Here is a 42,170-nt window from a genome sequence, read left to right as displayed (position 1 = left end):
TCAGCAATTGGGGGGTGCTAGAACCCTGATCAACAACCAAAACAAGAAAACCCGCACCACTTTTTCACCGAACACCGGCACAGATTCCGGACATCGGCTCGACGCACCCCGCCTCCCTCGGCGCTCCCCGCCCCTGGACGTGCCGGCCGTGGCTCCACGCTCCTCCCGCCTACTCAGGCGCGGGGCGTGACTCCTCCTCGCCTACCGCCCCGTCGCTGCCACGACTCCGGAGCCGCGTAGCGCGCGCTCGGCGCTCCCCTCCCTGCGGTTCTGGGTCTGAACACGCGGAAAAGCCCGCACCATGCGGCGCGGGTTCGGGTGGGAGCTGTACGGGCTCCTTCGGGCTTGGCGCTGGCTGGCTCCGCGGGCCATATCTGGGCGCGGGCGTTCTTCGGCGCGGCGCTGCGCTCGGTCGCCTCGCCGCAACGGCGTGCGTGCCATCGAACGGGGTGTGTGCTCTCTGCCCGGTTGGTGGTAGCCACAGCACAGCAACCCCGCGCGCGTCCCGTGTACCGGCTTGTTGGTCTTTCGCCATGCACCGCAACCACAGAATGTCACCGACCACCCTGTTTCAGTGAAAAGAGACCACCGGCGGCCCTGCTCGGGCGGCCGGTGGTCAACGGGGTGGGCGCGGGTTCGCCTTGGGGCTTAGAACGGCGCTTCGTCGCTCCACGTGTCAAACTCGCCGCTGCGGCGGTTGGCCTCCTGCTGTGCCTCCCATGCGTCTAGCCTCTGCTCTCGGTCCAACGTGGCCCATTCGCTGTACCAGTCGCGTTCTTCTGCGGTGCGCGCCGTCCGGCCTTGGCGGTACCGCTTTAGGGCGTCGTCCACGCGGCGTCCCTCGGGGCCTTGGGCCGCTCGGTTGTCCTGGCGTCGAAACTCGGCGAACAGTCCGCGCTCGGCGTGGTCTCGGGGGGCTTCTCCGGCCTCGTAGCGCGCTCGGGCGGTGTACTCGGCATCCCATTCGGCGCGCAGGAATGAGGCCTCTCGTTCGGCTGTGGCGTGCTCGTTGGTCAACCGCGTGACGTCGCGCTCGTACTCGCCGATTTGGCGGCTGGTGTCCTCGATGACCTTCATCGCCTGCTGGGCCGCGCGGTGGGCCTGGGCTTGGCGACGTGTGGTGAAGGGCCACCACCGGGGGGTGTGGGCCTGAGCGAGCATCTCGTCTCGGTGGTTGCGGGCGGCCGTCCTGATCTCGCGGGCTCGGTCTAGGTGGGCCTGGGCGGTGTCCCGTTCTCCCCGGATGGCTACACACCGATTCCATTGGCACAGGTACCGGGCATAGCGGGTGTTGTGGGTGTGCTGGGCGTGGCTCACGGGGCGTTCCTTCGTGTTGGGCGGTGGGGGAGGGTGTCGGGTCTCCCCCATTCCTTCTAAAATGAATATATCAGTATCTGGGAGGTGCTTGAACCCTGACCACCAAACAAAATGAGAAAACCCGCGCCGATTCTTCATCGGCGCGGGGTGTCGGTTCGGGGTGGTCGGCTACTCCTCGTTCTCACCGACGGCGGCCAGCATCGGGGCGGCCTCCTCGGCGCTCATGCGGCCGGACAACTCGTGGTACTTGATCGTGTAGGTGTACCGGCCCATGCTGCGCCCCTCGGCGCGCTTCTTGCTCATGATCTTCTCGTTGATGGCCGTGTGGATGTGGGGGATGGTCACCGACTTGGGGTTGACGCGCAACACCTCGTACCAGGTCCCCCGGAACCGGGCGTAGTCACCCTTGCGGAAGTCCTCCCGACTCCACACCTTGGCGCCGTTCTCCTCGACCTCGGCCACGACCTGGCGCCAGTAGGTTAGCTGCTCATTGATCTCGGCGAGATCGACGTTAAGACGCGCGCGGTAGTTCTCGCTGGTGGTTTTCTCCCGCTCGCGCTCGACGCGGCGCTGGTCGGCCTCCAGCTTCTCGATACGGCGCAGGGTCGTACCGAGGTTGACGCGCCCGTCCTTGTAGTGCTCGGCCGCTCGGGCGCGCCCGTCCCAGTAGGCGCCGCGCTGGGCCTCCTCGGCGGACTTGTCGAACGTGCGGCGGATGCGTTCGCGGTAACGCCGGTCGCGTCCCTCGCTGTGGTGGCCGATCAGGATCGGCTGACCGAACGGAATGGCGCTCGCGCGCTCCTTGGCGTCGGCCTCCAGCGCTTGGGCGTTGGCGCTGGCGCGCTCGGCGCGGTCGGCGTAGCGGTCGGCTCGGGCCTGGGCGTGCTCGTAGCTGGCGGCCTCGTGGTCGGCGTAGGTCGTCGTGGCGGGGGTGGTGTCGTCGATCGTGACGGTGACCTCGTGTCCGGCCTCGCGCAGGCGGCCGACGGCGTTGTTGATGATCCACGTCTTGGCGGCGCCGCGTCGCGAGTGCGGCACGTACCAGGCTCCGAGGTTGCGGGAGAACCGGAATCCGGCCGACTTCAGGATGGGGGCGGTGCCGTCGCCCTTGGCGGTGCCGTCGACCAGGGTGCCGTTTTCGCGGTTGTGGGTGATCTCGATCAAGGGTGTTCCTCGTGTTCGTGTTGGGCGGTGCGGGGGAGGGTGTCGGATCCTCCCCCGTCGCTTTCATTATGAGTATATCACTAGTTTGGGGTGTTTGCGCCAACCCTGCCGGGTTCGCTGTGCCCGTGCGCGTCGATTTCCTCGGCGCGCACGGGCGCGGGGGCGGTTAGTCGTGGGTGGGCTCGGCGTCCCGCGTGGTGTGGGCGTCGGGCTTCCCCGTGGGGGGCGTGGTGCGCCCTGGACGCTTGGGCTGGCACCGCTGGCACACCCCGTTCTGGCGCGCCCACGCCGTGGTCACGTAGCGGGTGGTGTTCGCGTCACAGTCGGCGATCAAGCCCACGGCACCGGTCAGAACATGTGCGCGGGTTCCGGACTTCGTCGCGCCGTAGCGGGTGCCGTTGGCGCGCGAGTCGGCACGGTTGACCTCGTATTCCTGCTCCTGGAGCTCGCGTTCTGCGCGCACGTCGGCGGGCTCGGGCGTGGGGTGCTGGTCGACGTGTTGGATCACCCGCGCGCCGAGTTCGGTTTGGTAGTAGCCGTACAGGTCGGCGCGCAGTAGGCCAAGGTGGATCATCTGGTCACCGGTGCGGGTCGCCCTGATCGTCTTTGGGTCACGCAGATAGCGGCGGGCTCCGCGTCCGGCTTCGCTCATCATGTCGACCAGGAGGCCGAACACGTCGTCTCCTCGGCCGTCTCGGATCGCCTGGATCGCTGTCTTCACGCGCAGGCCTCGACTCGTTTGGCTGCTGGTTTCGCCTCGCCATGCGGACACGTGCTCGGCGTGGGCGTCGGCGCGGATCTGCTCGATACGTTCGGGAGTGATCTCGTGCATGGGTGGTCCCTTCGTGTTGGGCGGTGGGGGAGGGTGTCGGTCTCCCCCGCTCCATCTAAGATGAATATATCATTGATTTAGAGTTCTCGCGCCATCGCTGGGGTACGTGTTCGCGCACGGACGCGGGTAAGTCCTAGAGGGACTCGACTCCCCGGCTGGCGGGCACGGCGTCACTGGGACCCAACTCGTTCGCGTCACCGGCGCACAGCAGAGGTCCCAAACGTTGCTCGCTGGGGGTGTGCTCTTGTTCGTGTTGGGCGGCAGGGAGGATGTCGGGCCTCCTCTAAGGGGCTGCGGTGGCCAGCACGGGAACGCATGGGTTGAAGACGGGGCACTCCCGCTCGGGGTGCCCCGGTGCGGGTCAGCTGTGCGTGGCCTCGTGTTCGGCCGCGCGCTGCTCGGCTGCCCAAACTCCAAGGTGGCCTTCGACGGCGGTGGTCCATGTGCAGGTGCATTCCAGCCAGTACCAGACGCGTTCATGGGCGCGCTGGTGCGCTCCGTTGGATGACCAGGAGTGTTCCCGTTTGATCTGTCGCCTGCGGCTGACGTGGTGCAGCGGCTTGACTCCGGGCACGCGCACGGGGCCGATCCGGTCGATGTAGGGGACAAGCTGCGGTCGGGCTTGGGAGAACTCGAACCGCAGGCGCTGATAACGTTCCTCGTCTAGGACCGCGACGAATTCCGGCCCTAGGATCTCGTCACGCCAATGGCGGTACTCCTGCAACAGGCGGCGGGGCGGTTCCTGGGCGCTGGCCTCGGGGATCTCCACCACGGTTTTCTTGGCCGTGTGGAGCCGTACCCGGTAGCCGACGAAAGCGGGGCGGGCGCGGCGAATCCGTTCCAGCACGGTCGCGGCCTCCCTCTCCCGGCCGTCGATGATGATTTCGTCTCCTGGCTGCCAGCCGTGGCGGCGCCGGTAGGCCGAACGGTTGTCCTTGTCACCCTGGGGCGGACGGAACCGGGTCAGGGGTGGCAGCGTACGGGAGTGGGAGAAGGCGGCGGCGTGGGCCTCGATGCGCCTGTGATGCTCGTCGGTGGCCTGGACGTTGGGCGGGCCGTCGAACAACTCGGCCAGGTCGGGGGTGACGACCAGGGCCTGAAGGAAGTCCACCGCGGCGCGGGAGCCGATCGGCTCGGGGAAAGTGAAGGCGGCCACGTCGGTGCGCTCGGAGACCGGGCCGCCGGCGGTGATGCGGATGCGACGGCGCTGGAAGTGGCACAGGAACCCGGCGGCGGCGAAGTTCTCCGCGCGTGCGCTGCGCTCGTCAAGGATCCGGTACGGGGTGCGTTGGTTCATGGGGTTTCCCTCCTGGGGGTGGCGTGCAGGACGAATGCAGTCCGGTGGGTGGCGGGCGGTCTTGCGCCCTGGGCGGGGCTCGATGCCCCGCCCAGGGCGCGACGGCGCCGCGCGGTCGGCGTGGGGGTGGAGCCGCCGGGTCTGAATGGCGGCCCGGCGGCGGGTGGTGCTTGGCGGGCGCCCGAGTAGCAGGGCCCGGCAGTGCCGGGCGGGGCTCGGGTGCCCGTGGGCGCGCTCGTGGCGCGCCCTCCTACGCCTTGTTGGCCTCGGCCCTGGCCTTGGCCGCAGACACCTTGAGCCTCTCCAGGAACTTCGAGACGACCTCGGGGACGGGAATCCCGTACAACTCGCACACCCGCTCGATCTCATCGAATGCGTCCTTGCGCGCCCGGCGCGTGCGAGCCGCGTTGAACAGAGCGTCGTCGTCCCTGTCCTCGGGGTGGCGCTTGACCCAGTACGCGGCCTGTTCGGGTTTGTCCATCCCGACCGTGGGCGCCCAGACGCGGTAGAGGTCGCGTGCGTTGTCGATGTCGACCCAGCGGTGGGTCTCGGCGGCCTTGATGGTGCCGCGCATCCGACCACTGGTGTAGCCCAGTAGGCGGGCGGCGCAGTCCGTCCCCACCGGGTAGGGGCTGCCGTCCTCGTTGCCGTCCACATCCAGGGGCATCAACACGACCGTCTTGCGCAGGTTCTCGCGCCCGCACTCGCCGCAGACGGTGACGTCGTCGTTGACGCCCAGGATCTTGAACTGGGCCCTGGTGTCGGTGTTCGTGCTGGTCATGGGGTTGTGCTTCCTTTCGCGTTGGGCGGTGGGGGAGGGTGTCGGGCCTCCCCCGCTCGTTCTAAGATGAGTATATCAGCAATTGGGGAGTGCTGGAACCACAACCACCACCCAAAACGAGAAAACCCGCGCCGGATTCTCACCGGACACGGGAACGGGCTCGGCCCCCTATCGGGGTGGGATGGCGCGCAGGTGGCGACGGGGTCCGCACACGGCGGCGCGCAGAGCCTCCACCGCCTCCTGTGAGGCCACCCCACCCTTGGGGGCCTCTGGGGTGTGCTGGGTCGGCTCGCGGAGCGTTCCGGCCTTGTAGGCGGCGATGAACTGGGCCTGCGCCTCGTCCATGCGCACTCCGTCCAGTTCGATCACAGCATCGGCGCGCAACTCGCCGTCGTCCTGCATCAACATGACCAGCGTCTCGCCCTCGGGGAGGTACGCCCCTCGGTAGGCGGACACCACCCACTGGCGGCCGTCGTCAGTGTCGAGCACGCGCCAACGCGCGCCGTTGGTCACCGTGGCCTCACCCTTGACGGTGACGCGTTCGCTCGGCTGGGCGGGGGTGGTGATCTGGTCGTGGGGCATGGCTCCTCCTGGTGGTTGCTGGATCAGGGGTGGGGGTCGACGTGGTCGGGTCGACCCCCGATGGGGGTGGTCAGACGTCGTGATCGACGCTGTGGCGGTGCTCGGTTCGGATGTTCTCCACGCGCACCCATGGCCATACGCGCTCGGGGGTGGTTTCGTCGTCGCCCTCGACACTGAGCGCCAATGCCTCAATGCCCACGCGCAGGGCCTCGCGCAGACTGCCGGTAACCATGCCTCCGGCGTAGGAGACGACACGCAGGCGCACGGTCGCACCCACGATGTGGGCCGCTTCGGTCTTCTCGGCCTCCTCCGTGATGTGGCGGTGGGCCTGGTTCAGCAGGGCACCGGTGTTGTGTCCTGCGGCCGCGGCGGCGTGCAGGACATCAGTGAGTAGGCCCGCCACTAGGTCGGGGTCGGTGACGCCTTCGTGCGCACCGTTTTGGGCGTAGGCGGCGAGTGCGGCGTGGGCGACCCTCATACGCTCGGGCAGGGCTTCGGCGGTGCCGCTCATCAGGAGCTCTCCTGTTCACGTTGGGCGGTGGGGGAGGGTGTCGGGTCTCCCCTGCTCGTTCTAAGATGAGTATATCAGCAATTGGGGAGTGCTGGAACCACAACCACCAACCAAAACACGAAGACCTATCCCGGTTTCTCGTTGGAAGCGGGGGTCTCCGCCCACGCATCTCGGCGCCGTGATCGCTTGGGTGGGGCCTGGACTTTTGCGCAGCGATCACACGGGGGTTGTGGTGGCGTTCGCGGCGGTGCTGCCCCCTGGAGCGGATCTTGCCGCTCTGGGGCGAGCGGGGTGACTCTGGGCGAGGTCACCAACGCCGCGGCTCTAGACGGTGCGCGTGGCCTCGAACGGCTACCCCGACCTGCCGGTGGTCAGGATGATGGACTCTGTCCAGCGCGAACGTAGGACCTACGTGTTGCCAGCGGGGCGAGTCCGCACGCTTGCCCTCGGTGGGCGCCTTCGGCCCCGGGAGCCGATATGAAGAAGCCTCCGGCCGAGTGTCCGACCGGAGGCTTTGGGAGGACTGCTAGGGGTTCATCCCCTCTTCGACCAGTTCATCCAAGATGGCTTCGCCCTCCTCGATGAGCCGGTCTTCCCAGCAACGCTGACAGATGTAGCCGTTGCACCCTCCGAGGTTGACCTCGATCATGGACTCAGCGGCGGGAACGGTCTTCTCGCAGTCGCGGCACATGATGACTCCTTCGCATTGGGCGGTGAGGGGAGGGTGTCGGGTCTCCCCCGTTCGTTCTAAGATGAGTATATCAGTAATTGGGGAGTGCTGGAACCACAACCACCACCCGAAACAAGAAAACCCGCACTAGATTCTCACCGAACGCGAGCGCACCGCCACCCGATTCCGTTGTCTCGGCACTGTGCTTACCGGTCGGACCCCGGACTTCTTCGCGCTCGGCACCTACGCTGCGGGGCGCTTCTGGCTCGGGCACTCGTCGGAGCCACGCTGTGCTCTGACTCGAGGGCCGTGCCTGCGGCCGCGCTCGTGATGGAACTAGGGGGCTTCTCCGAGGCGGTGCGCGCCGAACCGGCCCCATTCGCGCGTCTGGCTCTGGCCGTGGTCCGCAGACTGGACGTGGCCATACGGGTTCAGGTCTGACCGGTGGTCGTCTCCACATCAGCGCCGCGGCTCTCGGACGGCGCGCATGACATCAAACGGCTGCCCTTGACCTCCTGGCGGTCCTAAGCCACAGCACAGCAACCCCGCTCGCCGGTGGTCGACCTGTTCCTCTCCACACACCCTGACCACAGGACGTCACCAACCACCCTGTTGAGTGAAGCGAGACCGCAGGCGCCCCCTCCTCGGACGGCTGGCGGTCGTAAGGGTCGGCGGGGGCTTGGCATGGGGCCTCCCCGATATCGGTGGGCGAGTCCGTGTATCCGGTCGACACATTGGCGGAGGCGTTGACGTGGGGGATGTCGCCGAGTTCGCCCGTCTCGCCGTCGGCCAGGTGCTCGATGGTGCTGGCGAGTGGGTGGGGTGCTCGCTCTGGAATGGGGGTGCCCTCGCCCCTCGAAAGCCGCGCCGCCCCTCCGGGGCTGGCACGGCGCGGGTCTAGTTGTCTCCTCGAAGGCAGGCGTTGATCTCCATTTCGGTGTCGAACACGTCGGCGACGGCGTTGTTGATGACCTTGTCGCGCACGGCCGCGCGCCGGACGTCGCCCATCTCCTCCCACTCACTAGCGGTACAGGGGGCATCCATCAGCGCTGACACCTCGTGGTGGGCGTCGTAGATGGTGACGCGGACGGTCATCCTGGGTTCGTCGGTCGCGGGTTCGTGCTGCATGGGCGTACTCCTTCGGCATCGCCGCGAACGGCGCATGTCGGCTGCTCGAGTGTGGGCCGTTTACACGGGGTTCGGGGGAGGGGGTGGGTGGGCCCCTGGCGGGCCCACCCTGGGGTGGTCCTAGGCAAGGACGGCGCGGATTGTCGCGCGCATGTCGGGGGAACAGTCGCCGTCGTCGGTGAGACGGGCGAGGTGGGTGCGGGCCTGAGCGCCGAGAGCCGCGCGGCCACCCGTGCGGCGCAGTTCGCACACGGGCACCGTCTGCACGCTCGTGCCGAGAGCTGGGGCGCCCATGGCGAACCACCACAGCAGGAACCGGCGGATGTCGCCGTAGTTCGTGGTGTTGATGACCAGGGCGGGGGAGACCCCGGCGTATCCGGTCACGGCCAGGGGGGATGCCTGGACGAGTTCCCCGGGCTCGATGGTCGGGGCTTGGCCTTGGTGGCGGGGGCTGGGGCAATGGGGTACGAACATCGTGGTTCCTTTCGCGTTGGGCGGCGGGGGAGGGGTGTCGGGTCCTCCCCGGATGAGGCCGCCGCCCCGGGTGGGGCGGCGGCCAGTGGGCCTAGGCGCCCTGGGCGTGGCAGTCGGCCAGCTGCGTCCTGATGGCGTGGGCCTGGTCGTTGGTGAGGTTGACGGCCTCACCCTCGGTGGTGAATCCGGCGACCAGGGCGGGTCCGTAGTAGGGCTGGTGGACGTGGCCGTAGCGCCGGGCGAGCAGAGTCGCAAGCGGGTTGAGCTGCTGGGTGTACAGGCCTTCCTCGTCCAACCACATGTCGATCTGGTCGGTCAAGCGGACCACATCCACGATGTGGCACTTGATGGCCTCGTACATGGTGGGGAGTGCACTCCTTCCCGCAGGCAGCTCGATGCTGGTCACGGTGGCGTCCGGGTTGATGAGAATGGCGGTGGCCATCACGGAATCCCTTTCGTGTTGGGCGGCGCGGAGGGAGGGTGTCGGGTCTCCCCCGCTCGTTCTAAGATGAGTATATCATCAATTGGGGAATACTGGGACCGCAACCACCAACCAAAACGAGAAAACCCGCGCTGGATTCTCACCGGGGGCGGCGTCGGTCGGGTCCTGATCAGGGGTACACGCGTACCTGCCCTGGGGCCCTGGCCTCCTAGGGAGCGAGGGTGACCAGGACACGCAACCGCTCGGCGACCTCAGGGGCCTGCTCTGCCACCTCCAACAGTTCGCGAGCCGCACACCCCACAGACCACGCGATGGCGCGCGCGTCGTGCCGGTAGACGTCCGCCCAACGCAGCTCACGGCTGAACTCGTCCGCGAACGGCTTGAGTCGCTCATCCGCAGTGGCCTCGTAGGCGCGGCTGACCGCGTGTTTAAGCCGGTCGTGGAGCTCCTTCACCGACGCGAAACGAGCCTTGAATTCGCGTTCGGTCCGCGGGAACGGGGCGTTGCACTCGATGTAGTCGGCCACGTTGGCGATACGGCGGAGCTTGAACCGCAGTTCGGGCGGCGTGGTACGGCGGCGCTCGGTGGCGCGGTAGGCGGACAAGGACAGACGGGGGTGTGGGGCGACCATGGGGGTTTCCTTCGTGTTGGGCGGCGGGGGAGGGTGTCGGATCCTCCCCGCGGGGGCGTGCTGGTTGACGGGGGCCGGTGGGACGGGTTGCCGCGGTTTTGAGGGTCTTGTTCTGCGGTGCGAGCCGGGGCGCCGGCGCGGTGACTGTGGTGGGCTTCCGCGCCGGCGGGTGGCTGGCTACCCGGCCAGGGTGGACACGGCCTCGAAGATGCCGAGCGCCTTCCCATAGCGGCCTGCGTTCTTGCACAGTTTCACCAGGTGTGCCTTGTACCTGCGCTCAATGCGGTCGGTTCCGAGGTCGATCTCAACGAGGCGCCCGTCGGTCAGGCGACCGGTGCAGTAGGACACATCCCACCAGGGGAAACCGCCCAGCAGACGCAGGCGCTCGATGCGCTTCAACTGCGGGTCGGACAGGCGGACCCTGCCTGCGGAGCGGTCGATCTGCTTGAAGTAGTCGGGGCCACCGAAGTCGGCGAGGGGGTTGGTCTCCCCGGTGGCGACCATGCGGGACTCAACGGCGGCTTCGTGGCGGTGGTACTGCATCGTGGCTCCTTCGCGTTGGGCGGTGGGGGAGGGTGTCGGTCTCCCCCGCTCCTTCTAAGATGAGTATATCAGTAATTGTGAGGTGCTCATGCCACGATCAACTCCGAAAGCGCGAAACTCCGCACGGAGTTTTCGCCAACTTGGGTCGGGGCAATCAGACGCACTGGCTGGTGACACTCCTGGGCACAGTCGGCCTCGGACTCCGGGTAGAACGCGCGTCGCTGCCGCGTACCCGGTTGGTGCCCCGGCTTCGACTTTGACGCGATGTCGTTGGGGATGGACCTGGTGCTCCTCCACGCCTGACCCGTTCATCGCCCACACGGCCTCCGGCGCGGCGGCCGACATCGGGCGCGGCCGGCGGCCTGGGCGGGTAGTACGTGGTCGGTCGCGACGCACGAAGGGGTCACTCATTCTGGCCTGTGTTCGTGGTTGCTGACGTCCGGTCGGCGACGAACCGCGGGCGCGGCGGCGCTAGCGCGTCGACACACGGCTGTGCGGGTCTACCCGGCGAACACGACGGTGGCGCGGTGGGGCACCGTGTCGCGTGCCGACCTCTCGGTGGCCTCGCTGCCGGGCGCCTCACATTCCTGCGTGCGCACGCCCTTGGTGATCTTTTCCTTGACAACGGTGGTCGCGACGCCGGCCGCGGTGCGTGCACTGGTGGTGCCGACTTCCCGGCTTGTTCAACGCGCTTCGGTCTTGGCGCGCTGCGGACAGAGGGGCGATTTCGAGATCGATGCGGATTTCGTGTCCCTGCGTCGACCGGTGTGCTGACTTCGGCCACGGTGGCGGCGAACTGTGTGAGGGGTACGGCTCGGATGGGGATGTGGGTGTGCCGTGAGGTTCGGGGTCCTTGGGTGGGGCCGACCCTGAGGAGTCGGCCCCGGGGGCCGTTAGCCCTGCATGGCCTCGTACCGGTCCTGGAGTTCGGCCAGTCGGTTGACGAGCATGTCTACCGGCTGACCCTGTGCGGAGAGGATGAACAGACAGCGCGTCGCCGCGTTCAGGTACTGGTCGGCAGTGGACAGTTCGTTTCGGTCCATCGCCTGGTCGGCGGCGTTGAGGTTGGCGCGGGCCTGGTTGCGAACCTTCACTGGGCTTCCTCTTTCGTGTTGGGCGGCGGGGGAGGGTGTCGGGTCTCCCCCGTTCTTTCTAAGATGAGTGTATCAGTATTTTGTGAGTGCTCATGCCACCTCAGCCGCCGAAAACACGAGAATCCGCGCCGGTTTCTCTCCGGCGCGGATTCGGGGTGTGGGCCTCAGGCGCGGGTGTGGGCGGCCTCGGTATGGACTTGGCGCGTCAGGTGGACGAAACCGGCCAGGATCTCGGCGACCGCGTCCGGGGTGCGCCGGATGGGCGGCTCTCCGGGGATGGTCACTTGGGGTGTCCACCCCAAAAGAACCTCGGCCTCGTACAGCCCGCTGACGGACAGGGCGGGGGCGGCGGCGTAGTGCTCGGCGCGGTGGGGGCCGTAGGGGTCGGTGCTCTCCTGCTCGTCGGCCTGGAGGATGTCGCCCAGCAGCGATAGGGCGGCAGGGACGTCGTGGCCGCTCTGGTCCAACAGGATCAGGGCCTGGACGGTGGCCGCCTGCGCCTCCTCGGGTGTGGGCAACCATCCGGTGTTGGCGCACGGGGTCAGCTCGTGGGTGAGTACCCGGGCCGCGGTGATCCGGCGTGTGACGGCGTCCTGGTGGGGGAGAGGGGTCCATCCCTGTTCGTGGAACTCGGTCATGGTGTGCTGTTCTCCTTGGTGTTGGGCGGCTCGCGGGAGGGTGTCGGATCCTCCCCGCGGGGATGGCGGCGCGCCTGCCTGGGGTGGCGGGTCGCCGTGTCGTGGTCTAGTCCTGGTGGTGCTGTGGGCGAGCCTCGGTGGCCTCGCGCGTCGCAGAGCGGTCGGCTGAGTGATGTGTCTTCGGGGCAGGTGCGGGCATGATCCTGAGCCCGTCGTTCTTTCTGCCGTGGTGCCGGCCGGTGGCTCTGGCAAGGCTGTGCCGCACGGGTGCGGCACAGCCTTATGCGGAGGTCAGGGGGTCAACAGCCCGCAGGCGTCATAGACCTCGTAGTCGCTCTCGTTGGTGGAGTACTCGGCGTGCATCAGGCACGCCAGGATGTTCACGCACAGTGCGTGGGCCTGTGCGTGGTCGTAGCGCTGGGGGCGGTCCCCGTGGGCCGTGATGAAGGCGAGTATCTCGGCCAGGCGCTCGGCGGGAGCCGCGACGTCCTCTAGGTCGGTGGGGTCGAGCATGGGGTATCCGGCGGCGATCTGCTCACCCTCGTAGACCTGGTGGGCCTCGTCGGCCAGACAGGCCGGGTCCTCACCGAGCCACACGGTGGCTCGGGCGTAGACACGGCTGGCGGCTCCGGTCAGGGCCTGGAGGTGGAACGGGTCGGACTGGCTGAAGGGAAGTTTGCTCACCAGGTCCCGCGCGGTGGTGATGCGCACCTCAAGGACGTCCAGTGCGTTGTCCGGCGACACGGGTACGCGGGTCCTCATCTGCTGTTCTCCTTCGTGTTGGGCGGCGCACGGGAGGGTGTCGGACCCCCGTGCTTTTCAATATGATTATATCAGTTATTTGGGGGTGCTCAGTCCGGTTCTCTGGGAAAGACACGGGAACCCGCACCGGTTCTGCACCGGTGCGGGTTCCCAATGGCGGCGGGTCAGCCCTGGCCGCGCCGCGCGCGGCGCTCCATGGCCTCGGGCATGTCTGCGTCCTGAGCGAGACTGAGTGCCTCGATCTCGTCGGGCAGGTGGATCACGACCTGGGCGATCAACTCGCGGGCCGCGTCCTCGTAACCGCCCCCGGCGAGGATGTCCACGCCTCCGTTGACCGGCTTCAACATCTCGTTGATCACTTCACTGAGCACCGTCCGGTCCACACGGTGCTCCAGCGTCCGCCACGGGGGGCGCGGCTCGACCAGGTACCGGTGCCCGTACTTGAGCGCGTTGTCGGCTCCCAGCAGAAGAACAGCGAACGTGGTCAGGCCTCGGGTGCGGTAGCGGCCGCTGAGGCGGTCATGCTCGTTGCGCAGGTCCTTGGCGAGTGTGGCCGCCTCCTTGGGCATGGTCACGGCCTCGGGGCCGTCCCAGTGCAGGGCGGCGGCCTCCCACCCGCGCGGGGTGAGCCAGTGGGTTCGCTGGTGCCCGACACCTTCGATCAGGGTGTGCTCGAATGTCAGGCCGCGCTCGGTGAGTCCGTCGACGGGCTGGGGTACCTCGCCGAGCGGGTGGGTGGACGCGCTTACGAGTGCGGCCACCTGCTCGGTGGTGAACGTGGCGTGCTGCATGGGGGTTCCCTTCGTGTTGGGCGGCGCGGGGGAGGGTGTCGGGTCCTCCCCCGCTGGGGTGGGGTGTCCGCACTGTCTGCGTGGGCGCGGACACGGTCGGTCTAGGGCAGCAGGGTGAAGCTGTCGTTGAACGTGTGTGACTGGACGCCTTCGACCTCGATCTGAGGGTTGTCGGCGGACTCGTCGTCGTGCCCGATGAGCAGGCGTACGGTGTGGTCGTAGTTGTCGGACTTCTCCAGGTGGATGGAGATGTGCATGCCGTAGCCCTGGAGCGCACCGCGCAGGTGCTGGCCGTGCTCGTCGCCCGGGTAGTGGCGCAACACCAGTTCCTGGGTCTGGGACTGGCGCATGTGGATCTGCCGCTGCTGGAGCTTCTCCAGTCGGTCGATCATGAGACGGTCCGCAGCGGCGTGGTGGCGACGGTGGATCTCGTGCCCCTCGGCCAGAAGAGTTCCGGCGCGTTCGGTTCGTCCTTCCTGGAGGTCCTGCTCGGCCACGAACAGCAGCCAGGCGAGTCGTTCGTGGTCTTGCTGGTAAGGGGACATGTTTGTCTCGTTTCGTGTTGGGTGGCGCGGGGAAGCGTGTCGGATCTCCCCCGCCTTGTTCAATGTGAGTATATCATTAAATCAGGAGTACTCTTGTTAGTTTCACCAGGAAATACGCGAGAATCCGAGAAGTTTTTTCACTGGCGCGGGCCCGGATGATCGGCTGTCCCTCGTGGGGATTCACCATGAGGAACGATGGGGGTCCAGGGGCTGGAACTCGGCGATAGCAGCCGGATGGCGGTGCGTCACTGCGCCTTCCAGGAGCCTGGTGCCGGCCCGAACTTCGACTGGGGGTGTCGTTCTACCGCCTGGAGCACATGTCACCTCTTGGTGCCTCGCCCCTTCCCTCGACGTCCGGGGCGACGGTTGTACCAGGCCACGACATCACGGGCGTCATAGAGCTCCTGGGCATTGGTCCGAGAGGATCCGCGCTCGGCCGACGCCGTCGTCTGCGAGGTCACATATCCGCCAATCCCCTCCACCGGTTCCGGAAATCCCTCGTAGCTGCGGTACTGGTAGAGGGTCTCTGAGTGGTCCAAGCCTCCGCGCACGGCGATGGAGTGCAGCGTGAGGTGCTCACCCTCCCGGAACAGGTCGGGGTCGATGCGACGGTCCCGCGGGCGAGGGTATGCCTCCAATTCGGCGAGGCTGAAGATGCTGGGGGTCTTGCCCTTGCGGCCCGATCCGGCGGCCCAGCGCGGCCGGACGACGCGCGGCTGCACGTTCCAGTCCGCACGACGCTGCCAGGACTTGACCGTGACTGGATTCTCGCCGATGAACTCGGCCCACTGCTCCACTGTCACCGGGTCTTTGGGCATCGTCGGTTCGTCCAGAGTTTCCTGGCTCAGGTCCCGCTCGCGCAGCCATCGCGCGCAGCGTTCGCGGTCGCCGTGTCCCCGACCGTGGGGGAAGCCGTTCAGGCGAGCCCATCGGGAGATAGGGGTCTCGGGCGGTGTCGCGTTCATGGGTCACTCCTACAACTTTGCCGCCGGACGGACCGACGGGCTCGTGGTACCGTGTCATCAACAACACGGTGAAGGTTTGGGTCGTCAAACGTCTTAAATCCTTGTCGTGTTGGGTGGAAAATCGGCGGTCGTGGGTGTCGGCTTGGTCCTTGACCAGGTTCCGCGGCCGCCATTCTCATGCCTGGCGTGGGATGAGTCCTCACGCTTCCCCGGGTTGAGCAGACGCAGGGGAAGGCGGCGAACCTCCAGCCAAATACAAGATGAATATATCATCAATAAGCGCACGCTTCGACCATCCCGGCCAACGTCTTCCACTCCCAGCATGAGCGCTGGCCCTGACGGGGCACAGCGCCGAGATCTACACTGGGGTCATGACTGACGCACACGGCCCCGACCCGCGCGAGGAACTCCGTCGGCGCCTGGACGCGGGCGACGTTCCTCCCGCTGTGGCTGACCTGGCGCTCTCGGCGACCGACCCTGCGGGCGACGTGGCGGCGCTGCGGGCGGCCGAGCAACCGGGGACGATGTCAGCGGCCGAGTCCGCGCGCCTGGTGGACTCCTGGGGCATCGACACCGAGATCAACGACATGATGCGGCGCCTGGGGCTGGAAGCCTCGGCGCGGTGATCGGCGGACGCGTTCTCGACACCTCAGCCCTAACCGACTACGCCACGGGACGCCTCTACGCGCGGGCGCTCGTGGGCGCCGCGCTGCGCTCGGGCTCGATGGTCCTGGCCGTGCCTGCGGCCGCGCTGGTGGCCGCGCGCGGCCAGCTCTCCGAGACCGCGCGCGCCGAGCTTGACCGACTCGTGCACCTGGCGCCCGTCGTGGTCGATGGGCTCTCGGGCGACGTGGCGGCGCGCGCGGGGGACCTGTTGGCGCGGGCGCGCCGGCGCCCGTCTGGGGACGCGGTGGCGGTGGCGCAGGTGGCGTTCAGCGCTCGCGTGCGTGCCTGGCCGGTGGTCACCTCGGATCCGGGGCCGCTGTTGGCTCTGGACGGCGCGTTGGAAATCGACGCCCTGCCCTGACGCCCCGGACACGAAAAAGCCCCCGACCGCGCCGATTCCGGCGGTCGGGGGCTTTGCCCTGTTCAGAACAGGGTGAGCTGTCCCTGTGGGGCCTCGGTCTCGGGCGTCTGCGGCTGGGGCCGCATCACGCGCGTGATGCTCTCCCGTCGGACCTCGTGCAGACGGCACGTGCCGTCGCTGAGGTCGTAGGCCGCGGGCTGCCCCCACTGGTCGTGTCCGTGATCGAGAACGACGTAGCGGCCGTGGGCCTCGGTGAGGGAACCGTGGTACTCGACGGTGTCACCGACGGCGGGGCTCTGGGCGTGGTACTGCTCGCGCAGGCGGTTGACCTGTCGGCCGATGTCGGCGGACTGGGCGCACCGGAAGACGTGGCGCTTCCCACCGAACTGCCCACGGCGGCCGCACAGGCGGTACGTGCACTGGGCCTCGTGGGCCTCGATCAGGGCGGTTTCGGTGGCGGTGATCTGCTGGACGCGGATGGCGGTGGTCATCTCTGTGTCGTCTCCTGGCCCTAGTGCTCGTCGGCGTCGGGGGTAGGGCGGGCGCCCCGGGGCGGGGCGCCCGCGTGTGGGGGCTACAGCTCCCCGACGTAGCCCTCGGGGGTGACGTACTCGATGAGCCTCCACTCCGGGACGGTGTCGACCAGACCGGCAAGCATGCCGTCCAGGTAGCGGACGGTGTGGTGGTGGACCGCCTCACGGTGGAACCGGTCCTGGAACGGGTCGTAGACGGCGCGGTAGGTGGTGTGGGAGGGGTGGAGGTAGACCGCTCCGGTGTTGATGTGGGATCCGGTGTGGGTGGGCCGGTCCAGGATGAGCTGGTCGCCGGTGGCGACCTGGGTTCCCCGGACGGTGAAGACCGACAGGGACGGTTGGGCGAAGTCGTTGGTGGCGGTGGCGGTGGCGGTCATGTGGTTCCTCCTGTGTCGGTGGTGTTCCGGTTTGCGAATCCGGGGGAGTGGGGATCCTCTCGAACCGCTTGCCTGCAATATACCCGCACCATGGATGCGGGTCAAATTCAGGCGGGCGGTTCGCCTGATGTGACCCTACCGTTACCTGACCTTGCGGGGACGGCCCCGGCGACCCGGAAGGCTAGCCACGAACGCGGCCAACTCGCGGGCGTCGAACGTACCGTCCGTGTCGCGCGCGGGGGCCTTCTCGGCGTAGGCGGGATTGTTGACCGCCTTGCGGACGGTGTCGGCGTCCTTGCCCGTGCGGCGGGCAAACTCGGCGTAGGTGACACGCTCACCCTCGGCGAACCGGGCGGGGTCGATGACCGGGGCGCGCTGGGGGCGCGGCCACGCCTCCAAGACGGCGAGGCTGTAGATGCTCGGGCCCGGGGTGCGCACGGTGGCCAGGAACTCGGCCAGGGCGCGGGCGTCGACCTGGCGGGCGCTGTCGCGCTCGGGGGCCTGCTCGGCGTGGTCGCGCAACGTGCGGTTGACCGTGGTCTTGGACATGCCGGTGCGGCGGGCGAACTCGGCGCCGCTGACGCGCTCGGAGGGGGCGAACTCCTCACCGGCGCGCTCGGCTGCCTCGGCGGCTCCGCTGACCGGGTGCATGCCCTGTAGGGCGCGTGCGGGGAATCCGGGCAGGGTGGGCCACTTCTCGGCCGCGACGTCGGCGCGGACGTCCTGGGCGGGCGCCCACTGGGGCAGGGTGACCGGGTCCGGTGGGAACGCGGGGTTCTGGGCGTGGTCGGGGTCCAGGTCCAGGGCCTGGAGCCACTGGTCCAGGGCGCGGCGGTGGGCGTCCTCGTCGGTGCTGATGGTCTCGGCCTGCTCGGTGTCGTAGCCGAGTAGGGCGGCCCAACGGCGCCGGGCCTCGCGGGCCTGGACGGTCTGGGTGGGCTGGGTGCTTTGGGCCATGGCGGCGCGGTCCTCTCGTTCGGTCCCTGTCTGCGCGCCGGACGCGCAGGCGGTGGGCGGGGCTATGATGGGCGGCATCGCCGATGGGAGTTCCTCCCGTTGGTGGTGTTCCGAGGGGCGCTCGACCGTGGGGCCCGGCTTCGGCTGGGAAATGGTCGGCGCCCCTTCTGCGTGTGCGGGTGCCGCCCGAACGGTTCCCCGTCCGGGCGGCGCCGGTCCTACAGGGCGCGGATCGCGTCCAGGATGTGGATGATGGGGCCCCGGTCGAACATCTCGTCATCGGCGGCGTCCTCGGCCCACTGGTCCTCAGCCTGGGCGGCCTCGGGGTGGCGGCGGGTGAGAACCTCCAGGTAGGCGTCAACGAAAACGGTGTCGGCCTTGCGGCCGCGGATCCCCACACCGGTTAGGGGCTCCAGCGCCTGCACGATCGCGGGGGTGTCCATGCGCTCGGCCTTGGCGGTGTGGCGGCGGGTGAGCTCGTCGCTGATCCACGCGCGGACCATGCGGGCCTCGGGGTTGGCGGGGGTGGTCATGTCCAGCAGGGTGACCAGCTGCTCGGTGGTGCGGGACGCGACCAGGTGGGTGGCCTGCTCTCGTGCCTCTCGTGCGTTCGCCACGGTGGTTCCTCGTTTCTGTCGGTGGTGTTCCGTTCGGCGGTTCGGGGGAGTGGGGATCCCCTCGAACCGCTTACCTGCAATATACCCGCTAATGGGTGTGGGGTCAACTTCACCCCCGGGGGGAGCCGCGCCGGACCGAGCGGTCCGGCGCGGCTCTCTCGGCACGGCCTACAGCGCGACTTTGACCAGAACGCCGTAGGTGGCGTGGGTCGGTGTGCGGCGGATGCTGCACACAGCCTCGGTGACTGTGTATCCCTTGATGGCGAGGGTCTCGGTGATGCGGTGGCCGACAACGTTTGCCTTGTCGTGGGCGGCGGCGCACGCCTGCTCATCGTCGGCGTCGGCACGCTCGCCGCTCCACTGCACCTGTGCGGCGGTCTCCTGGGGGAGCGGGCCGACCGACACGTCGCGCATGATGGCGGCGGGGACGGCGCCGGTCACGATGCCCATCACGGTAAAGGTCGCGTCGGCGAGTTTCAGCGGGTCCATGGGTCCTCTTCCTGTTGGTGGTGTTCCTGCCGTGGGCGGGGGTGGGGTTCCCCGTCCGGGGCCGCGCCGGGCCGCTCGGGGTCCGGCGCGGCGGGGTGCTAGTCGTCCTGGTCGTGCAACTTGATCTCCTCCACGCGAACGAACGGGTGGAGGCGCTCTAGGGTCTCCTCCTCCTCGACGCTGACGATCATTCCGGCCAGGGCCTCGCGCAGGGCCCCGGGCAGGTGCTCGCGGTCCATGCGCAGGCCGCCGTAGATGGCGACCAGGCGCAGGCGGACGGTGGCGGCGACGGTGTCGGCCTCCCCGTCCTGCTGGGCGAGGTTGGCGTCTACCTGGTCCATGACCTCAGCGGGTCGGATGCGGGCTTGGTCGCGCCCGCAGAGCAGCAGCTCACTGATCAGGTCGGCCAGCGTGCCGGTCTCGGCCTGTTGGAGTCGCTCGACGGCTGCCAGCAGCGGCATCCGCAGTTGGGCGAGATCGGTGGTGTTGTCCTGCATGATTCCTCCTCGTGTTGGTGGTGTTCCGGTGGCGGCGGCGCGGGGGGTGGGGTTCCCTCGCGCCGCTGGTGTTCGCCCCGTGCGGGGCTCCTGGGCGGGCCGCCTCGGGGGCGCGGGGTGACCCTGGTCCGGCTAGTCCCCGTTCTGGGGGCCGGGCGCTCCAACCGCTCGAACTCGGCGATCTCCTCGGGGGTCGCCTGCCAGAATCCGGCGAGCTGCTGGGCCAGCGTGCGGTAGGCGGTGGCCTCTTTGTGGCTACTGGATCAGGAGGGCGAAGGGGTACCCGGTGCGCTCGGTCTTGGCCAGCTTCGCGCCCCACGACAGGGGGACTACCCGCACCGTGCGCCCCTCCTCCTCCCGCAGAGCCCGGAGCAGGTCGGCGCAGGACAGGTCTGCCTCCCGCGCCGAGGCGGGGCCCACCACCGTGACCACGACGCGGTCAGCGTCCCAGGCATGGGCGTGCACCCCGTAGCGGGATTGCACCATCCCCGTGCCGTTTACCAGGGACACCGCCGCGTCCTCCCACCCGGCGCGCTCAGCCTCGCGCTCGGCGGCGCATGCTCGGGCCACCTTCCGGTAGTGCGCGCGCAGGGACACCTCTGAGGGCACACCTTCGGTGGAGGGGACCGAGGGCAGCAGGACCTTCGCGCACCGTGACCCGCGCGTGTCGGTGGACACCTGCCACCCGGCGGCGGTCAGCGCCTCCCGGATCACCTGCACGTTGGCCGGGACGGAGGCGTCGGTGTCCCCGGTGCTCCCGGCGCTGACCCAGTAGACGTAGACCGCGCCCCGGTCCGGGCGGGGGTCGGCCACCACGCCGGTCACCGTGGGGTCACCGGACCAGTCCTCAGGCACAGTGGCCAGTCCGATGCACGCCTCTTCCAGGTCTCCGAGAATGGCCTGTACAAGGGGGTTGTCCGCGTGGGCGGGGGCCGTGCCGGGCTCCGTCCGCGCCGGGAGCACGCGGGTCGGGGTGGCCACGCGGGTGCGGACGGGGGTCTGTGCTCGCCGTGTCCAGTTGCGGGCCCGGTGGCGGTCGGCACGAAGCTCGGTGTCGGTGAGCGCGCCGTGTCCGTGGGCGCCGTTCCACCGGCGCTGTTCGGTGTTCCTCTTCTCCCACAGGCGGTCGCAGGTGGCGCACACCCGCATCCCGTCGGGGACCTCGGTGTGGGCGGTGGTCTGCTCACGTCCGCACAGGGAGGTGAGCCCGTTCCACCCGATCAGCCGGTGCGCCGAGCGCCCTCGGGCGGTGGCGCCGTACACCTGTCCGCCCGCCTCCCAATGGGCGCGCAGGTCCTCGCGGGTGAGGGTGTCAGACATGGCGTGTCCTTTGCGGTCGTGGCGGGGGCCGTTCCTCCCCGCCGGTCGACACGATCATATCAATATGAGCTATATAGATCAATGTGAGATGACGGGCACCTCGGCGGCAGATCATTTTGATATGGTCCCGATATGGACACCGAGACCTATCACCAAGCCCTCTCCGACACCGTCCGCTTCCTGATGGCACGCCGCGGCGAGAGCGTCAGCGGACTCGCCGCCGAGCTTGACCAGCATCAGCCCAACCTGTCCGGCAAGCTCAACGGCAAACGATCGTGGCGGTTCGATGATCTGTTCGTTCTGGCCGCGCACTACGACATGACCCCCGCTGACCTGGTCGCGGCCATGGAAGCCACCAAGCAAGGAACGGCACACCTGAACCAAGGCCAGGAGGCCGAGACGAGTTGACCAGGAGCAGGCCACGACGCAGCACACCCCCGACCCTCCTGCCGCCTCTCCTCTGCCACCGGACCGATCCCGCGCCCGGGTGGGGCTCCTCCTCGGTCCGCCGGTCGACCCGTCCGGCCCCACCAGTCGTCGGCGCCGTGCTCGGCCACCAGGACGCACCCCGAGGGCGCACGGCGGTGGTGGTCCTGGTGGACGTGGGCGCCCCAGGTGGTCGGCGCCCTCCTCCTTGGTCGGGCGGGTACGTCACCGAGCACACGTGCCGCACGTGACCGGTCCCCGCCGGTGGTGCTCCGTCTCGGCGGTCGACGTGACGTCACCCCGACCAGCACCCGGACCGGCGCCCAAGAGCCAAGCACGCCGAGCCGCCCCGAACGCGCCGGGGCGGCCCTTGAAGGGGGTGCTAGTTGTCGGTGTCCACCAGCCTCACCCGGACCGCCACCGGGTTGGACCGCTCCTCCGTCTCCGTCAACCTCGCGCCCTCATTTGCCGGGACAATCTCTGCGCGGTGCCCCAGCTCTTCCAGGTGGGTCCGCAGGGCGCGTCCCCGGGACAGAGCCGCGAAGGCGGACGCGTCCCCGATCAGGGTCACCACCACTCGGCCGTCGATGATGTCGTAGGGGTGGACCTTGACGACGTCGTACGCGCTGATCACACCCGAGTCCCACACCAGGCGCTCCACACGTTCGGCACGCTGGCGCTCATCCTCGGCGCGTGCCTGCGCGAGACGCTCGTTAGTCGCCTTCATGGCCTTGCCCATGGCGTTCCAGTCCACGGCGGAGCCCTTCCACGTCGGATACGCGTCCAACTCGGCCGCCACGTCGTCGACCGCGGCCGTGGTCTTCCCCAGCCCCGGTACCCGCACCACGGCGACGGAGGAACCCCGGGTGTCCGTGGAGACGTCCCAACCGGCCTCGCGCAGGGTCCGCCGCATCTGGCGCACCTGTCCTGGGATGCGGCCGTCCGCGTCCCGGATGCTTCCGGCCGTGACCCAGTAGACGTACACCGCGTCCATCTCCGGGCGCGGTGAGGCGATCGCGCCGTGGGTGGACTCATCGTCCGCCCAGTCGTCACCGGACACGGTCGCCAGTTCGACACCGGCCTTGTCCAGGTCGGCGAGGATGGCGCGAACCGTTTCGTTCTCGGAGTCGTCCAGGGTCGCACCCAGACCGGCCCCAGCGGGCATGACGCGGGTTGGGGTGATCTCGGCGGTGAACGCCTCCCGCGTGCGCTCGGTGGCCAGACGCGCCCGAGGCTTGCGGGGGGTACGGTCGGTCCGGCCCGAACGGCGTGCCACGTGCGCGACCAGATCACGCATGCGCGCGGCCTGGTCGGTCGGCTCCACGGATTCCACGTCGTTCACGTCAACGGGTGACGTGCCTTCGGTGTCGGCGACCGCGTCCCGGGGCGTGGCACCCGCCTCCACCCGGACGTAGCTGGCCAGTCCCTTTCCGGACAGCGCGGACGCGGTCCGCCTCACGTCCCAACGGGCCACGGTCACCGTCATGACGTTGGTGCGCTCATCCTGCTCACACCGGTAGTCCAGGTCACCCAGCACGCTCCGGAGGGTGGAGTGAGCACGCGTCCACACGGCAGAGGGGGACATGGTCGGGGCGGACGCGTTGCGCTTCCTGGCTTCCCTCGTCTCCGCTCCGGCCTGAACCGCCCGGACCTTCGCCCCCTTGGCGCGGGTGATGCGGCGCACGGTCGGATCGTCGTCCACGGTCACGTCCAGGTTGACGACCAGCATCGGAGCACCCAGAGAATCCCGGGCGGTCTCGAACCCGTGGTTGGCCACGACCGTGACGCGGTTGCCGCCCTCCTTGTACACATCCCCACCCTTGAGCAACTCGACTTCGGCGCGCATGGGGGTCGTCGCCGGGGTCACGTCGGGTTCGGCCTTCGGACGAACGTCCACGGCCCCGGCCGCCTTCTCCACCCGGGCGCAGTCCGGGCAGGCGAAGCGGGACATCACCCGCTCCCGCGTCGGACACTTGAAGACCTGCGCACCGCAGACCGGACCCGTGTGGTCCCAGCCGTAGACGACGTGCTCAAAAGCGGAGTCCAGGGGCTGAATGAAGAGCCGGGGCTTGGAGGTGTCGACAGCGGCGGACGTCGCCCCGTCGATGTCCGCCCGAATGCGCTCCTCGGACTCGATCGACGCCCGACGCAGCTCCTCAGCACTCGCCCAATTCGCGGTGGGGTCGTACTCCTTCTCCTGGCGCTCGATGGCTCGCAGGCACGCCTTGCAGTCCTCACCCTCCGGGCGGGTCAGCGTGATCCGGTCAGCGAGCTTGCCGCAGTACATGGTCCGGCCGTTCCATCCGTTCTGCCGGTGGACCGCCTTGCCACGACCGACCAGGCCGAACCGGGGGGTTCCGGCGTTGAAGGCGTCGCGGAGCTGATCGGGGGTCGGGGTCGTGTACTCGGTCGTCTTCGCCTTGGTCACAGGGGTTCCTTCCGGTCAGGGCGGGGCCGGTGTGGCGCCCGCCGTGAACACGACAATATCAAAATGATCTATATAGATCAACTTGATATGACAGGGGTCTGTGACCAGGTACAACAAAGGCGCCTCCGCTCCTCCCCGTGCTCCTGGTGGCGCTCCTCCGGCCCCTCCTCCTCGGTGACCGGTGGGCATCGACCGAAGGTGGGCCCGACCCTCCTCCTGTCGGTGCGGGTCCGGGGCCAGGTGCACGAAGATGGGCGTGTCTTTTGCGTGGTGTACACCGACACCGAGACCGTCGGCCAGATCGAGGATTGCCGTCACTGGGACCTGGCGGATGGTTGGGTGCTGCGTGGGCTGCTGTCTGAGGAGGAGTGAGAGCGCCTCACTCCTCAGGAGTGGGAGGCCCCGGACGCGGTCACCGCCGAGCCCGACATGGCCGCGGCCGTTCCCGAGCTGCTGCGTGGCCTGTACGGACGGCCGGTTGCCGTCACGAGCGTGCACGGGCAGCGCACGGACCTGCCGATCCGCCCGGCCGACATGGCCCAGTGGGAGCTGCGCAGGGGGCGGGTGGCGGGCCGCGAGGACATCTACGTGCGCTCCCGCTGCTGGGGGTGGCTCCAACACGCCGGCGGCGGCTTCACCGCCCACACCGTCGATGGTGTGGTCCCCGGCTCGTTGGCGGCCACCCGGGAGGACGCGGCCGTGGCGTTGTGGGCGCACCTGACCGCGCCGCTGCCTGCCCCCAGCTTGGGGAACGGGCCCGCGCCAAGAGGCGGCTGCGCGGCCGGGCCCGGATCGACCGGCCACTGTGCCCCTATGCTGACGCTGACCTGGCCCGGGTGCGAGTGGTGGAAGACCCCTCCTCCGCAAAGGGCTCCCGGTTCTACCAGGTGGTGGCCCCTGACCGGCAGGTGCTCGGATACGTGTGGCACAACCAGCTCGCGCGCCGCCGCGCGGCGTGGTCCTGGTCCCCGGCCACCTCAGGCGGGGCCCTACCTCACACGCCATCGGTCGTGGCTGGCGCCCCCACGCGCACCGAGGCCGTGGAGCGGTTGCTCGCTCAGCCGGGACCGTTGTGGGGGGACCCGGCTGACGCCATCGTTCACTGAATCCGGTGGGGCGCCCGCCCCGGCAAGGACGGGGAGGTGGCGGGGCGGGGCGAGATCGGCCACTGGTCCACCTTTGCGGGTGGTGGCACGTGGGTGAGCACACGCTGGTACCGGGAGCGGGTGCGCCGACTACTGGTCGCGGTAGGACAGGGCTTGGTGAGCACGCATGACCGCGTCAGCGCCTTGCGGGGAGTGGGCGGCGTCCTCAGCAAGCTCGGCCAGGAACAGGGAGAGGTAGGCGGCCAGGGAGGGCATCTGGTCAGGGCGCAACGTGCCCTCCTCCAGAAGGAGACTCAGGTCGTGCAGCCAGTCCTGTGCCTCCTCGGTCAAGATGAGTTCGTGGCGCACGTCCACTAGACCTTGAGCTGCGGCCTGTACCTGCGGGTGGTGGCGTCGAGCCTGCTCCACCTCGGCCAGACGTCGGCGTGTTCGGGCCTGCCGCTCGACCAGGATCTGGCGTCCGTGCCGGGGTGTGCGCGGCTGGTTGTGTAGGGCGGCACGAATCCGGTCCCGTCGATGGCTGACAGCTCCCGGGGTGGTCAGCCCCAGCACCGCGGCGAGGTCGGCTAGAGGAACGAGGTGTTCTGCGCGTCGTGCGCCGGGTGGGCGGGCCTGGTCTAGGGCGCCGAGCTGCTCGAGGTCGAGAAGGCTTTGGAGCACAGTCGTCACCCTCAGCCTGAGCAGGATCTGTTCGCGGCGCGCCGCGCTCATCTGGTGGGACGGTAGGGCGTTGTGGTGGGCGCGGGTGTAGGCGAGCACGCCGATCGCGTCACCGTCGGGCCACAGCTCCAAGTGGGGATCCCCAGCGCGTTCGTGCAGGTGGTAAAGGCGGTCAAGGAGGTCGGGGAGCCGCTCGCCAGGTTCAGGGGAAGGGGTCATGAGGTCCACCCTCCTGACCCCTCCTGGTCTTTGACAAGTTGTCAAAGACCAGGTTCCAGGCTGAGGGGATTCACGCGTCCTGGTAGTGCCTACTCGAGGTCGAGTTCCCGCTGCACCATCGCGACGATGAAACATTCGTCCTCGGCGGTGCGTCGTTCACCGCCAGGTACCCCGAAAAGGTGGAGGTCGTCTACACGACGCGCAGGCGGGCCCGCTCGCGCCGGCGCGGGGGCCGCACCTCGTAGTCGGGCACCAGCAACTCTGGGGTGTCCTCGGGCAAGTCGGCGAGCACCTCGAGCCACGCGTCATAGCTGCCCTTGAACACCAGCTGCGGGTTGACGTACCACACAGTGTCGTTCTTGCCGCGCCGGAAGATGAGCCCGGCCCGCTTGAGCGGGCGCGTGGCGTGGCTGACGTAGGTGGGATCGATGTTGAGACGAGCGGCGATCTCGCCGCGGGTGACCGGCGCCTGGTAGCCCTCGGTGATGTGGCGGAGGATGGTGTCCCACACGTCGCGCTCGGTGGTGGTCAGCCGCAGGTTGGGCATGATCGTGTACAGGTCGTGGGCCTGGAGGAGCGAGTACTCCTCGATGGACACTGCGGTCATATCAACCCTCCCCTTTGAGTTTACGGCTCCGACGCGGCGGGCGGACGCGGGTGTCGGGCAGCACGATCTCCGGGATGTCCTCGGGGATGCGGCTGATCGCACGGGCCTGGAGTTCACTTCGGCCACGAAAGACCGCGCGCGGGTTGATAGTGACCCACCCGTGTCCGTGCCACAGGATGCGCCAGCGGGCGAAGAACCGCAGGGACACGCCGACTTCCTGGCGGCCGATCCCGAGTCCCTCACCGATCTGGTCTTGGGTCAGGCGCAGGGTGCATCCTTCGAGGTCGCCCTTGGGGCCGCGGCGCGGGCGCAGGAGGCCGATCAAGAAGTGCAGGACGTCGTAGTCGGTCGCCTTGAGCCCCATGTGCGGCAACTTCGCGGACAGGTCGACGGCCATCATGTAGTAGCCGTTGGCGCCCACGAAGTCGTAGTTGCTGTGGATGGCGCGTTCGACATGAAGGCTGTCACCCGGGTTGAGGTGCAGAGTCGTGTCGTCTCGCTCAGATTCGGGCTCGGTGCCGCTTGGGCGAGGACGTGCGGTGCTCGTATTGACTGCACGCAGCGGGAAGCGGCGCGCGGGGTTGGCCACAGTCGGGGTTGCCTTCCAGGGTGATGTGGGGCAGGGGCTGTGCGGAGTCTTGGCCTCTCGAGTGTTACTAAATCACACCCATTAGAGGGTTGTAACCCTCATTCGGTTCCCGGTGTGTCGAACTGCTGGTTGTAACCCTCACCCACAGGGGGAAGTGAGGGTTACAACCCTCACCGGAAGCCACGTTTTCGCAGGTCAAGAGGGTTTTCATGCGGCAGCCTCTTACAGAAGGAGGAGCGTGGTGTATCGACCCTTCGGGCCGATCCGGCAGTGGAGCGCGCACCGTCTGCTTCACCGCGCAGGTGAGCGCAATGGCGCGCGGTCTCGCGAGGGCTCCTCCGGACCCCCGCCCTCGCGACTCGAAACCGGGGCTGATGTCCTCAGAGGCTCACCGAAGGGGCGAGCACAGCCGGTCCACTCGATCACGCGCGCCATCGCCATCTCTGAGTGGGAGTGCGGATCGAATGGGACAGGGAGAGGATCTCTTTCTGCATCGTCTGTACTCACGCGGCGACCAGGTGACGGGTGATCTGAACTCCGTGAGCGGGGCGCCCGTCCTTGGTACGGGCATAGCGGTCCCCAGGATGCGTGCGAGCGCGCAGGGCAACGGGAGAGCGCATGCGGGCGACCTCCGCGCACCAGGCGGCGTGTGCGGCTCGCTCGGCCTCGTAGCGACGCTCGCGCATCGCAGCCACTCCGGTGGTGCCCAGCCGTGCGGCGGCCGCGTCCAGGGTCTCGCTGACGGGGGTGACCGGGGTCAGAGTGTCGGGGTCGATGAGACCATGGTGAGCAAGGATGCGCAGGTGACGGGCCGTGGTGGCGGTGCTGTAGCCGGTGCCGCTGACAACCCGTTCAAGATCTACGTTGTACAGCTGGGTGCTGTGTTCCGTCACCACCGCATAGGTGAACTCCACATGGCGTCCGAGTCCGCGCGGGTGCATGCGGGAGTACTCACTCCACACATCGTGCGCAGCTGACTCCAGACGGGCCTGGACTCGGTGAAGCAGGGCCTCCCTCGTGGGTACCGGGACCTGGAGGGTGTGGGAGTCGTAGGGGGCGGGGTTCCCTTGTGTCCCACCCTCCAGAGCAGGGAAGTGACCAGGCCAGTCGGTGGGGCAGATGAGGCGGTGCCGGGCGGCGTGGGTGCCCTCGGCTGCCTCCACCAGGACCAGGCGCCCATCCCGGCGCAGGCGCCCCAACGCGCGGGCGGCAGTGGACTTGCCGATCCCGGCGGCCAGGGCCACGCGGCGCACGTCCACGTCCACCTCCTCCTGTCCGGCTTTCAGGGCGACCAGCAGCACCGCCAACAGCGCGCGGGCGTCGGCGGGTCCGGCCTGGAGCGTCCACAGCCCCGGGTCGGCGACCGCGTCCAGGATCTTGGCGGCCAGGGTGCGCAGGCCGGTGAGGTCGCGCTCGGCGGCCTCGACCGCAGGGGCGAGCTGGGCGGCGAACTCCACCGCTTTGGTCCACTGGCGGGTGATCAGTGCCTCCCGGTCGGCCGCCGAGCGGGGTCGGCGCCCAGCGCCGAACCGGCGGCTGCGCAGGTGCTCCCACCCCGGGGCCAGGGCGGTGGCGACGACCAGTTGTCGCACGTCCGCCAGCGACCAGCGGGCGAGTGCGAGCCGGGGCAGGATCCGCGCCAGGTGCGCGGACGGGTCCGGACCGGGGCCGGTGGCCAGCAGGTGGGCGACCAGGTCCGGCATCGGGTTGCGTGTGCCGCGCAGCCGCACCGCGACGGGGTCGATGCGCTCGGCCGCCACGGCGGCCGCAGCCTCCTCCTCGGCGTCCATCTCCTGGGCGCCGAACGCGCACGCCAGGGCCTCGAACCGCTCGGGCGTGTTGGCGTCGGTGTCGCACACGCTCAGCGCGTCGGCCGGATCGACGGGGTGCAGTAGTGCGGCACGTCCGCCGGTGCGGTGCGGCGCACCGGGCGGACGTACCGCACCGGTACGGGGGTTGGTGAGGGGTTGGGTGTCCAGGGTCGGCAGGCGGCGGGCGGCCGCCCGGGCCAGACGGGCGACCTCGACCGGGTCCATGCCGTGTTCGGCGGACACGGGCACCCACACGTGGATCCCGCCGCCGGGCCCGGACCGGACCACCATGTGCCTGAGGCCGGCCTCGGCCAGCATCTCGGTGAGGGTGTCGGCGTCACGCCACACACCTGTCTCATCCTCACGGGACACGTCCAGATCGAACACAACGTGCCGGTATCGGTGGTCGCGGTCGGTGAGGTGGAGCGCGTAGGGGCACTCCGGCTCACCGGCGTCCACACGAGACGCCAGAGCGTAGCTGTGGGAGCGGTCCGGGTCGATACGCACGATCCGGCGCGGTGCGATCCAGCGCACCAACTCGTCCCACACCTGCCCGGCGGGGAAAGCGGCAACGGGGGACGGGGCTGGCCTGGGGACGCGCGTACGCCGCTGTACAGCGCTCTCCTGCCCTGTTTCAGGGCATACTCGGCCAGACCCGGGGGCGTCATGTATGATGAGCGTGCTCCACGGGTTATGTAGCTACTCGCTCCACGGGTTAGTGGACCTGGGGAAGCCGAAGCGCCCCACCCGGTGAGGGAAGGCTCTACGGCAGGTGAGGCGGTCCGCGGCAAACGGGCTACCTCAGGTGCGGGACCGGTCGGCAAAACCGGATCCGCAGATGGTGACCGACGGCAAATCGGGCACCGGATGTAGTTGTCAGTAGCGGGATCGCAGGCTGTGGCAGGCGGAGCGGTCCCATACAATCTTTCGTGATCAGGCCCGGTCTTCGACCGGGCCTCACGCATGTCTAGGCGGTCATGAGGTGTTCCTCCTCCGGATCCTCCGTCGGCATGAAGGACGACACGTTCTCCTCCACAAGTGCCTCCAGGTAGTCCTGCACGGTCTTCCCTTCGGCGGCAGCGGCTCGCTGTAGAGCGGTATCCACCACGAGACGGAACCGGACCGTGCGCTTGTGGCGGTCGCCCTTCGCGGGACGACCGCGGCCACGCTTGCCGGAAGTACTCATGACTCTATAAATATCAGACGTCAGAAAAGCTGGGGCCACTTTTTGGCGTGTCAGGGGAACTTTCTTGGTGACCGATTCCGGCCATGGGACGCGTGTCCCCACATGTCCGGTTCTGTCTCCCACTGCTGTTAGCGTCGCCGTGAGACGCCCGTGGAATCGGATACCGGTCGCGCCCGGCCACACTATAGTCACTCTATGGAGTCGTTTGATGGCGGATAATGACGGGCCGAAATCCCGCACGCCCGCTAGGATCGTCCCATGACCTGGGGTATGCACGTGCACACGCTCACCAGCGTGCCCGCGCTTGGTGGCACGGACTTAGCTCACGTGCGCGTTGGGCTTCCCCTGGCCTGACCCCCTCACGCTCTCCCCTGGGCACGTGACCCCCGCCCCACCCCCCGCGTTCTCCCGTCTCCCACTGAATCGGTCTCCCATCCATGCTCACGCTCCTGGACGCCGCGACGCTCGACCCGGGCGCGGTGCTCTACCTGGCCGATGCGCCCCCCGCTCCTGGCACGGCCCCGGACACCGGCGGCCTGGCCGACTTCCTGCGCGGCTTCTTCGGGCCTCTGTTCCTGGTCATCGTGTCGATCGTGGCGGTGTTCTTCCTGTTCACCAAAGAGATCACGCGGTTCGCGCAGTTCATCATCCTGGCGATCTTCATCGGGATCGTCTTCTACGTCCCCGGCGTCATCGAGGTCATCGCGGTGTCGCTCGCGCGCGCCATGGGCGTGTCCACGCAGTAGTCCACGAAGGGGGGTCACGTCATCATGACGAGTGACCAGAACGGTTCCGGAGCGGCGCCGGGGCCGAACACGGATCTGCCGTCGGCTGAGGAGCTGGTGGCGCGTGACGGCTCGCTGCATTGGGACGGCTCGGGTGTCCCCGGTGGTGGCAGAGCGTCGCGGGCGCAGCGTCCGGCTCGGGCCCCGCGTACGGCGCCGGTGGCGGACCTGCTGGAGGTGCCCGAGGCGCCGGAGGGAGAGCCGACGGCGTCTGAGCCCGCCCCGGGGGCGGAGCCGGATGTGCGGCGTCCGGAGCGTGCTCCGGACCGGCGGGCCTCCCGCCCAGCTCCTGAGGCGTCCGAAAGCGGCGAGGGGACCGGTGGGGAGACTCCGGCGCGTGCCTCTGACCCTGTGGCGGCCAGCTTCCTGAGCGGTGCGCCCGGGACGGTGCCGGCGGCGCCTTCTGCTCCTTCGGTGCCAACCGGGCCCGCGCCGCAGGCCCCCGCGCCCACGCCGGGGCCTGCGGCTTCGGTGCCTGTGTTCGCGCGGGGGCTGGGGGATGCGACGGGGGCCCGGGTTCTTAACCCTGGGCCGATCGGGGCCGCGGCCCCGACCGGCGCCGATCCGTCCCCGGCTGCTGAGGTGCCACCCGTTGTGGCCGACCCGTCGGGTCCGGAACCGGCGGGGGCGGCGGCCCCGGAGGAAACGACACCTCCTTTGCAGGTCACGCCGGACGCCGCGGAGTTCGTGGCGCCGCAGGCCGCCGAGCCGCCGCGTCCGGAGACCTCGGCCGACCTCCAGGCGGCGCGGGTGCTGCGTCAGGCGCCTGGGGCGCGGACCGCGTGGGGGTGGACGGTGTACCTGTCCACGCTGGGGCGCCGAGAGGCGGCCGAGAACCCGCGCCAAATCCAGGACCGGGAGTGGACGGCGCAGGCGCAGACCACGATCGCGCGGCACCGGCGGGTGGCGGTGTTGGCGCAAAAGGGTGGGGTCGGTAAGACGACGACCACGGCCGGGCTTGGGCACATGTTCGCCCAGTTGCGGGGGGACATGGTGGTGGCGGTGGATGCCAACCCGCACGCTGGGACGCTCGCGGAGAAGATCGGGACGCAGACCAGCAAGACGGTGCGGGATCTGCTCACGGCTGAGCGTGAGGAGAGCCTGCCGCGGTGGCCGGACGTGCGTGAGTTCCTCAGTCAGGCCGAGTCGCGGTTGCACGTGCTGGCCTCGGATCAGGATCCGGCGCAGGCGGACAGTTTCAGCGCCCATGACTACACGACCACCGTTGGGGTGCTGGAGCGGTTCGTCTCGCTGGTGCTGACCGACTGCGGTACCGGGATGCTGCACGACGCCCTGGCGGGTGAGGGCGGGGTACTGGACCAGGCCGACCAACTGGTGGTGGTGTGCGGCCCGGGAGTGGATGAGGCGCGCAGCGCGTCCAAGACGTTGGACGTCCTCCAGGCGCACCGGTGGGGGGATCTGGTCTCGGACGCGGTCGTGGCGGTGACCAAGGTTCCGCACGGGCCCGCGAAAAAGACGGGTGTGGATTTCGAGGAGATCGAGAACCATTTCCGTACGCGTGTGCGGTCGACGGTGCGGGTTCCTTTCGATCAGCATCTGGCCTCGGGTGCGCAGATCGAATTGGATCAGATGGCCAAGGGTACGCGGCGGGCGTTTTTGGAGTTGGCGGCTGCGGTGGGTTCGCAGTTCGGCCAGCAGAGAGTGTCGACCTGACATCGTGTCTGGTGCGCGCGTTCTGCCTTTCCTCCAGGGCAGGGCGCGCGCATGTGTGTTTGTGAGTGGGATCGCTCGGGTGGCGCCCGGAAAGGACTGTGATCGTGCGTAGTCGCTCCCCCCGGCGGCGGGGGCTTCGCCTGGCGTTGACGCTGGTGGTCATGCTGGCTGGGCTGGTGCTCGTGCCGAGTTCGGCCTCAGCTTTGAACTGGTGTGACGAGAAACTCGCGCCGGAGCCGGAAACGACTGGTCAGGGTGTGGATGCGGTCCTGAACAATGAGCCGGTCGTGGAGCGTATTCCCCCTATCGGGAGTTCGGGATCCGGAAAAGGGCTCTACGAAGAGTATTTGATGTCTGGCACGACCTGGCACGTGATCATCGACACCGAAGATTGTTTCGATGAGCAGCGCACGCAGGGGTGGCCTTTCCTCTACAACATTTTGTGGGGGACGGCACGGGCTGTGGATATGGCCGCGATTGAGGCGCTGCGGTTCGCGATCGCGCCGCCGTTGGAGGAGTTGGAGGCGGTGGTGGTCGACGTGGTCGACCAGCTGCGCCAGGAGATCTGGCGTCCGCTGCTGCCCGCCATCACGATCTTGGGTGCGGTCACCCTGGCGTGGTGGGGACTGGTCCGCAAAAGGGCGACGCTCACGTTCGAGGGCATCGTGTGGATGGTCGCGGCGACCACGGCCGGTCTGTGGATCCTGGGATCGCCCGCCTCGTTCATGGGCTTGGTCAACGGGGTCATGACGGGTGGTGAGAACGTCATGACGGCGGCGGTGACCACCGTGACCGATGACGGGGAGGACGGCCGGTGCATCCCCGGCTCCCCGGAGATCGTCCGGGGGGTGGGGGAGGACTACCGCGATTTCGTCGCCCGGCAGCAGGCCGAGTACCTGTGGGAGACGCTGGCGTGCCGCCCCTGGATGGTGGGGGAGTTCGGGTCGGGTCCGGCCGCCGAAGAGCTGGCCGAGGAACACGCTCGGGATCTCATCCGCGCCCAGGCGCTGACGCGGACCGAGTCGATCGCTGTGGGCGTCAGCGTCGATGACGACGGCACCGATGAGTACTACGACACGCTGGTGGAGGAGCGTCAGACCGAGTTCGCGCGGATCTCGGGGGAGATCGAGGGCGCGCACACCCCCACCTGGGACATGTTCCGCGGTGCCAAGGGCGGAGACCGGACCCTGGCGGCGTTGGTGGGGTTGGTGGCGGCGATCTGCGGCGGCGGCCTGGTGCTGGCGGCCGCCATCGGGCTGCTGGTGCTCAAACTCGGGTTCCTGTTGCTGATGCTGCTGTCCCCGATCTTCTTCCTCTTCGGTATCCACCCCGGGTGGGGGAGGCGCGTGCTGCTGCGGTGGGCCGAGCTGCTCGCGGGATTGTTCCTCAAGATCTGGATGTGGATGGCCATGATCTTGATCCTCGTGTTGGTGCTCAACACCATCCTGTCCTCGGTGCAGCCCTACGGGCTGGCGCTGGTGATGATGGTCGCCCTGACCATCGCGGTACTCAAGTTCCGGCACGATATCTGGCCCGTGCTGACCACGGTGCAGTTCTCCGGCGCCGCCGCCCCGGGTGGTGGCGGGGGCGGTTACTCCTCGCTGCGCCACCAGGCGACGCGTGGTGCTACCCGGGTGGCCGGGGCGGCCACCCGCAAGGCCGGATCGCTCACCAAGGACATGACCAAGCTCGCCACCAAGGGGGCGATGGTGGGGTCGGCGGTCACCGGCGCGGGTGCGGCCGCCGGTCTGGTGATGGCAGGCAAGGCGCTCAATGACAGGTTCAACAGCCGCCCCACCCCTGAGGGCCGACAGCGCGGCTCCGAAACCATTTCGCAGGCGTTCGACGGCATGCGCCGCCAACAGGAGCGGGCGAACCAGGCCCCCGACCGGCACGGGGAGGCACAGGACCGGGACCACCTGGTGCGCCAGGGCGCGGGTGCACCGCGCCCGACCCGCCAGGACGGGCATGTGTCGCGGACCGCGCGGCCCTCGGCGGAGGCTCCTGAGCGCACACAGCCTGCGGGCGGTCGGGTGCCCACCCGCACGGAGACCGGGCAGGGGGTGCGGGGCGACCGTCAGCCGGACCAGGCGCCGGCCGCCGGGCGCCGGTCGGCCCCCTCGGGGCAGGCTCCCCCGCCCTCGGGCGGGCCGCGGCCCGCGGAGGGTGAGGGGCCCACTGCGGCTCCGCAGCGACGCCGTCCCTCGGGAGGCCGGGGAGGTGAGTCCTGATGGGCGCCAAGAAGGGCCTGACCGGTGTGGGGGTGGGGTTGGGTGCGTGCGTGATCGCGCTGGCCGTGGTCACCCAACAGGTCACCGCCCTGTCCTACCGGCAGGGTGGTGCCTCCCAGACCTGCCAGCCGGGCAACCCCCGACCCACGGGGGTGGTCGACCAGGGCGGGGTGAGTGCGATCGCCGGGGACGAGATCCCGGCGCAGATGCTGGAGCTGTATCAGGACGCCGCGCAGGCGTGGGGGATGGACTGGGCGCTGTTGGCGTCGGTGGGGTACCAGGAGTCCACGCACAACACCAACCGGGCCGTGGATGTGGAGAATCGGGCCAGGGCGTTGGGGCCGATGCAGTTCACCCCGCCCGCGTGGACCGAACACGGCCGGTACTGGGGCGATTTGACGGGGGAGGAGGGCACGCCTCCGCTGGAGGATCGGCTCGACCCTGAGACGGCGGTGTGGTCGGCGGCGCACAAGCTGAGCGACCAGGGCGCCAACACCGACCCGGAACAGGCGCTGATCCGCTATTACGGGGCCGACACCGACGGGTATGTGGACTCGGTCATGAACCGGGCCGATGACTACCGGGACGGGGATTTCTCCTCGGGCACGGGTGGTGAGATCGTCATGGCCAGTGTGGAGTGCCCACAGGAGGGCACTGGGATTCCTGGGCAGGCGCCGAACTATTCAGTGGCGGAGTTGGCCGCGCAAACGCACCTGGAGCCGTGCGTTGTGGAGGATCCGCCGTTTTCCCCGGGGAACATCCGTCCATTGACATGTGCGGCGCACCGCAACATCGTGGAGAATTTCCGGCCGCGGTTGAACTTCAGCGGCAACTGTATCCGCAGTGGCGGGGGCGGGGACCACCCGCTGGGTTTGGCCTGCGACTACATGACCTCACCGGGCGGGACCTACTCCACGGGCCCTCAGGAGCAGTTGGGCGACATGATCGCTGAACACGCCATCACCAACGCCGACACGTTGGGGGTCAAGTACGTGATCTGGCGACGCAGCATCTGGAACGCTGGGTGGACGGTGTGCCCGCCTGGACGCTCCGACAGGTCGGATGACTGGTACAACGGTGTTCCCGATATCTCGGGCGGGAAATGGTGTGGCATGGAGGACCGCGTCACGGTCACAGAAAACCACTACGACCATGTCCACATTTCGTACATCAGTTCCGCTTGATGGTTTTATTAATTGTAAATCAATTGTTGAACTGTTCGGCCAACTCGACCACCCATGAGGGGCCTTCGGTGTTGGTCATGATCACCAGGTAGTCGCCCAACTCCTTGGGCTCGTCGCCGCCGACGGGTTCGGCCTCCAGGCTGATGAGAAAGTGCACGCTGGTGGAGTCGTAGGCGCGCACCTGCTGGACGTCGGCCCGCCCGGTCCAGGCGTCCACGCTCTCGTCCTGGCCGAGCACACGCCAGATGCCATCGGCGATCCCGTCGGCGGTGGTGAGGGTGACGGCCTGGGTGTCGGTGGCCCACCGGTCGCCAAGCCGCTCGGTGTGGGCCTCGAACTCGTCACGGGTGAAATCGATCGTGGCCGCGGCGGCCAGGAAGTCCTCAGCCGCCGTACCGGCCTGGGCGAACTCGGCGCGCGAGTGGGGGAACCAGTCGTCCACCTCCCCGGTGGCGCCGGTGTCGACCTCGGGGACGGCCTCAGCGGTCGGCTCCGGGACCGCAGACGGGGACGGTGCGGGGGCCGGTTCCTCGGTGAACTGGTCACGGATCAGTGTGAAGCCGCCGACGGCCACCAGGGCGATAACGGCACCGATGATGATCGTGCGGGTGAGGCGCTGTGGGAGCGGCCGGTCCTTGGCCTGCGGGTCGAACACGGGGCGTCCTTCGGGTTCCGGGGTCGGGTCGTGCGGGGCGCACAGGGCGCGGGTTGTTGGCTACGGTGGGGCACCATGAGCGCTCTCGTGCGGCTGGTGCCGCTGCCGGTGGTGGTGGCCCTGGGTGTGGTCGGCTGCGCCACCGACACCGATGACCCCCTGCCCCCCGCCTCCGCGACGGCTGAGGATACGGCGCCGCCGTCGGCGACCACGCGGGTGAGCATGCTCTACACGGGCCTCTCGGATGAGCGTGTGCGCGGCCTGGACTATGAGGTCAGCGTGGCTCTGGGCGAACCGCTCGACGGCGGCGCGGGGTGCGATCTGGCGGCCCCTGAGGGCACGGTCACGGTGCCGGTGACCCTGAGGGTGGTCAACACCCACGACCCGGACTCCGTCGACCCCACACCGCCCGTGCAGGCTGACGGCTCTGGTGAGGGTGAGCCGGTGCTGTGGGCCACGCCGCGGTACGTGGAGGCCGCACCGGTGGGCGGGGCCGGGCCGCTGCGCTGGGCCCCCGAACGGAGCGGGTATCCGTGCACCGACCAGCCCGACCTGGAGTCGTTCGTGTCCCTGGGCTGGGAGTACCGGGAACAGGCGACGCTGACCGGCTACCTGACCGGGGTGCCCGAAACCGCACCGGAGGGGGCCGGGGTGCGCCTGGACCTGGTCCGGGAGCTGTGGGAGGTCCACCAAGGCGCACCCGGGCCGGTGACCGTGACCTACTGAGGTGTTCAGCCCACGGCCTCCTCCGCCTCGTGGGCCTCGACGGTGGGGCGGGGGCGGGTGGGGTTGGTGTCCAGCCACCCCAACAACTCCTGGGAGACCAGGTCCACGGCGATACGGGCCGTGCGCCCGTCCAGGTCGCGGTACAGGCACTGGCCGTTGCCCAGGGTGCGCAGGGCCGCGCGGTGCTCGTCGGAGTCCTCGATGCCCAGCAGCGCCATGACGTTGCCCACCTCGGTGTCTTCGGAGCTACGGAACGCGAAAACGCTGGACAGGTTGTTGGTGACCTGCTCGTTGAGCAGGTCACCGGCGTTCTGGGAGACCAGGATCAGGGCGGTGTTGCGGGATCGTCCCATCCGGGAGACCTCCGGGACCAGCTTGGCGCCCTCGGGGGTGGAGGTGACCGCCCACGCCTCATCCAGAAAGATCACCTTGGGCAGGCGCCGGTCCAAATCGTTCATCAACCGGCGGGCGAACTGGGACACCAGGTACAACAGCGCCACGGACAGGCGCTGCTGGTAGCTGTAATCGTCGCGGTGGGTGGACGCCTCCGGCAGGGACAAACCCCTGAGCGTGAACACGGTGGTCCACCCGGCGGTGTCCACGTGGGCCTCACCCCGGGGGTCGAAACACAGGTTGGCCAGGCTCATCTGCGACATGGACGACAGCACCGCGCCCAGGTTGCGCGACGCCGGCTCTTCCTGGCCCTGGAGGTAGTCGACCACCTTGGACAGGGACGGGTGGGGCTGGTCGGCGACTGCGGCCACGGCCTGGATCATCGCCGACTCGCGCTCCTCACTCATGCGCGGCAGGAGGAGGCGGAGGGTCTCGGTGGCCATGGTCTTGCGGGAGGGCAGGTCGTCGCCGAACGCGAAGGGGTCGAGCAGGCCCGGCTGGGCGGAGGCCAGCGACATCACGCGCGCCTGGCGGCCGCGCCGCTGGAGGAGCTGGACCAGCGATTCGGCGTCGCCCTTGGGGTCGATCGCGGCGACGGTCACCCCACGCAGGGCCAGCTGGTAGATGAGCAGCAACGCCAGCGTGGTCTTGCCGCCGCCCGGCTCACCGGTCACCGCGATGGCGGTGGGGCGGTTGCGGGCCGCGGCCACCAGCGGGTCGAAATGCACCACGCCCCGGGCCCGGCCCACGGTCTCCCCGACGTAGGGGCCCACCCACCCGTTGCCCACGGCGTCCTGCTCGTCCCCCACGGCCACGGTGGCGGTGGGCATGCCTCCGGCGATGGTGCGCAGCGGCTGGCGCTGGGCGTACGCCTGAAGGCGCACCCGGTCCCCCGGAAGCGACTCGTTCAGCAGTGAGAACTGGTCCCCGGTGGAGTGGGCGATGTCGATACCGATGTCCCGGTAGTGCTCGATGACCGCCTCCACCCGCTGGGTCAGCACACGCTGGTCGGCGGCCGAGACCCGCAGACGGTGCCAGCCGTAGACGAACGGCAGCCGCTCCTTGGTGATGCCGTGCTCCAGCGCGCGGGCGGCGTCGATCTGCTCGGCCAGGGCGATGGGCGCCTCCACGCCGGCCTCGGCGATGTGGGCGTCCATGTCGCGGGCGTGGGCGAGCTTGCGGCCCACATCCCGTGACGCCTTGGCGGGGGAGACCAGCCGCATCCGGCTGGTGACCTCGACGGGGAAGGGCAGGGCGTCGGCGTAGTACATCCACGGTTCCCCGTCGGGGAAGGCCATCAGGTCCGGGAACCGCGCGAAGCTCAGGTAGGCCACGTAGCTGGTGGTGGTGGGTTGCTCCAGACGCAGCATGGACCGGCCGTTGACGATGATGCCCTCCGCCAAGCGTTCGATCTCCCCGCGCCCCCACGCGCTGCGGTCGGCGGCTGAGGGGCGCCATGTCTCGTCCACCCCGCCGGTGGTGTGCTCCAGCAACCAGGCGATCTCATCGGAGGTGGCGTGGCGGGCGTACAGGGCGCTGGCGGCCAGGGCGCGGCCGAGCCGCTCGGCCTGGTCGGTCCACCGGTCGATCTCGGCGGCCTCGATCTCGTGATCGGTGAGGCCGAGCGCCTGCTCGGCCCTGAGGTAGAGGTCCTTGAAGTGGCCGAGCACGTCGCTGCCGGCGGCGCGGGCGCTGCGCGGGCCGAGCCGCACACCGAGATAGACCTCCTTGGTCCAAAAGTCCTTGGCCCACACGTGCCGGTACATCTGGTCCAGGTAGTCCTGCCAGCCGGGCCCGTCGGCCACGCGCGCGTCCAGTGTGTTGGCCCATTCGGCGGCCGGGTAGGGGCGGTGGGCCACACGCAGGTGGACTTCGGCGTCCTCCATGCGGATCGCGGCCAGGGCGATGGTGATGTTGGTGGCCAGGATCTCGCGGTCCTCGGGCGTGGAGAACTCATAGGCCGCGGTGGGCAGACGGAAGTAGGCCCATGCCTCGGTGTCGTTGAACAGCACGCGGTCATCGAAATAGCGGGCCGCGAGCTGGGCGCTCTGAGCGCTCGACGTCTTCATGGTCGGATACTCCAGGGGTTCAGGCGGCCGCGGGGGCCATCTCCTGCGTCTTTGGGGCGGACGCGGCCCGGTGCGGGGTCACCGCGTGCGGCAGGGTCATCGTGGGCAGGTGGCGGCGGGGCCGCGCCGCCACCCGGTGGCGGTCGGGGGCCTGGGGGCGGTGCCAGACGGTGGCCTGAACGCGCACGTGGGTGGGCTCGTACTCCGGGCGCAGCCGCACGTACACGCGGGCCTCCCGCAGGTACCGCACCTGGCTCTGCACGAGTTCACCGAGCCGTTTGGACTCGGCCACGGGCCGGGTCGCGGCCAGGGCCACCAGTGCCGGCGGCAGAACCCAGATCACCAGGTGCCACCCGTTGCCGAAGGTGAACGGCATCCTGATCAGCATCAACAGCACGCACCACACCGCCAGCGACGCCAGCGCGATACCCGCGGTGGTCATCGGGACCGGGGTGGGCAACCGGAAGTCGTAGAGCTTGTACAGGCGCTTTTCGATGCGCCAGATGTTGGTGTAGGTGGGCAGGTCCACGCGGCGCCTCCATCACGGTGTCAGGGCCCACGGGCCCGGTGGGCAGGGTCAGGAACCGGCGGCGGGGGCGGCGCCCTGGATGTCGCGCACGTACCACGCCCCGCCCTGCTCGACCATGGTCAGCTCGTAGCGCTGGGTCAGGGTGTCGGTCTCGGTGCCCTCGGCGAGCTGCCAGGTCACGGTGGCCTGCACCGGGCGCGGCTGTCCGGCCTCACCAGCGGGCACGACCAGGTCCACGGACACGAACTCGAACACACCGGGCAGGGGGTCGACGCTGGCGCCGGGCTCGACGTAGCGGTCCAGGTGCTCGGGGGTCTCGGCGTAGGCGGCCAGGAACCCGGACACGACCGGTTCCATGGCCTCGGCGGCCTGGGCGTCGGTGTCGGGGGCGGCCTGCTCGGGCAGGGTGGCCTGGTCCGGGGCGGGCAGGAGTGCGGGCGGGGCGGCCACCACCAGCGCGGTCCCGGACTCATCGGCGTAGATGGGCACCTCAAGGTGCATCGGCTGGCCGTTCACCCGCGCGGAGAGGGTGACCACGCCGTTGTGGGCGTCGTCTGCCCGCACCCGGACGATGCGCACGCGCTCCCCAGTGATGCCCTCGGGGAGGGTGAAGTCCCGGAGCTGGTCCTCGGGCACGAAGTCGGCCAGGACCGCGCCCGCGTCCTCCTGCGCCTCCTCCTCGTCCTCGTCCTCGTCCTCGTCTTCGGCGCCGGCGGGGGCGGCGGGGGCGGCGGGGGATGAGCCCTGGAGGTAGACCTCGGCGAAGGACGCGGCGAACGCCGCGGCGGCATCCTCCGGGAAGGCGGGGGTGTCCTCGACGGCCTGCGCCTCCTCCTGGCCCGGGGCCGTGTCGAGGGCCCACACCCGGTACTGGCTGACGACGAAGTTGACCGACATCAACACCAGGACCGTCCAGATCACCCCACGGCCGAGATAGACACGCCAACGGCCCCCACTGCCACGGCGGCCGGTCCGGGGCGCAGGGGTGGCCTCACCGGTAGAGCGTTTGGGGGCCATCAATCCTCCGGTTTGTGTGGGATGAGGGGGTCACGGGACACGGCAGGCCGCACACGGATTGTAGAGGTCACCACCCGCATTCGGGCAGTGAGTTCCACGCCTATGGCCCGGCCGAAACCGGTCGATTGGTGCTGTGGGTCTCCTGCGCGAGCATGCGAGGCGATACGTTGCACAAACATGACAGTGGGTGAGGTCGGGCGAGTGCGGTTGGCGGGACGCGATTTCTCCCTGTGGTGGGTGCGACAACACGCGTCTCAGCTTCAACGGTGGTTCGAGCGTGCCCGTGCTGAACAGGGACACGCGCTCTGCCTGTGCCATTCGGCGGGGTTACGGTTGGTGATCCGCCAGCGGGAGGGCCGTCACCACCTGGCAGTGTGGCCGGGGGAGGGGCATCAGCACAATCCCCGATGTGCGTTCCACTCTCAGGATCGGCCTGACCACACCGACCCCGGGGACAGACGTCACGCGGCCATCGACCAGCACGCGAACGGCACCACGATCCGCCTCAATGTGGCCCTGCGCGCTCGCACGTCTACCAACACTCCACGCCCGGCACCGGTTACGCAGGGGCGTGCGAATCCGACGGTCTCGCGCGCCAGCACCGGCTTGCTGGGCATGCTGCACTATCTGTGGGAGGCCAGCCGCCTACACACCTGGCGGCCGGGCCACCCGCGCACATGGGGGGAGTGTGCTTCGCGGGTGCGAGCGGTGGCCGCGGACGCGGACGTCAATCAGCTCCCCCTGAGCGAGGTGCTCTATGTCGTGCCGCCCTACAGCTCGGCAGTCGCCGACCACAACGCCGCAGCGTTGACCGCGTGGCAGAACACGCTCACCCGTGACCGACGGCGGGGGCTGTTGCTGGGGGAGATCAAGACGGTGCAGGACAGCCGG

46 protein-coding genes (1 of these 46 cut by a window edge) are annotated in these 42,170 nt (G+C 69.1%); 11 read left to right on the top strand and 35 right to left on the bottom strand.

What is annotated here, in order from left to right; translation table 11 throughout:
* Positions 1-648: 648 nt before the first annotated feature.
* From ACTVAJ_RS30165 to ACTVAJ_RS30105, 13 genes are all read right to left on the bottom strand, one after another.
* A complete protein-coding gene (locus ACTVAJ_RS30165; RefSeq protein WP_470391711.1) occupies positions 649-1,317 on the bottom strand; it encodes a hypothetical protein in 669 nt (222 codons plus the stop codon).
* A gap of 168 nt (positions 1,318-1,485) precedes the next feature.
* Complete coding sequence (locus ACTVAJ_RS30160; protein ID WP_470391710.1) at positions 1,486-2,481, bottom strand: DUF3560 domain-containing protein; 996 nt, start codon at positions 2,479-2,481, stop codon at positions 1,486-1,488.
* 166 nt (positions 2,482-2,647) lie between these two features.
* Complete coding sequence (locus tag ACTVAJ_RS30155; RefSeq protein WP_470391709.1) at positions 2,648-3,313, bottom strand: hypothetical protein; 666 nt, start codon at positions 3,311-3,313, stop codon at positions 2,648-2,650.
* Between the two features lie 361 nt (positions 3,314-3,674).
* Entirely contained in the window at positions 3,675-4,610 is a 936-nt protein-coding gene (locus tag ACTVAJ_RS30150) for a hypothetical protein (protein WP_470391708.1), read from the bottom strand.
* Between the two features lie 250 nt (positions 4,611-4,860).
* On the bottom strand, positions 4,861-5,391 hold the full coding sequence (locus ACTVAJ_RS30145; protein ID WP_470391707.1) for a hypothetical protein: 531 nt from the start codon (positions 5,389-5,391) through the stop codon (positions 4,861-4,863).
* Between the two features lie 168 nt (positions 5,392-5,559).
* Entirely contained in the window at positions 5,560-5,973 is a 414-nt protein-coding gene (locus ACTVAJ_RS30140; protein WP_470391706.1) for a hypothetical protein, read from the bottom strand.
* Positions 5,974-6,043: 70 nt separating this feature from the next.
* Positions 6,044-6,484 (bottom strand): hypothetical protein, encoded by a 441-nt coding sequence (locus ACTVAJ_RS30135; protein WP_470391705.1) that lies wholly within the window; start codon positions 6,482-6,484, stop codon positions 6,044-6,046.
* A gap of 526 nt (positions 6,485-7,010) precedes the next feature.
* Complete coding sequence (locus ACTVAJ_RS30130) at positions 7,011-7,175, bottom strand: hypothetical protein (protein ID WP_470391704.1); 165 nt, start codon at positions 7,173-7,175, stop codon at positions 7,011-7,013.
* Positions 7,176-8,051: 876 nt separating this feature from the next.
* Positions 8,052-8,282: a hypothetical protein gene (locus tag ACTVAJ_RS30125; protein ID WP_470391703.1), complete on the bottom strand. Its 231-nt coding sequence runs from the start codon at positions 8,280-8,282 to the stop codon at positions 8,052-8,054.
* A 120-nt stretch (positions 8,283-8,402) separates the two neighbouring features.
* Positions 8,403-8,756: a hypothetical protein gene (locus tag ACTVAJ_RS30120; protein ID WP_470391702.1), complete on the bottom strand. Its 354-nt coding sequence runs from the start codon at positions 8,754-8,756 to the stop codon at positions 8,403-8,405.
* A gap of 91 nt (positions 8,757-8,847) precedes the next feature.
* Positions 8,848-9,198: a DUF3846 domain-containing protein gene (locus tag ACTVAJ_RS30115; RefSeq protein WP_470391701.1), complete on the bottom strand. Its 351-nt coding sequence runs from the start codon at positions 9,196-9,198 to the stop codon at positions 8,848-8,850.
* A 208-nt stretch (positions 9,199-9,406) separates the two neighbouring features.
* A complete protein-coding gene (locus tag ACTVAJ_RS30110; protein WP_470391700.1) occupies positions 9,407-9,829 on the bottom strand; it encodes a hypothetical protein in 423 nt (140 codons plus the stop codon).
* Between the two features lie 177 nt (positions 9,830-10,006).
* A complete protein-coding gene (locus ACTVAJ_RS30105; RefSeq protein ID WP_470391699.1) occupies positions 10,007-10,372 on the bottom strand; it encodes a hypothetical protein in 366 nt (121 codons plus the stop codon).
* 492 nt (positions 10,373-10,864) lie between these two features.
* Between ACTVAJ_RS30105 and ACTVAJ_RS30100 the strand changes: the two genes are divergently transcribed.
* Positions 10,865-11,146 carry a hypothetical protein gene (locus tag ACTVAJ_RS30100; RefSeq protein ID WP_470391698.1) on the top strand — a complete coding sequence of 94 codons (282 nt, stop codon included), beginning with the start codon at positions 10,865-10,867 and terminating at the stop codon, positions 11,144-11,146.
* A gap of 119 nt (positions 11,147-11,265) precedes the next feature.
* Here ACTVAJ_RS30100 and ACTVAJ_RS30095 read toward each other — a convergent pair whose 3' ends face one another.
* From ACTVAJ_RS30095 to ACTVAJ_RS30070, 6 genes are all read right to left on the bottom strand, one after another.
* A complete protein-coding gene (locus ACTVAJ_RS30095; RefSeq protein WP_470391697.1) occupies positions 11,266-11,466 on the bottom strand; it encodes a hypothetical protein in 201 nt (66 codons plus the stop codon).
* A gap of 164 nt (positions 11,467-11,630) precedes the next feature.
* On the bottom strand, positions 11,631-12,104 hold the full coding sequence (locus tag ACTVAJ_RS30090; RefSeq protein ID WP_470391696.1) for a hypothetical protein: 474 nt from the start codon (positions 12,102-12,104) through the stop codon (positions 11,631-11,633).
* Positions 12,105-12,395: 291 nt separating this feature from the next.
* A complete protein-coding gene (locus ACTVAJ_RS30085) occupies positions 12,396-12,866 on the bottom strand; it encodes a hypothetical protein (protein WP_470391695.1) in 471 nt (156 codons plus the stop codon).
* A gap of 164 nt (positions 12,867-13,030) precedes the next feature.
* Positions 13,031-13,657: a hypothetical protein gene (locus ACTVAJ_RS30080; protein WP_470391694.1), complete on the bottom strand. Its 627-nt coding sequence runs from the start codon at positions 13,655-13,657 to the stop codon at positions 13,031-13,033.
* A gap of 101 nt (positions 13,658-13,758) precedes the next feature.
* Positions 13,759-14,202, bottom strand: a complete 444-nt coding sequence (locus ACTVAJ_RS30075) for a hypothetical protein (RefSeq protein ID WP_470391693.1) — start codon at positions 14,200-14,202, stop codon at positions 13,759-13,761.
* Between the two features lie 320 nt (positions 14,203-14,522).
* Positions 14,523-15,167, bottom strand: a complete 645-nt coding sequence (locus ACTVAJ_RS30070; RefSeq protein ID WP_470391692.1) for a hypothetical protein — start codon at positions 15,165-15,167, stop codon at positions 14,523-14,525.
* Between the two features lie 371 nt (positions 15,168-15,538).
* Here ACTVAJ_RS30070 and ACTVAJ_RS30065 point away from each other — a divergent pair, with 371 nt between their 5' ends.
* Positions 15,539-15,793, top strand: coding sequence for a hypothetical protein (locus ACTVAJ_RS30065; protein ID WP_470391691.1), 255 nt, complete (start codon positions 15,539-15,541; stop codon positions 15,791-15,793).
* On the top strand, positions 15,790-16,194 hold the full coding sequence (locus ACTVAJ_RS30060) for a hypothetical protein (RefSeq protein WP_470391690.1): 405 nt from the start codon (positions 15,790-15,792) through the stop codon (positions 16,192-16,194). The genes ACTVAJ_RS30065 and ACTVAJ_RS30060 overlap by 4 nt, the downstream gene beginning before the upstream one ends.
* A 62-nt stretch (positions 16,195-16,256) precedes the next feature.
* Here the strand turns inward: ACTVAJ_RS30060 and ACTVAJ_RS30055 are convergent, their stop codons facing one another.
* The 7 genes from ACTVAJ_RS30055 to ACTVAJ_RS30025 form a co-directional block, all read right to left on the bottom strand.
* Positions 16,257-16,685, bottom strand: coding sequence for a hypothetical protein (locus ACTVAJ_RS30055; RefSeq protein WP_470391689.1), 429 nt, complete (start codon positions 16,683-16,685; stop codon positions 16,257-16,259).
* 83 nt (positions 16,686-16,768) lie between these two features.
* Positions 16,769-17,104, bottom strand: coding sequence for a hypothetical protein (locus tag ACTVAJ_RS30050; RefSeq protein ID WP_470391688.1), 336 nt, complete (start codon positions 17,102-17,104; stop codon positions 16,769-16,771).
* A 141-nt stretch (positions 17,105-17,245) separates the two neighbouring features.
* Positions 17,246-18,061 (bottom strand): hypothetical protein, encoded by an 816-nt coding sequence (locus ACTVAJ_RS30045; protein WP_470391687.1) that lies wholly within the window; start codon positions 18,059-18,061, stop codon positions 17,246-17,248.
* A 218-nt stretch (positions 18,062-18,279) separates the two neighbouring features.
* Positions 18,280-18,678 carry a hypothetical protein gene (locus ACTVAJ_RS30040; protein ID WP_470391686.1) on the bottom strand — a complete coding sequence of 133 codons (399 nt, stop codon included), beginning with the start codon at positions 18,676-18,678 and terminating at the stop codon, positions 18,280-18,282.
* Positions 18,679-18,846: 168 nt separating this feature from the next.
* Positions 18,847-19,167 carry a hypothetical protein gene (locus tag ACTVAJ_RS30035; RefSeq protein WP_470391685.1) on the bottom strand — a complete coding sequence of 107 codons (321 nt, stop codon included), beginning with the start codon at positions 19,165-19,167 and terminating at the stop codon, positions 18,847-18,849.
* Positions 19,168-19,265: 98 nt separating this feature from the next.
* The gene (locus ACTVAJ_RS30030; protein ID WP_470391684.1) at positions 19,266-19,664 is read right to left on the bottom strand and encodes a hypothetical protein; all 399 of its coding nucleotides are present in this window, start codon (positions 19,662-19,664) and stop codon (positions 19,266-19,268) included.
* A 255-nt stretch (positions 19,665-19,919) separates the two neighbouring features.
* Positions 19,920-20,984 (bottom strand): hypothetical protein, encoded by a 1,065-nt coding sequence (locus ACTVAJ_RS30025; protein ID WP_470391683.1) that lies wholly within the window; start codon positions 20,982-20,984, stop codon positions 19,920-19,922.
* Between the two features lie 132 nt (positions 20,985-21,116).
* On the opposite strand from ACTVAJ_RS30025, the gene ACTVAJ_RS30020 reads away from it, so the two are divergent.
* Positions 21,117-21,392 (top strand): helix-turn-helix domain-containing protein, encoded by a 276-nt coding sequence (locus tag ACTVAJ_RS30020; RefSeq protein ID WP_470391682.1) that lies wholly within the window; start codon positions 21,117-21,119, stop codon positions 21,390-21,392.
* A gap of 400 nt (positions 21,393-21,792) precedes the next feature.
* Here the strand turns inward: ACTVAJ_RS30020 and ACTVAJ_RS30015 are convergent, their stop codons facing one another.
* Positions 21,793-23,838: a hypothetical protein gene (locus tag ACTVAJ_RS30015; protein WP_470391681.1), complete on the bottom strand. Its 2,046-nt coding sequence runs from the start codon at positions 23,836-23,838 to the stop codon at positions 21,793-21,795.
* Positions 23,839-24,036: 198 nt separating this feature from the next.
* On the opposite strand from ACTVAJ_RS30015, the gene ACTVAJ_RS30010 reads away from it, so the two are divergent.
* Positions 24,037-24,210: a hypothetical protein gene (locus ACTVAJ_RS30010; RefSeq protein ID WP_470391680.1), complete on the top strand. Its 174-nt coding sequence runs from the start codon at positions 24,037-24,039 to the stop codon at positions 24,208-24,210.
* 863 nt (positions 24,211-25,073) lie between these two features.
* On the opposite strand, the gene ACTVAJ_RS30005 is transcribed toward ACTVAJ_RS30010, so the two are convergent.
* From ACTVAJ_RS30005 to ligD, 4 genes are all read right to left on the bottom strand, one after another.
* Complete coding sequence (locus ACTVAJ_RS30005; protein ID WP_470391679.1) at positions 25,074-25,823, bottom strand: hypothetical protein; 750 nt, start codon at positions 25,821-25,823, stop codon at positions 25,074-25,076.
* A 190-nt stretch (positions 25,824-26,013) separates the two neighbouring features.
* Complete coding sequence (locus tag ACTVAJ_RS30000) at positions 26,014-26,430, bottom strand: winged helix-turn-helix domain-containing protein (RefSeq protein ID WP_470391678.1); 417 nt, start codon at positions 26,428-26,430, stop codon at positions 26,014-26,016.
* 1 nt (position 26,431) lies between these two features.
* Positions 26,432-27,019, bottom strand: a complete 588-nt coding sequence (locus ACTVAJ_RS29995; RefSeq protein WP_470391677.1) for a hypothetical protein — start codon at positions 27,017-27,019, stop codon at positions 26,432-26,434.
* A gap of 503 nt (positions 27,020-27,522) precedes the next feature.
* Positions 27,523-29,364 (bottom strand): non-homologous end-joining DNA ligase LigD, encoded by a 1,842-nt coding sequence (ligD, locus tag ACTVAJ_RS29990; protein WP_470391676.1) that lies wholly within the window; start codon positions 29,362-29,364, stop codon positions 27,523-27,525.
* A 1,089-nt stretch (positions 29,365-30,453) separates the two neighbouring features.
* On the opposite strand from ligD, the gene ACTVAJ_RS29985 reads away from it, so the two are divergent.
* From ACTVAJ_RS29985 to ACTVAJ_RS29970, 4 genes are all read left to right on the top strand, one after another.
* Positions 30,454-30,762 (top strand): hypothetical protein, encoded by a 309-nt coding sequence (locus ACTVAJ_RS29985; protein ID WP_470391675.1) that lies wholly within the window; start codon positions 30,454-30,456, stop codon positions 30,760-30,762.
* Positions 30,763-31,395: 633 nt separating this feature from the next.
* Entirely contained in the window at positions 31,396-32,475 is a 1,080-nt protein-coding gene (locus tag ACTVAJ_RS29980; protein ID WP_470391674.1) for a MinD/ParA family ATP-binding protein, read from the top strand.
* Between the two features lie 350 nt (positions 32,476-32,825).
* Positions 32,826-34,706: a hypothetical protein gene (locus ACTVAJ_RS29975; protein ID WP_470391673.1), complete on the top strand. Its 1,881-nt coding sequence runs from the start codon at positions 32,826-32,828 to the stop codon at positions 34,704-34,706.
* A gap of 50 nt (positions 34,707-34,756) precedes the next feature.
* Positions 34,757-35,890 (top strand): VldE C-terminal domain-containing protein, encoded by a 1,134-nt coding sequence (locus ACTVAJ_RS29970; protein WP_470391672.1) that lies wholly within the window; start codon positions 34,757-34,759, stop codon positions 35,888-35,890.
* 19 nt (positions 35,891-35,909) lie between these two features.
* Here the strand turns inward: ACTVAJ_RS29970 and ACTVAJ_RS29965 are convergent, their stop codons facing one another.
* Positions 35,910-36,545, bottom strand: coding sequence for a hypothetical protein (locus tag ACTVAJ_RS29965; RefSeq protein ID WP_470391671.1), 636 nt, complete (start codon positions 36,543-36,545; stop codon positions 35,910-35,912).
* Between the two features lie 75 nt (positions 36,546-36,620).
* Here ACTVAJ_RS29965 and ACTVAJ_RS29960 point away from each other — a divergent pair, with 75 nt between their 5' ends.
* Positions 36,621-37,271 (top strand): hypothetical protein, encoded by a 651-nt coding sequence (locus ACTVAJ_RS29960; protein WP_470391670.1) that lies wholly within the window; start codon positions 36,621-36,623, stop codon positions 37,269-37,271.
* 5 nt (positions 37,272-37,276) lie between these two features.
* On the opposite strand, the gene ACTVAJ_RS29955 is transcribed toward ACTVAJ_RS29960, so the two are convergent.
* The 3 genes from ACTVAJ_RS29955 to ACTVAJ_RS29945 are packed head-to-tail and all read right to left on the bottom strand — an operon-like array spanning position 37,277 to position 41,183.
* A complete protein-coding gene (locus ACTVAJ_RS29955) occupies positions 37,277-39,733 on the bottom strand; it encodes an ATP-binding protein (protein WP_470391669.1) in 2,457 nt (818 codons plus the stop codon).
* A 19-nt stretch (positions 39,734-39,752) separates the two neighbouring features.
* Entirely contained in the window at positions 39,753-40,262 is a 510-nt protein-coding gene (locus tag ACTVAJ_RS29950; protein WP_470391668.1) for a conjugal transfer protein, read from the bottom strand.
* Between the two features lie 48 nt (positions 40,263-40,310).
* On the bottom strand, positions 40,311-41,183 hold the full coding sequence (locus ACTVAJ_RS29945; protein WP_470391667.1) for a conjugal transfer protein: 873 nt from the start codon (positions 41,181-41,183) through the stop codon (positions 40,311-40,313).
* Between the two features lie 117 nt (positions 41,184-41,300).
* Here ACTVAJ_RS29945 and ACTVAJ_RS29940 point away from each other — a divergent pair, with 117 nt between their 5' ends.
* Positions 41,301-42,170, top strand: the 5' portion of a protein-coding gene (locus ACTVAJ_RS29940; protein ID WP_470391666.1) for a DUF1173 family protein. The gene runs 489 nt beyond the window's last position; 870 of the gene's 1,359 nt are visible here — the first part of the coding sequence; the start codon lies at positions 41,301-41,303; the stop codon falls past the right edge of the window.

It is taken from the genome of Nocardiopsis sp. KDC1DS13DA1, assembly GCF_055632325.1.
The sequence above is the reverse complement of the archived record's forward strand: the minus strand, read 5'-3'. Positions and strand labels throughout refer to the sequence as shown.

Bases quoted from the DNA above. Each gene is read 5' to 3' on its own strand.
- ACTVAJ_RS30150 (WP_470391708.1), bottom strand. From the start codon at position 4,610: ATGAACCAACGCACCCCGTACCGGATCCTTGACGAGCGCAGCGCACGC.
- ACTVAJ_RS30140 (WP_470391706.1), bottom strand. From the start codon at position 5,973: ATGCCCCACGACCAGATCACCACCCCCGCCCAGCCGAGCGAACGCGTC.
- ACTVAJ_RS30090 (WP_470391696.1), bottom strand. From the start codon at position 12,104: ATGACCGAGTTCCACGAACAGGGATGGACCCCTCTCCCCCACCAGGAC.
- ACTVAJ_RS30055 (WP_470391689.1), bottom strand. From the start codon at position 16,685: ATGACCACCGCCATCCGCGTCCAGCAGATCACCGCCACCGAAACCGCC.
- ACTVAJ_RS30025 (WP_470391683.1), bottom strand. From the start codon at position 20,984: ATGTCTGACACCCTCACCCGCGAGGACCTGCGCGCCCATTGGGAGGCG.
- ACTVAJ_RS30050 (WP_470391688.1), bottom strand. From the start codon at position 17,104: ATGACCGCCACCGCCACCGCCACCAACGACTTCGCCCAACCGTCCCTG.
- ACTVAJ_RS30020 (WP_470391682.1), top strand. From the start codon at position 21,117: ATGGACACCGAGACCTATCACCAAGCCCTCTCCGACACCGTCCGCTTC.
- ACTVAJ_RS30110 (WP_470391700.1), bottom strand. From the start codon at position 9,829: ATGGTCGCCCCACACCCCCGTCTGTCCTTGTCCGCCTACCGCGCCACC.
- ACTVAJ_RS30080 (WP_470391694.1), bottom strand. From the start codon at position 13,657: ATGCAGCACGCCACGTTCACCACCGAGCAGGTGGCCGCACTCGTAAGC.
- ACTVAJ_RS29975 (WP_470391673.1), top strand. From the start codon at position 32,826: ATGTCTGGCACGACCTGGCACGTGATCATCGACACCGAAGATTGTTTC.
- ACTVAJ_RS30120 (WP_470391702.1), bottom strand. From the start codon at position 8,756: ATGTTCGTACCCCATTGCCCCAGCCCCCGCCACCAAGGCCAAGCCCCG.
- ACTVAJ_RS30035 (WP_470391685.1), bottom strand. From the start codon at position 19,167: ATGGACCCGCTGAAACTCGCCGACGCGACCTTTACCGTGATGGGCATC.
- ACTVAJ_RS30070 (WP_470391692.1), bottom strand. From the start codon at position 15,167: ATGAACGCGACACCGCCCGAGACCCCTATCTCCCGATGGGCTCGCCTG.
- ACTVAJ_RS30125 (WP_470391703.1), bottom strand. From the start codon at position 8,282: ATGCAGCACGAACCCGCGACCGACGAACCCAGGATGACCGTCCGCGTC.
- ACTVAJ_RS30145 (WP_470391707.1), bottom strand. From the start codon at position 5,391: ATGACCAGCACGAACACCGACACCAGGGCCCAGTTCAAGATCCTGGGC.
- ACTVAJ_RS30065 (WP_470391691.1), top strand. From the start codon at position 15,539: ATGACTGACGCACACGGCCCCGACCCGCGCGAGGAACTCCGTCGGCGC.
- ACTVAJ_RS29985 (WP_470391675.1), top strand. From the start codon at position 30,454: ATGCTCACGCTCCTGGACGCCGCGACGCTCGACCCGGGCGCGGTGCTC.
- ACTVAJ_RS30105 (WP_470391699.1), bottom strand. From the start codon at position 10,372: ATGCAGTACCACCGCCACGAAGCCGCCGTTGAGTCCCGCATGGTCGCC.
- ACTVAJ_RS30115 (WP_470391701.1), bottom strand. From the start codon at position 9,198: ATGGCCACCGCCATTCTCATCAACCCGGACGCCACCGTGACCAGCATC.
- ACTVAJ_RS30030 (WP_470391684.1), bottom strand. From the start codon at position 19,664: ATGCAGGACAACACCACCGATCTCGCCCAACTGCGGATGCCGCTGCTG.
- ACTVAJ_RS30000 (WP_470391678.1), bottom strand. From the start codon at position 26,430: ATGACCGCAGTGTCCATCGAGGAGTACTCGCTCCTCCAGGCCCACGAC.
- ACTVAJ_RS30085 (WP_470391695.1), bottom strand. From the start codon at position 12,866: ATGAGGACCCGCGTACCCGTGTCGCCGGACAACGCACTGGACGTCCTT.
- ACTVAJ_RS30155 (WP_470391709.1), bottom strand. From the start codon at position 3,313: ATGCACGAGATCACTCCCGAACGTATCGAGCAGATCCGCGCCGACGCC.
- ACTVAJ_RS29960 (WP_470391670.1), top strand. From the start codon at position 36,621: ATGAGCGCTCTCGTGCGGCTGGTGCCGCTGCCGGTGGTGGTGGCCCTG.
- ACTVAJ_RS30075 (WP_470391693.1), bottom strand. From the start codon at position 14,202: ATGTCCCCTTACCAGCAAGACCACGAACGACTCGCCTGGCTGCTGTTC.
- ACTVAJ_RS30130 (WP_470391704.1), bottom strand. From the start codon at position 7,175: ATGTGCCGCGACTGCGAGAAGACCGTTCCCGCCGCTGAGTCCATGATC.
- ACTVAJ_RS30005 (WP_470391679.1), bottom strand. From the start codon at position 25,823: ATGACCCCTTCCCCTGAACCTGGCGAGCGGCTCCCCGACCTCCTTGAC.
- ACTVAJ_RS30045 (WP_470391687.1), bottom strand. From the start codon at position 18,061: ATGGCCCAAAGCACCCAGCCCACCCAGACCGTCCAGGCCCGCGAGGCC.
- ACTVAJ_RS29955 (WP_470391669.1), bottom strand. From the start codon at position 39,733: ATGAAGACGTCGAGCGCTCAGAGCGCCCAGCTCGCGGCCCGCTATTTC.
- ACTVAJ_RS30135 (WP_470391705.1), bottom strand. From the start codon at position 6,484: ATGAGCGGCACCGCCGAAGCCCTGCCCGAGCGTATGAGGGTCGCCCAC.